The sequence below is a fragment of the Pantoea pleuroti genome (genome assembly GCF_014156615.1).
GTDB classification, from domain to species: domain Bacteria; phylum Pseudomonadota; class Gammaproteobacteria; order Enterobacterales; family Enterobacteriaceae; genus Pantoea; species Pantoea agglomerans.
In genome coordinates this window covers 539,557-597,227 of the sequence record NZ_SBFD01000003.1, presented here as the reverse complement: position 1 = coordinate 597,227, position 57,671 = coordinate 539,557, and the positions used below count along the sequence as shown (strand labels likewise).

The 57,671-nt window shown below is 56.5% G+C and carries 48 protein-coding genes (1 of these 48 running past the window's edge); 33 read left to right on the top strand and 15 right to left on the bottom strand.

Annotation, left to right across the window (positions count from 1 at the left end; translation table 11 throughout):
• On the top strand, positions 1-875 hold the 3' portion of the coding sequence (locus tag EPG66_RS10340) for a nickel/cobalt transporter (protein ID WP_182686693.1). 106 nt of this gene lie to the left of the window's left edge; the window shows 875 of its 981 coding nt (coding positions 107-981); its start codon lies beyond the left edge, outside the window; its stop codon occupies positions 873-875.
• A 204-nt stretch (positions 876-1,079) separates the two neighbouring features.
• Positions 1,080-2,093, top strand: coding sequence for a TIGR04086 family membrane protein (locus EPG66_RS10335; protein WP_115757905.1), 1,014 nt, complete (start codon positions 1,080-1,082; stop codon positions 2,091-2,093).
• Between the two features lie 63 nt (positions 2,094-2,156).
• Here the strand turns inward: EPG66_RS10335 and suhB are convergent, their stop codons facing one another.
• Positions 2,157-2,960: an inositol-1-monophosphatase gene (gene suhB, locus EPG66_RS10330; protein WP_008926709.1), complete on the bottom strand. Its 804-nt coding sequence runs from the start codon at positions 2,958-2,960 to the stop codon at positions 2,157-2,159.
• Positions 2,961-3,092: 132 nt separating this feature from the next.
• Between suhB and trmJ the strand changes: the two genes are divergently transcribed.
• The 5 genes from trmJ (at position 3,093) to sseB (ending at position 7,981) form a co-directional block, all read left to right on the top strand.
• Positions 3,093-3,845 carry a tRNA (cytosine(32)/uridine(32)-2'-O)-methyltransferase TrmJ gene (gene trmJ, locus EPG66_RS10325; RefSeq protein WP_182686691.1) on the top strand — a complete coding sequence of 251 codons (753 nt, stop codon included), beginning with the start codon at positions 3,093-3,095 and terminating at the stop codon, positions 3,843-3,845.
• A 130-nt stretch (positions 3,846-3,975) separates the two neighbouring features.
• Positions 3,976-4,473, top strand: a complete 498-nt coding sequence (gene iscR, locus EPG66_RS10320) for a Fe-S cluster assembly transcriptional regulator IscR (protein ID WP_010257591.1) — start codon at positions 3,976-3,978, stop codon at positions 4,471-4,473.
• A gap of 88 nt (positions 4,474-4,561) precedes the next feature.
• Complete coding sequence (locus EPG66_RS10315) at positions 4,562-5,722, top strand: IscS subfamily cysteine desulfurase (protein ID WP_031592489.1); 1,161 nt, start codon at positions 4,562-4,564, stop codon at positions 5,720-5,722.
• Between the two features lie 161 nt (positions 5,723-5,883).
• Positions 5,884-7,170 carry an aminopeptidase PepB gene (gene pepB / locus EPG66_RS10310; RefSeq protein WP_039389617.1) on the top strand — a complete coding sequence of 429 codons (1,287 nt, stop codon included), beginning with the start codon at positions 5,884-5,886 and terminating at the stop codon, positions 7,168-7,170.
• Between the two features lie 46 nt (positions 7,171-7,216).
• The gene (gene sseB / locus EPG66_RS10305) at positions 7,217-7,981 is read left to right on the top strand and encodes an enhanced serine sensitivity protein SseB (protein ID WP_083069236.1); all 765 of its coding nucleotides are present in this window, start codon (positions 7,217-7,219) and stop codon (positions 7,979-7,981) included.
• A gap of 40 nt (positions 7,982-8,021) precedes the next feature.
• On the opposite strand, the gene sseA is transcribed toward sseB, so the two are convergent.
• A complete protein-coding gene (gene sseA, locus EPG66_RS10300) occupies positions 8,022-8,864 on the bottom strand; it encodes a 3-mercaptopyruvate sulfurtransferase (protein WP_069025282.1) in 843 nt (280 codons plus the stop codon).
• 146 nt (positions 8,865-9,010) lie between these two features.
• Between sseA and EPG66_RS10295 the strand changes: the two genes are divergently transcribed.
• From EPG66_RS10295 to EPG66_RS10235, 13 genes are all read left to right on the top strand, one after another.
• Positions 9,011-13,906, top strand: a complete 4,896-nt coding sequence (locus EPG66_RS10295; protein ID WP_182686689.1) for an alpha-2-macroglobulin family protein — start codon at positions 9,011-9,013, stop codon at positions 13,904-13,906.
• Entirely contained in the window at positions 13,907-16,246 is a 2,340-nt protein-coding gene (pbpC, locus tag EPG66_RS10290; RefSeq protein WP_182686688.1) for a peptidoglycan glycosyltransferase PbpC, read from the top strand.
• Between the two features lie 175 nt (positions 16,247-16,421).
• Positions 16,422-16,853, top strand: a complete 432-nt coding sequence (gene ndk / locus EPG66_RS10285) for a nucleoside-diphosphate kinase (protein ID WP_003848684.1) — start codon at positions 16,422-16,424, stop codon at positions 16,851-16,853.
• Positions 16,854-17,040: 187 nt separating this feature from the next.
• The gene (rlmN, locus tag EPG66_RS10280; protein WP_031594242.1) at positions 17,041-18,210 is read left to right on the top strand and encodes a dual-specificity RNA methyltransferase RlmN; all 1,170 of its coding nucleotides are present in this window, start codon (positions 17,041-17,043) and stop codon (positions 18,208-18,210) included.
• An 80-nt stretch (positions 18,211-18,290) separates the two neighbouring features.
• A complete protein-coding gene (pilW, locus tag EPG66_RS10275; RefSeq protein ID WP_031594241.1) occupies positions 18,291-19,025 on the top strand; it encodes a type IV pilus biogenesis/stability protein PilW in 735 nt (244 codons plus the stop codon).
• Positions 19,015-20,025 carry a cytoskeleton protein RodZ gene (gene rodZ, locus EPG66_RS10270; protein ID WP_031594240.1) on the top strand — a complete coding sequence of 337 codons (1,011 nt, stop codon included), beginning with the start codon at positions 19,015-19,017 and terminating at the stop codon, positions 20,023-20,025. The genes pilW and rodZ overlap by 11 nt, the downstream gene beginning before the upstream one ends.
• A 37-nt stretch (positions 20,026-20,062) precedes the next feature.
• The gene (gene ispG / locus EPG66_RS10265; protein WP_003848692.1) at positions 20,063-21,184 is read left to right on the top strand and encodes a flavodoxin-dependent (E)-4-hydroxy-3-methylbut-2-enyl-diphosphate synthase; all 1,122 of its coding nucleotides are present in this window, start codon (positions 20,063-20,065) and stop codon (positions 21,182-21,184) included.
• A 105-nt stretch (positions 21,185-21,289) separates the two neighbouring features.
• Positions 21,290-22,564: a histidine--tRNA ligase gene (gene hisS, locus EPG66_RS10260; RefSeq protein WP_010257545.1), complete on the top strand. Its 1,275-nt coding sequence runs from the start codon at positions 21,290-21,292 to the stop codon at positions 22,562-22,564.
• Positions 22,565-22,603: 39 nt separating this feature from the next.
• Entirely contained in the window at positions 22,604-23,221 is a 618-nt protein-coding gene (locus EPG66_RS10255) for a YfgM family protein (RefSeq protein ID WP_039390780.1), read from the top strand.
• A gap of 19 nt (positions 23,222-23,240) precedes the next feature.
• Positions 23,241-24,422, top strand: coding sequence for an outer membrane protein assembly factor BamB (bamB, locus tag EPG66_RS10250; RefSeq protein WP_031594239.1), 1,182 nt, complete (start codon positions 23,241-23,243; stop codon positions 24,420-24,422).
• A gap of 174 nt (positions 24,423-24,596) precedes the next feature.
• Positions 24,597-26,087, top strand: coding sequence for a ribosome biogenesis GTPase Der (der, locus tag EPG66_RS10245; protein WP_010257536.1), 1,491 nt, complete (start codon positions 24,597-24,599; stop codon positions 26,085-26,087).
• A gap of 61 nt (positions 26,088-26,148) precedes the next feature.
• Positions 26,149-26,370 carry a zinc ribbon domain-containing protein gene (locus EPG66_RS10240; RefSeq protein WP_083069229.1) on the top strand — a complete coding sequence of 74 codons (222 nt, stop codon included), beginning with the start codon at positions 26,149-26,151 and terminating at the stop codon, positions 26,368-26,370.
• 312 nt (positions 26,371-26,682) lie between these two features.
• Positions 26,683-29,124: a glucose/quinate/shikimate family membrane-bound PQQ-dependent dehydrogenase gene (locus EPG66_RS10235; protein WP_182686686.1), complete on the top strand. Its 2,442-nt coding sequence runs from the start codon at positions 26,683-26,685 to the stop codon at positions 29,122-29,124.
• Positions 29,125-29,397: 273 nt separating this feature from the next.
• Here the strand turns inward: EPG66_RS10235 and EPG66_RS10230 are convergent, their stop codons facing one another.
• The 3 genes from EPG66_RS10230 to xseA form a co-directional block, all read right to left on the bottom strand.
• Positions 29,398-29,730 carry a protealysin inhibitor emfourin gene (locus tag EPG66_RS10230; RefSeq protein ID WP_010671321.1) on the bottom strand — a complete coding sequence of 111 codons (333 nt, stop codon included), beginning with the start codon at positions 29,728-29,730 and terminating at the stop codon, positions 29,398-29,400.
• Positions 29,727-30,740, bottom strand: coding sequence for a M4 family metallopeptidase (locus EPG66_RS10225; RefSeq protein ID WP_010257519.1), 1,014 nt, complete (start codon positions 30,738-30,740; stop codon positions 29,727-29,729). The genes EPG66_RS10230 and EPG66_RS10225 overlap by 4 nt, the downstream gene beginning before the upstream one ends.
• A 277-nt stretch (positions 30,741-31,017) precedes the next feature.
• The gene (gene xseA / locus EPG66_RS10220) at positions 31,018-32,391 is read right to left on the bottom strand and encodes an exodeoxyribonuclease VII large subunit (RefSeq protein ID WP_115757911.1); all 1,374 of its coding nucleotides are present in this window, start codon (positions 32,389-32,391) and stop codon (positions 31,018-31,020) included.
• A 168-nt stretch (positions 32,392-32,559) separates the two neighbouring features.
• On the opposite strand from xseA, the gene guaB reads away from it, so the two are divergent.
• From guaB to EPG66_RS10205, 3 genes are all read left to right on the top strand, one after another.
• The gene (guaB, locus tag EPG66_RS10215; protein ID WP_031594021.1) at positions 32,560-34,026 is read left to right on the top strand and encodes an IMP dehydrogenase; all 1,467 of its coding nucleotides are present in this window, start codon (positions 32,560-32,562) and stop codon (positions 34,024-34,026) included.
• Between the two features lie 68 nt (positions 34,027-34,094).
• Positions 34,095-35,675 (top strand): glutamine-hydrolyzing GMP synthase, encoded by a 1,581-nt coding sequence (guaA, locus tag EPG66_RS10210; RefSeq protein WP_022624130.1) that lies wholly within the window; start codon positions 34,095-34,097, stop codon positions 35,673-35,675.
• A 309-nt stretch (positions 35,676-35,984) separates the two neighbouring features.
• Complete coding sequence (locus tag EPG66_RS10205; RefSeq protein ID WP_010260100.1) at positions 35,985-36,758, top strand: DUF3750 domain-containing protein; 774 nt, start codon at positions 35,985-35,987, stop codon at positions 36,756-36,758.
• 30 nt (positions 36,759-36,788) lie between these two features.
• On the opposite strand, the gene EPG66_RS10200 is transcribed toward EPG66_RS10205, so the two are convergent.
• Positions 36,789-36,968, bottom strand: a complete 180-nt coding sequence (locus EPG66_RS10200) for a hypothetical protein (protein WP_022624131.1) — start codon at positions 36,966-36,968, stop codon at positions 36,789-36,791.
• Positions 36,969-37,161: 193 nt separating this feature from the next.
• Between EPG66_RS10200 and EPG66_RS10195 the strand changes: the two genes are divergently transcribed.
• A complete protein-coding gene (locus EPG66_RS10195) occupies positions 37,162-37,407 on the top strand; it encodes a hypothetical protein (protein WP_010671328.1) in 246 nt (81 codons plus the stop codon).
• Between the two features lie 20 nt (positions 37,408-37,427).
• On the top strand, positions 37,428-37,925 hold the full coding sequence (locus EPG66_RS10190) for a helix-turn-helix transcriptional regulator (protein WP_022624132.1): 498 nt from the start codon (positions 37,428-37,430) through the stop codon (positions 37,923-37,925).
• Positions 37,926-37,928: 3 nt separating this feature from the next.
• Here EPG66_RS10190 and mgtE read toward each other — a convergent pair whose 3' ends face one another.
• The 5 genes from mgtE to ppk1 form a co-directional block, all read right to left on the bottom strand.
• Entirely contained in the window at positions 37,929-39,362 is a 1,434-nt protein-coding gene (gene mgtE, locus EPG66_RS10185) for a magnesium transporter (protein ID WP_010671330.1), read from the bottom strand.
• Between the two features lie 140 nt (positions 39,363-39,502).
• Positions 39,503-39,688, bottom strand: a complete 186-nt coding sequence (locus EPG66_RS10180) for a YfgG family protein (RefSeq protein ID WP_010671331.1) — start codon at positions 39,686-39,688, stop codon at positions 39,503-39,505.
• A 101-nt stretch (positions 39,689-39,789) separates the two neighbouring features.
• Positions 39,790-40,404 (bottom strand): tellurite resistance methyltransferase TehB, encoded by a 615-nt coding sequence (gene tehB, locus EPG66_RS10175; RefSeq protein ID WP_010671332.1) that lies wholly within the window; start codon positions 40,402-40,404, stop codon positions 39,790-39,792.
• A gap of 41 nt (positions 40,405-40,445) precedes the next feature.
• Complete coding sequence (gene ppx / locus EPG66_RS10170) at positions 40,446-41,972, bottom strand: exopolyphosphatase (protein WP_010260078.1); 1,527 nt, start codon at positions 41,970-41,972, stop codon at positions 40,446-40,448.
• Between the two features lie 5 nt (positions 41,973-41,977).
• On the bottom strand, positions 41,978-44,038 hold the full coding sequence (gene ppk1 / locus EPG66_RS10165; RefSeq protein WP_010260075.1) for a polyphosphate kinase 1: 2,061 nt from the start codon (positions 44,036-44,038) through the stop codon (positions 41,978-41,980).
• Positions 44,039-44,188: 150 nt separating this feature from the next.
• On the opposite strand from ppk1, the gene EPG66_RS10160 reads away from it, so the two are divergent.
• From EPG66_RS10160 to pstB, 3 genes are read left to right on the top strand one after another with little or no spacing between them, the layout of a single operon-like run.
• Complete coding sequence (locus EPG66_RS10160; protein WP_182686684.1) at positions 44,189-46,276, top strand: ABC transporter permease subunit; 2,088 nt, start codon at positions 44,189-44,191, stop codon at positions 46,274-46,276.
• Positions 46,273-47,907: a phosphate ABC transporter permease PstA gene (gene pstA, locus EPG66_RS10155; protein ID WP_182686682.1), complete on the top strand. Its 1,635-nt coding sequence runs from the start codon at positions 46,273-46,275 to the stop codon at positions 47,905-47,907. The genes EPG66_RS10160 and pstA overlap by 4 nt, the downstream gene beginning before the upstream one ends.
• 12 nt (positions 47,908-47,919) lie before the next feature.
• The gene (gene pstB / locus EPG66_RS10150) at positions 47,920-48,687 is read left to right on the top strand and encodes a phosphate ABC transporter ATP-binding protein PstB (RefSeq protein WP_010260068.1); all 768 of its coding nucleotides are present in this window, start codon (positions 47,920-47,922) and stop codon (positions 48,685-48,687) included.
• Between the two features lie 283 nt (positions 48,688-48,970).
• Here the strand turns inward: pstB and purN are convergent, their stop codons facing one another.
• Complete coding sequence (gene purN, locus EPG66_RS10145; RefSeq protein ID WP_115763804.1) at positions 48,971-49,609, bottom strand: phosphoribosylglycinamide formyltransferase; 639 nt, start codon at positions 49,607-49,609, stop codon at positions 48,971-48,973.
• Complete coding sequence (gene purM, locus EPG66_RS10140) at positions 49,606-50,646, bottom strand: phosphoribosylformylglycinamidine cyclo-ligase (protein ID WP_031592563.1); 1,041 nt, start codon at positions 50,644-50,646, stop codon at positions 49,606-49,608. The genes purN and purM overlap by 4 nt, the downstream gene beginning before the upstream one ends.
• A 230-nt stretch (positions 50,647-50,876) precedes the next feature.
• Between purM and upp the strand changes: the two genes are divergently transcribed.
• The 3 genes from upp to hda all read left to right on the top strand — a co-directional run bounded on the left by upp (position 50,877) and on the right by hda (position 53,742).
• Positions 50,877-51,503, top strand: a complete 627-nt coding sequence (gene upp, locus EPG66_RS10135; protein WP_009088774.1) for a uracil phosphoribosyltransferase — start codon at positions 50,877-50,879, stop codon at positions 51,501-51,503.
• Between the two features lie 146 nt (positions 51,504-51,649).
• Complete coding sequence (gene uraA / locus EPG66_RS10130; protein ID WP_010671338.1) at positions 51,650-52,933, top strand: uracil permease; 1,284 nt, start codon at positions 51,650-51,652, stop codon at positions 52,931-52,933.
• Between the two features lie 107 nt (positions 52,934-53,040).
• Positions 53,041-53,742, top strand: coding sequence for a DnaA inactivator Hda (gene hda / locus EPG66_RS10125; RefSeq protein WP_195719715.1), 702 nt, complete (start codon positions 53,041-53,043; stop codon positions 53,740-53,742).
• Here hda and arsC read toward each other — a convergent pair.
• Both arsC and bepA read right to left on the bottom strand, forming a co-directional pair.
• Positions 53,739-54,080, bottom strand: coding sequence for an arsenate reductase (glutaredoxin) (gene arsC / locus EPG66_RS10120; protein WP_182686680.1), 342 nt, complete (start codon positions 54,078-54,080; stop codon positions 53,739-53,741). The two genes, hda and arsC, sit on opposite strands and share 4 nt — an antisense overlap.
• A gap of 32 nt (positions 54,081-54,112) precedes the next feature.
• A complete protein-coding gene (gene bepA, locus EPG66_RS10115; protein ID WP_039390812.1) occupies positions 54,113-55,576 on the bottom strand; it encodes a beta-barrel assembly-enhancing protease in 1,464 nt (487 codons plus the stop codon).
• A gap of 753 nt (positions 55,577-56,329) precedes the next feature.
• Between bepA and EPG66_RS10110 the strand changes: the two genes are divergently transcribed.
• Together EPG66_RS10110 and EPG66_RS10105 are read left to right on the top strand one after the other, a co-directional pair.
• Positions 56,330-56,935 (top strand): DsrE family protein, encoded by a 606-nt coding sequence (locus tag EPG66_RS10110; protein WP_064703339.1) that lies wholly within the window; start codon positions 56,330-56,332, stop codon positions 56,933-56,935.
• A 31-nt stretch (positions 56,936-56,966) separates the two neighbouring features.
• On the top strand, positions 56,967-57,575 hold the full coding sequence (locus tag EPG66_RS10105; protein ID WP_010671341.1) for a DsrE family protein: 609 nt from the start codon (positions 56,967-56,969) through the stop codon (positions 57,573-57,575).
• The last annotated feature ends 96 nt before the right edge of the window (positions 57,576-57,671 follow it).

Sequence of the window (57,671 nt, the reverse complement as noted above, 5' to 3'; positions counted from 1 at the left end):
AGATTCTGATGCAGAGCGTACTGTGGCAGAAAGATCTGCATCGGCAGATGACTCAGCTGTTACAGCAGGTAGCGGAGCAGCCCCACCAGGCAGGCATTTCGCTGGTGATATTCAGCCTGCTGTATGGCGTACTGCACGCGCTGGGACCGGGCCATGGCAAAGTGGTGATCGCGACCTTTCTGGCGACCCATCCCACCAGAGTGAAAACCAGTATCAGGCTGACGCTGCTCGCCTCACTGCTGCAGGGTTCGGTGGCGATTGTCCTGGTGACGGTGATGCTGGTGCTGCTGAAAACGTCATCGCGACAGCTGCATCTCAGCAGTTTCTGGCTGGAGAAGGGCAGTTATCTGCTGGTGATCGGGCTGGGCGTGATGATCGGTTATCGGGCGCTGCGTTCGCTGTGGCGGACATTGCGTCCACGTCCGGCCCCGGTATTTCACGCCTTCAAACCTCACCATCAGCATGATGATCAGTGCGGATGCGGACACGCGCATATTCCGACACCGCAGCAGATGAGCGGCAATCTCAGCGTGAAAACCCAGCTGCTGGTGGTGGTGTCGATGGGATTACGTCCCTGTTCCGGCGCGATTATGATGCTGCTGTTTGCCAAGGTGATTGGTGTCTATGGCTGGGGGGTTATCTCTGCTGCGGTGATGGCGCTGGGCACGGCACTGACCATTTCGGCGATTGGCCTGCTGGTTCAGCAGGCGCGCACGGTGGCACAACGGCTGGCACAGCCTGGCGTTACCGCAGGCATGACGCGACTGCTGATCCCCGCGCTGGCCTTAACCGGCAGCCTGATTTTAATCGTAGCGGGTATCGCGCTATGGCAGTCAGCGCAGATGACGCTAGGTGGCGGAATTCGACCTTTCTGAATAAAAGCGCAGCGGAAATAAAATTGCCGCTGCGCTCTTCTCTTCGTTAATTATCTCTGAATTCATCTCTTTATTTTTTTCTCTGGCTGGTTTAGTGGTGAAATGACTATTCCCTGTCTACGCTGATAATACCAAAACGGCATTCCGCCGTCGGGATGATAAAAGATCAAGACCGCTTTCTGTTTATTGCGAGGAGTATATTTCATGGCTGATACCCGTATTAATAATGGCTACACCGAAACGCTGGCGACCGGGCCTGCTGGATTGCCGTTAAAACGTATTTCCTGGAGCGCCGTGTTTGCCGGTGTCATTTGTGCGTTGATCGTTCACATTATCCTGACGCTGCTGGGAACCGCCATTGGTGCAACAACCATTGATCCGATGAAAGAACAGAATCCACTCGACGGCCTGGGCACAGGTGCGCTGGTCTGGACTGCCATTGAAATGCTGGTCGCGATGGCTGCAGGTAGTTATGTTGCAGGCCGACTGGCTCAGCGCGAAGGCGCACTGCACGGTTTACTGATGTTTGGCCTTAGCACAATTTTCACTATTTACCTGGCTATTGCGCTGGCGACCAGTGTATTAGGCGGCGCGATGAATATTGTGGGCTCAGGCTTCCAGGCGCTGGGTAGTGGTATTTCCGCCGCTGCGCCATCCGTTACCCAAATGGCAAAAGACAAACTGCAGGAGAGTAATATTAATTTAGATAACCTGCAGAACGAACTGGAAACGACTTTACGCCAGACCGGGAAACCGGAATTACAGCCAGAGAACTTAAAGCAGGATGCAAATAAAGAAGCGCAGAATGCTGAAAACCAGGCTAACAACACCGCAAACCATCCACAGACAGCGGATACTGATCTGGCTAACTGGTTAAAAGGGGTGATGGATCGTCATTCCGATACCCTGCAGGCAGCCGATCGTGATGCGCTGAAAAATATTATCAAAGCGCGCACCGGCAAAAGCGATCAGGAAGTGGATCAGATCGTGGCCAAAACTGAACAGAGCTATCAGCAGGCGGTTCAGAAATATCAGGAACTGAAACAGCAGGCTGAACAGAAAGCGCGTGAAGCCGGTGAAAAAGCCGCTGCTGCGACCGCGAAAGCGAGCTGGTATGCCCTGATTCTGCTGATCATCGAAGCAGTGCTGGCAGGCGTGATGGGTATGGTAGGTCGTCGTACTCAGCCTCATCAGGTGCTGTCACACGAACGTCGTTAATCATCACTGAATAACAGGCAATAAAAAAGGCGGCTGAGAAGCCGCCTTTTTCTGTACTGAGACTTAGCGCTTTAACGCTTCGCTCAGCTCATCACGCATGTTCGACAGCATCGATTTCACCACACGTGGGTTACCCGCGACCAGGTTACCTGACAGCAGATAGCCGTGGTTGCCGGTGAAATCAGTCACCAGACCGCCCGCTTCACGGACCAGCAGTTCACCCGCCGCAAAATCCCACGGCTTCAGGCCAATCTCAAAATAGCCATCTACGCGACCGGCAGCCACATAGGCCAGATCCAGCGCAGCAGAACCGGTGCGGCGGAAGTCAGCACACTGGGTAAAGAGTTTGGTCATGATATTCATGTAAGCCGGCGCGTGCTGCTTCATTTTGAACGGGAAGCCGGTCGCCAGAACGGTGCCATCCAGATCGCGTGCCGTGCTGCCACGCAGACGATAGCCATTCAGCTGAGCGCCCTGACCGCGTGAAGAGGTGAAGAGTTCATTGCGCATTGGATCGTAAACGACGGCGACTTCGGTGCGGCCTTTAATGCGCACAGCGATAGAAACAGCAAAGTGGGGTAAACGTTTGATGAAGTTTGAGGTGCCATCCAGCGGATCGATAACCCATTGAACATCCTGATCTTCGCCCGCCAGTTCACCGCTTTCTTCGGTGATGATGGTATGTTTCGGGTAAGATTTACGAATAATTTCGATAATCAGGCGTTCTGCTTCGCGGTCAACATTCGTTACGAAGTCGTTGCTGCCTTTCTGGCTGGCTTCGACGGCGTCCGGGGTTTCATAATATTTGGCAATTAAATTTCCGGCCTTGCGCGCTGCGCGCACGGCAATGTTGAGCATTGGATGCATCGGTATCTCTCGCTGGATGTTAAAGAACGGGGAAAACGGCGCGGAGTATAGCAGCGTGTTCGGTAAATGTCCTGCTTTATGTTAATATTCTCTCTACTGATTTTACTGACCCGTTTCTGAGTATCCCTAATCATGTTGCAAAATATTCGTATCGTGCTGGTCGAGACTTCTCACACCGGTAACATGGGCTCCGTTGCGCGCGCCATGAAAACCATGGGCTTAACCAACCTCTATCTGGTTAACCCACTGGTCAAGCCTGACTCACAGGCTATCTCACTCGCGGCCGGTGCCAGCGACGTTATCGGCGACGCAAAAATTGTCGACTCTCTGGATGAGGCCATTGCCGGATGCAGTCTGGTGGTCGGCACCAGCGCACGCTCCCGCTCGCTGCCCTGGCCGATGCTGGATGCGCGCGAATGTGGCGTGAAAAGCGTGGAAGAGGGCCAGCAGGCACCGGTTGCGCTGGTATTTGGTCGCGAACGTGTCGGCCTGACCAATGACGAGTTGCAGAAGTGCCACTATCACGTCGCGATTCAGGCAAACCCGGAATACAGCTCGCTGAACCTGGCGATGGCCGTACAGATTATCGCCTATGAAGTGCGCATGGCATGGTTACAGGCGCAGGAGCAGGCCAGCCCGCCGCCGCAGTATGAAGAGTCACCTTATCCACTGGTGGATGACCTGGAGCGTTTCTATCAGCATATGGAACAGATGATGCTGAACAGCGGCTTTATCCGTGAAGTCAGTCCTGGCCAGGTGATGAGCAAACTGCGCCGTCTTTACACCCGCGCCCGCCCGGAACGCGATGAGCTGAACATCCTGCGCGGCATGCTTTCGTCGTTTGAAAAGCGAAAAAACGATAAAAAACAAGCAGATAATAGTTGAGTAAATTACCAGGTTAAATACCTGACTAATTTACCAGGTTAAATAGTTGACCAATTTACTCGGGAATGGCAGACTTCAGAGCATCTGTTGCTAATCCTCCGATAACCGGACGCTATTGAGGTCGTACGCTATGAGACTGACATCCAAAGGACGTTATGCCGTTACTGCAATGCTGGACGTTGCCCTTCACTCCCATGAAGGCCCGGTCCCGCTGGCTGATATTTCAGAGCGTCAGGGCATTTCGCTCTCCTATCTGGAGCAGTTATTCTCCCGATTGCGTAAAAATGAGCTGGTTTCCAGCGTACGTGGTCCGGGCGGCGGTTATCTGTTGGGCAAAGCGTCTAATACCATCTCTGTCGGTGAAGTGATCACTGCCGTTGATGAGTCTGTTGATGCCACCAAGTGCCAGGGTAAAGAAGGCTGCCAGGGCGGCGAGCGTTGCCTGACCCACGTGCTGTGGCGCGATCTGAGCGTGCGTATCAGTGACTTCCTGAACAATATTACACTGGCTGAGCTGGTGAATAATCAGGAGATCCTGGATGTAGCCGATCGTCAGAATGCTATTGATAATCGTCGCTTCCAGAGCCCGCGCACGCAGGAAATTAACGTCAACCAACGCGCCTCGTAATCCCCGCTGTTGCGGCCCTTACTGCTAACGCGGTCAGGGCCGAATCTGCTATAAAGACGTATGATTTTTTATACGGAGCTGTAGCGCAATGAAATTACCGATTTACCTGGATTACGCCGCCACCACGCCGGCCGATCCGCGTGTGGCCAGCAAAATGATGCAGTTTCTGACGCTGGATGGCACGTTCGGTAATCCGGCCTCGCGATCGCACCGTTTTGGCTGGCAGTCTGAAGAAGCGGTTGATGTTGCGCGTAATCAGATCGCCGAGCTGGTCAATGCCGATCCGCGTGAAATCATCTTTACCTCAGGCGCCACTGAATCCGATAACCTCGCGATTAAAGGCGCAGCTCACGCCCATCAGGCGCGCGGCAAACATATCATCACCAGCCAGACAGAACACAAAGCGGTGCTTGATAGCTGCCAGCAGCTTGAGCGTGAAGGCTTTGCTGTCACTTATCTCACCCCGGCGGCTAACGGCATTATCTCGCCTGACCAGCTGCGTGCGGCGCTGCGCGACGACACGATTTTAGTCACCCTGATGCACGTTAATAATGAAACCGGGGTGATTCAGGATATCGCCGCCTTTGGCGAACTCTGCCGCGAACGTGAGATTCTGTTTCATGTGGATGCGACCCAGAGCGTCGGCAAGCTGCCTATCGATCTCAGCCAGTTACCGGTCGATTTGATGTCCTTTTCTGCCCACAAACTCTATGGCCCGAAAGGCATCGGCGCACTCTATGTCCGGCGTAAACCGCGTGTGCAGATTGCTGCGCAGATCCACGGCGGCGGACATGAGCGCGGTATGCGATCCGGGACATTGCCGGTGCATCAGATTGTCGGCATGGGCGAGGCGTATCGTATCGCAGCAGAAGAGCGCGAAACCGAGATGGCGCGGCTGCAGACTCTGCGCGATCGTCTGTGGCAGGGCATCAGCACACTGCCCGACGTCACCCTCAATGGCGATCTGCATCAGAGCGCACCGAACATTCTTAACCTCAGTTTTGCTGACGTTGAGGGTGAATCACTGATCATGGCGCTGAAAGATCTGGCGCTCTCTTCCGGCTCGGCCTGCACCTCCGCCAGCCTGGAGCCTTCCTATGTATTGCGGGCGCTGGGCCTGAGTGAAGAGCTGGCGCACAGTTCGCTGCGCTTCTCGCTGGGACGCTTCACTACCGAGGAAGAGATCGACTACGCCATTGCCCTGGTGCAGAAATCAGTGACCCGTCTGCGGGCCTTAATGAAATCCTGACACCCGGTCATAGTCCGGAAATTGCGCCTATATTTGCACTTCGCTGGCAACACCTGACGGAATCTGTTATCAGGTCTCTCTGCGAATTATATTTAACATCTTATTAAAGCCGTTATAACAATCAGGCTGGATGAAACAGATAACGATTATGGAGCTTTTCGATGACCACACAACCCATGAATATTACGCTTAGCAGCCAGCCCGCCGATGCGCGCTGGGGCGAAAAAGCGATTCTCAGCAGCAACGACAGCGGCATGACACTGCATCTGACCGGCGCGGATGCGCTGAATAGCATTCAGCGTGCGGCTCACAAAATCGACAGCCAGGGGATCCGCCATGTGGCGCTGACCGGCGAAGGCTGGCACCTTGAGCAGTGCTGGGCATTCTGGCAGGGCTTCCGTGGTCCGAAAGGCCAGCGTCAGGTTGAGTGGCCGGCGCTGGGGGAACATGAGCAGGCGGAGTTTGATCGCCGTCTGAAAATTATCGACTGGGTGCGCAACGTTATTAACCTGCCTGCGGAAGATCTGGGGCCGGAACAGCTGGCGCACAATGCAGTCGATCTGATCAGTGAAGTGGGCGGCAGCGCCGTCAGCTATCGCATCACCAAAGGCGACGATCTGCGGGTACAGGGGTATATGGGCCTGCACACCGTTGGACGCGGTTCAAATCGTCCGCCGGTATTTCTGGCGCTCGATTACAACCCGACCGGCGATGACGATGCCCCGGTCTACGCCTGCCTGGTCGGTAAAGGCATCACCTTTGATACCGGTGGCTACAGCCTGAAGCAGAGCAGCTTCATGGACTCAATGAAATCTGACATGGGCGGCGCGGCGACCGTCACCGGCGCGCTGGCCATGGCGATTTCGCGCGGTCTTAACAAGCGCGTGAAACTCTATCTCTGCTGTGCCGATAACATGGTCAGCAGCAACGCCTTTAAACTGGGCGACATCATTCGCTATCGCAACGGTAAATCGGTGGAAGTGATGAACACCGATGCGGAAGGGCGTCTGGTCCTGGCCGACGGTTTAATCGACGCCAGCGAGCAGAACCCGACGATGATCATCGATGCTGCGACGCTGACCGGTGCGGCTAAGACGGCGCTGGGCAACGATTACCATGCGCTGTTTACCTTTGATGATGTGATGGCACAGTCGCTGATGGGCAGCGCGGTGAGTGAGAACGAACCTTTCTGGCGTCTGCCGCTGGCCGAATTCCATCGCAGCCATCTGCCGTCTAACTTCGCCGATCTTAATAACATCGCCAGCCCGTCACATGCGGCGGGTGCCAGCAGCGCGGCAGCGTTCCTGTCACACTTCGTCAGTAACTATCAGCAGGGCTGGCTGCATATCGACTGCTCCGCGACCTATCGCAAAGGCGCAGTTGACCAGTGGGCGGCGGGTGCAACAGGTCTTGGCGTGCGTACCCTCGCCAATCTGTTACTGAAATAAGCCGATCTCAGCGGTGGCTGATGCCGCCGCTGTTCAAAGGAAAACTATGAACCGTCTTGAAGAGGTGCTGAAGCTGGCGGCCACTGAGCCAGCTCACCGGCCCGAATTTTTTCAGCTGCTGCTGGAAGCTGATGCGTGGGTGCCAGGTGAAAGCACCACGCAACAGCTTGATGCCAGCACGCCCGTTGATCTGCAGCACTGGGAAAAAGAGGATGGCAGCAGCATCATTCCTTTTTTCACGTCAGAAGAGGCGATGAGTGAAGCGGTGAGCGGTGAGCAGTCCTGGCTGCGTCTGCCGGTACGGACGCTGTTTGAGATTACACGTGGCGAGACGCTGTTTCTCAATCCCAAACTGCCTTCCGGTAAAGAGTTTACTGCGGCCGAGATCACCCATCTGCTAGCTGAAGAGGGCAGTGCGCTAAGTCAGCAAACCGTGCTGGAAGGCGGACAGCCACTCTTGCTGTCTGAGGTGGCTGAACCCCCTGCGCAGATGATCGACTCACTGACTCAGCTCTTTACTAAGCATAAGCAGGTGCGTCGCGCGTTTATCGCCAGTATCCGTGAGCGGGCTGACGAAGCGCCCAATCTGCTGATTGGCATTGAAGCGGACAGCAACATTGAGACGATCATTCAGGCGGCAGGTAGCGTGGCAACCGATACGCTGCCGGACGACGCGCCGGTTGATATCTGTGAGGTGACGCTGAACGATCGCGGCATCAGCCACTTCTTTACCGCCCATATCACGCCATTCTATGAGCGTCGCTGGGGCAGTTTCCTGCGCGACTTCAGGGGCAGTGAGCGGATTATCTGAGACAACAAAGTAAACAGGCGGCTCATGGGCCGCCTGTTTTTTATTTCGCGATAGGTAAGTCGTCGCGACTGCCCCATTCGCCCCAGGATCCGTCATACAGCGTGACATCCCGTGCGCCCAGCGCCGTCAGCGCCAGAATCACCACCACTGCCGTCACGCCTGAGCCACAGCTGGCGACCACCGGTTGGGTGATATCGACGCCCGCATCGGCAAACAGCGTCTGAAGTTCCGCCTCCGGCTTGAGTTTTCCCTGTTCAACCAGGCTGTTCCACGGCACGTTCAGGCTGTTGGGAATATGTCCGCGATGCAATCCGGGACGTGGTTCATCCACTTCGGCGTTAAAGCGATTGGCAGGACGCGCATCAATAATCTGTGCGCCGCCTTCATGGCTGATCAGCAGTACGTCCGTCAGGCGCTTCACCCGGCTTTCATCTGCGTGGGCCTCAAACTCACCTTCCGGCAGATTCACTTCGCCGGTTGCCAGCGCAAAACCGGCTTCTTTCCAGCCCTGCAAGCCCCCGGCCAGAATCGACACCTGAGCCACACCAAAGGTTTTCAGCATCCACCAGGCGCGTGGCGCAGAAAAGAGATTACCCTCGTCATACACTACCAGGTGCTTATCACTGCTGACACCCAGTTCACGCATCGCGACGGCAAAACTTTCGGCGCGGGGCAGCATATGGGGATAAGGGCTGGTGTGATCGGAAAGCGCTTCAATATTGAAGTAAGGGGCGTCGGGTAAATGACCCGCCAGATATTCGGCCCGGACATCGCGGACCGCTTCCATACCGGGTGGCAACAAACGTGCATCCAGCACCTGAAGCCGCTCATCGTTGTAGTGCTCTTGTAACCAGTCGGCGGACACAAACAGTGGCGTCGTCATAACAACCTCATCTCAGCAATCTGTCATACCAGTGTCAGGGAATGTGCGCACCATCTCAAGAGAAGCGTTGATTAAATGCGAGCATTGATATGAAATTGCGCGGCGTAATCAAACGACACTCCCTGCGTCCCGGTGAAGGAACTACCATGAAGAAACGCAATACCCGGCTGCTGCTCAGCATGCTGATCGGTGGCTCGCTGCTGTCAGCGACCCTGTTACCTGCTTTGCCTCTCCAGGCGGCAGAAGCACCCGCAACCTCCCAGGTCAGCAAACCGCTGACGATTATCGATCTCTCGGAACTGCAGATCGATAATGCCGCTGCGCTGGTCTTAACCTTCAGTCAGCCGCTTGATGATAAACAGGATATCGCGCAAAAAGTCAGGCTGACCGACGATAAACAGGGCCGGGTGGATGGTGGCTGGGAGCTTTCCGCTAACCGCAAAACGTTGCGCTTCCGCCATCCCGAGCCGTCGCGTCACTTCACCGTCACGGTGGATGCGGGACTGCGCGCGGCCAGCGGTGAGACGCTTGCCGCCGATTACAGTCAGAAAATCGCCACCCGTGATATCCAGCCGATGGTGGGCTTTGCCAGTCGCGGTTCACTGCTGCCGCTGCGTATCACCCAGGGACTGCCGGTGCTGGCGCTGAATGTTGACCAGGTCGATGTCGATTTCTTCCGGATAAAGAATGCCGGCCTGGCGGAATTTCTCTCGCAGTGGAATTACGGCAACAACCTCTCAAGCTGGCAGTCGCAGGAGCTGCTGAAAAGCAGCCAGCTGGTCTATAGCGGACGCTTTGAGCTCAACCCGGCGCGTAACACACGTGAAAAACTGCAGCTGCCGATGCGTGACATTACCGCACTTCAGCAGCCGGGCGTCTATCTGGCGGTGATGAAGCAGGCCGGTACTTATCGCTACAGCCAGCCCGCCACGCTTTTCACCCTGAGCGATATTGGCCTGTCACTGCATCGCTTCCCGACCCGGTTTGAACTGTTCGGCCAGAGTCTGGCAGACGGTCAGCCGCTTTCCGGAGTCAGCGTCAGGTTACTGGATGAGAAGGGGCAGGTGCTGCAAAGCGGTACCAGTGACAGCACCGGTCATCTGAGCCTCAAGGCGGATGAAAAAGGCAAGCTCCTGCTGGCAATCCTGGGAGAACAGACCTCAATGATCGACCTGGCGCGTCCGGCGCTGGATCTCGCTGAGTTCCCGGTCGCCGGGCCGCAGGGCTATGACAAACAACTGTTTATTTTTGGTCCACGCGATATCTATCGTCCTGGCGAAACGGTCATCGTGAATGCGCTGCTTCGTGATGCCGACGGACACCCCTTGCCCGCGCAGCCGATCAAAGCAGAGCTGGTGCAGCCCGATGGCCAGGTGATGCGGACTTTTGTCTGGCAGCCTGAAGCAGGATTCTACCAGCAGCGACTGGCGCTGCCCGCGTCGGCCATGACCGGCGACTGGATGTTGCGACTGAATACCGGCGATAACCTCAAGCGCGAGTGGAAGTTTCACGTCGAAGATTTTCTGCCGGAGCGTATGGCGTTAACCCTGAAAAACGACCCTCAGCCGCAGGCCGCTGATGCCAGTGTTGAGTTCGGTATTGAGGGGCGCTATCTCTATGGCGCCCCGGCAGCAGGTAACACGCTACAGGGTCAACTCTATCTGCGACCGGCACGCGAGGCGGTGACTGCACTGCCAGGCTACCAGTTTGGTGACATCACCGAAGAGGGGTTAAAGCGCACGCTGGATGAGGTGGATCTCAAGCTTGACGCCAGCGGTAAAGCACAACTCACGGTAGAAAATCAGTGGGATCAGCTCCACTCCCCGCTCAATCTGATCCTGCAGGCCAGCCTGCTGGAGACCGGCGGACGTCCGGTCACCCGTCGTGCCACCCAGGCCATCTGGCCCGCTGAAGCGCTGCCAGGTATCCGGCCGCTGTTTGGTAACAAGGCGGTTTATGACTACCGCAGTGACAGCTATCACGATGAGCCGACCGTGCCGGAACAGAGCCTGGCCGAATTCGACATTGTCTATGCCAACAGTCAGGGCAAAAAACTGGCGGCAGAGAAGCTGGATGTTCGCCTGATCCGTGAACGTCATGATTACTACTGGAGCTTCTCTGACAGCGAAGGCTGGCAGTCGCAGTATAGCGACAAGGATCTGCAGGAAGATGAACGCGCCATCTCTGTCCCGGCTGATGGCAGCACCAAAGTCAGCTTCCCGGTCGAGTGGGGCCACTACCGGCTCGAAGTGCAGGCGGGCGAGAAGATCGTCAGCAGCGTGCGGTTCCAGGCGGGTTATGACTGGCAGGATAACACCAACGGCACGGGTGCATTGCGCCCGGATCAGGTCAGACTGAAGCTGGACAAAGCCGCTTACCAGCCGGGCGATACCGTGCATCTGCAGGTTGAGTCACCGGCAGCCGGTAAAGGTTACCTGATGGTGGAGTCGAGCAGCGGCACGCTCTGGTGGCAGCCACTGACCGTACCAAAGGGCGGCACAACGGTGGATGTCCCTGTTGCTGAGAGCTGGCAGCGTCACGATCTCTACTTCAGCGCCATCGTGGTGCGTGACGGCGATAAGGTCAGTGGCGCAACGCCAAAACGCGCGGTGGGGCTGTTGCATCTGCCGATGGCGACGGAGGCGCGCCGCTTAAATCTGACGCTGGATGCGCCCGATAAAATCCGTCCTGAGCAACGCCTGACGGTAAAAGTTCACGCCAGTCGTGACGGCGGCCCGCTGCCTGAAAAAGTGAATGTACTGCTGTCAGCAGTGGACAGCGGCGTTCTGAGTGTCACGGATTATAAAACCCCCGATCCGTGGCAGGCTTTCTTTGGCCGCAAACGCTACAACGTCGATCAGTACGACGTCTTTGGCCAGCTGATTGAAGGCGGTGGCCGGCTCGCGGCGCTGCGTTTTGGTGGTGATGGCGAGGATGAATCGATGACGCGCGGCGGTAAAAAGCCGGTGACGCACGTCAATATCGTGGCGCAGCAGTTACAGGCAGTGACACTGGATAAAGAGGGCAACGGATCGATTACGCTGCCGATCCCGGCCTTTAACGGTGAGCTTCGGCTGATGACCCAGGCCTGGAGCGATGACAGCTTCGGCGCGGCAGAGCGCAAACTGGTGGTTGCGGCGCCGCTGATCAGCGAACTGGCCACCCCGCGCTTCCTTGCCAGCGGCGATACAGCCTCACTGGCGCTGGATCTCACTAACCTGACCGATCTGCCGCAAACCCTGAACGTGGATCTGAGCAGCAGTGGCTTAGTGGATCTGGCCGGGGCTGCCAGCCAGAGCGTGACGCTGGCCAAAGGCGCACGTACCACACTTCAGATTCCGGTCACGGCGAAAACCGGCTTTGGTGATGGCGAGGTCGCCGTGCAGATTTCCGGTCTGAACCTGCCGGGCGAGCAGGTTAAGCCCAGCAAACAGCAGTGGAAAATCGGCGTCAGGCCACCTTATCCGGCCCGGACGCTGAATTTCGATGCCGTCATCAATCCCGATCAGCCCTGGCAGGTCGCGGCAGCCGCGTTTACCGGGCTGGATGCTCAGACCCTGAGTGGACAGCTGACGCTGAGCAATCGTCCGCCGCTCAATATCGCCAGCTATATCAGTGCGCTTTATGCCTATCCCTACGGCTGTCTGGAACAGACCACCAGCGGCCTCTGGCCGTCGCTCTACACCAGCCATGCTGAGCTGACCGCGATGGGGATAAAAACCAGCAGTGATGAGGCGCGCCGGGCCGCCGTCGACACCGGCATTGCCCGTCTGGCGGGCATGCAGCGGGCCAACGGTGGCTTCGGGCTGTGGGACAAACAGAGTGAGGAGGAGTTCTGGCTGACGCCTTACGTGACCGATTTCCTGCTTCGCGCCAGCGAGGCGGGCTATGCGCTGCCGGATAATGTAGTTGAGCGCGCTAACGCACGGCTGCTGCGCTATCTGCAGGATCCCGCGCAGATCAGCGGCGGCGGCAGTGATAACAACGCCGCGCTGCAGTTAAGCGTGCAGGCTTACGCCGGACTGGTGCTGGCGCGTCAGCAGCGTGCGCCGCTGGGTGCGCTGCGCGCCTTGTATGAAAAGCGTGAGAAGGCCCGCTCCGGCCTGGCGCTGATGCAGCTTGGCGTGGCGCTGAAGCTGATGGGTGACGGGCAGCGCGCATCGCTTGCGATCATGCAGGGTGCCAGTCTGACGCGTTCAGATAAAGAGTGGTATGGCGACTATGGCAGCACGGTGCGCGATCAGGGGATGATGATAGCCCTGTTAGCAGAGAATAAGCTGCAGCCTGATTTGCAGAATAGTCTGCTGCTGTCGCTGTCAAAAGAGGTCAACGGCAAGCGCTGGTTCTCGACTCAGGAGAATAACGCGCTCTATTTAGCGGCGCATACGCTGCAGCGTGCGCAGGGCGGAAGCTGGCAGGCGCAGCTGTCGGGCAATGCACAGCCTCTGCAGGGCGATGCGCCACTGAATAAAGGGCTGGGGGCTGAACGACTGTTGCAGGGCTTAGCCGTCAGTAATCCGGGCAGTGCGCCGCTGTATGGTCGTCTGGATGTCACCGGTTATCCGCTGGCCGCGCCACAGCCGGAGAGCAATGTGCTCGGGATAAAACGTGAATACTTTACGCTGGATGGCAAAGCCGCCGATCTCAGCAATCTGCGCAGCGGCGAGTTGCTGGTGGTGCGTCTGACCGTTTCGTCGAAGCGCAGCATCACCGATGCGCTGGTGATGGATCTGCTGCCTGCCGGTCTGGAGCTGGAAAACCAGAACCTGGCTGACAGCAGCGCCAGCCTCGGCGACAGTGCGGATGCGCTGAAGGAGAGCATGGGTGACATGCAGCAGGCTGACATCAGACACATTGAGTTCCGTGACGATCGCTTTGTGGCGGCACTGGCGGTAGATACTTATCGTCCCGCGACGCTGGTCTACCTGGCGCGGGCGGTCACACCGGGGCGCTATCTGATGCCACCACCGCAGGTCGAGTCGATGTATGTGCCGGAGTGGCGCGCCACCGGCAGCACGCCGTCGCAGCTGCATATTCAGTAAGTGACGCGACGCGTGGTAAACATCAGCAGCATCAAAAAGTGGTGGCTCGCGCTGCCGCTTTTTTTTCTGGCGCTGTGGCTGGCGATATGGGGGCTGGATCGGCTTTTCCCGCTGCCGCTTAAACAGGTTCAGCCTGCGCGGGTGGTTGTTGCCAGCGACGGTACACCATTGTGGCGCTTTGCAGACAGCAAGGGGATCTGGCGCTATCCGGTCACGCCAGAGGAGGTGGCTCCGGCCTATCTGCAGGCGCTGCTGACCTATGAAGATCGCTGGTTCTGGTATCACCCCGGCATCAATCCCCTGGCTCTGCTGCGCGCCGCCTGGCAGGATCTGCGCCATCAGAGCGTCATTTCCGGAGGCAGCACGCTGACCATGCAGGTGGCACGCCTTATCGACCCGCAACCCCGGACGCTGCGCGGCAAGCTGATTCAGGCGTGGCGTGCGCTGCAGCTGGAGTGGCATCTTTCCAAACGTGACATCCTGACGCTCTACCTTAACCGTGCGCCCTTTGGCGGCACGCTGGAAGGGGTGGGCGCGGCAAGCTGGAGCTGGCTGGGAAAAGCCCCGTCACAGCTGACGTCGGGCGAGGCGGCGCTGCTGGCCGTTTTGCCGCAGGCACCCAGCCGTCTGCGGCCCGATCGCTGGCCGGAGCGGGCAGAAGCCGCACGCAACAAAGTGCTGGATCGGCTGGCGGAATACCGCATCTGGTCCGCTGAACAGGTGGCGGAAATCCGTCAGGAGCCGGTGTGGCTGCCGCCGCGCCAGATGCCACAGATGGCGCCGCTGCTGGCCCGGCGGCTGCTGTCGATCAGCCACAGCGATAAGATTGTCTCTACGCTTGACCCCTCACTGCAGCGCGAACTGGAAAGCCTGGCGCTGAATGTTAAAAATCAGCTTCCTCCACGCACCTCGCTGGCGATGCTGGTGGTGGATCACACCACCATGGCGGTTCGCGGCTACGTCGGCTCGGCTGACTTTACCGATGACAGCCGTTTTGGCCATGTGGATATGATCGCCAGCGTGCGTTCGCCAGGCTCGGTGTTAAAACCCTTTATTTACGGGATGGCGCTGGATGAGGGGCTGATTCATGCTGAATCACTGCTGCAGGATGTGCCGCGTCGCTTTGGTGATTACCGGCCAGGCAACTTCGATACCGGATTTCACGGGCCGGTCAGCGCCAGTGACGCGCTGGTGCGGTCGCTGAATCTGCCTGCGGTGCAGCTTCTGGAGGCGCTGGGACCGAAAAACGTTGCAGCGCGCCTGCGCAATGTCGGTCTCAACTTACGTTTTCCCCCCGGCGCTGAACCTAATCTTTCCCTGATTCTCGGCGGCACCGGAGCGCGCATGGATGAGATCGTGGCAGCCTACAGCGCCTTTGCCCGCCACGGCAACGCCGGCCAGCTGCGCTGGATGCCCGATCAACCCTTACAGCAGCGGCCGCTGCTTTCGCCTGAGTCGGCGTGGATCATCCGGCGTATCCTGGCCGGGGAAGCGCAGCCCGCGGGCAATGGCAGCGTACCCGATGTGGTGCCACTGGCCTGGAAAACCGGCACCAGTTATGGCTACCGCGACGCCTGGTCGGTGGGGATCAATCCCCGTTATCTGATTGGCGTCTGGGTCGGAAGACCGGATGCCACGCCGGTTGCCGGGCAGTTTGGTTTTGCCTCTGCCGTGCCCGTCATGAATCAGATCAACAGCCTGCTGATGAGTCGCCTCGGCAGACGTGACGTTCCGGGCGATCCGCGCCCGGCCTCGGTGACGGTGGCGAGCATTTGCTGGCCTGGCGGTCAGCCGTTGCCCGCCGGAGACGAAAACTGTCGCCAGCGGCGGCAAAGCTGGGTCGCCGCCGACACGCTGCCGCCGACACTGCTGGCTCCCGGCCAGGAGAGCCTCAGCGGATTACGTCAGGGCTACTGGCAGAATGCGCAGGGACTGCGCGTCGCAGCTGATTGCCCCGGCGCCACCCGCCATGAACGGCTGGTCTGGCCGCTGCCGCTGGAAGCCTGGCTGCCGCCTCAGGAGCGGCGGGCGCAACGCCTGCCTCCTGTTGATGCCCGATGTCCGCCATTACAGCAGGGCAGCAGCGCGCCGCTGATCGTTACCGGCGTGATTGAGGGGCAAATCGTCAGACCGCTGCCGGGCAGGAGCGCGCTGACGATCCCGGTCGCGGTGCAGGGAGGGCAGGGCGCGCAGCGCTGGTGGTTCCTGAATGGTGAGCCTCTGATGACGCAGAATGCCGCAGACAGCCTGTCGCTGCAGCTCGATCATCCGGGCGAGTATCAGCTGGTGGTGATGGATGAAGAGGGGCAACTTTTCTCGGTCACCTTCAGCCGGGGCTGACGCTTTTTTGCGCTAAATCATAACTATGGCGCGTTTGCTTCGACTCAGATCAAGATTTTTCATCAAATTAGGGATCTCTGATAGGCAACGCCGGACTCAGCCCCTATAATCGGCGCCGTTTCTTAACCGGGGCGGACGCCACCGGTTTCTTCAGAACGTCAAGACAGAGGTCATCATGGCAATCGAACGTACTTTTTCTATCATCAAGCCAAACGCCGTCGCTAAAAATGTGATTGGTGCTATCTACAACCGTTTTGAAAGCGCTGGCTTCAAAATCGTTGGCGCAAAAATGCTGCAGCTGAGCAAAGAGCAGGCTGAAGGTTTTTACGCTGAGCACCAGGGCAAGCCATTCTTCGATGGTCTGGTTGAATTCATGACCTCTGGCCCGGTTGTTGTTTCCGTGCTGGAAGGTGAAAATGCCGTTCAGCGTCACCGTGACCTGATGGGTGCCACTAACCCGGCAAACGCACTGGCTGGCACACTGCGTGCTGACTACGCTGACAGCTTCACCGAAAACGCCACGCACGGTTCAGATTCTGCTGAATCCGCTGCCCGCGAAATCGCTTATTTCTTTGGCGAAAACGAAATCTGCCCACGTACCCGTTAATCGCCTGGCGATAAACGTTACGTCGGCTTTACAAAAATCTGCGTAGGGGAGGTCACTCCCGCCTGTTATCAGGCTGCAGATGTTGTACAATATTGCGCCTTCATTGACTCAGCTTAATGAAGGCGCAATTTTTTTCACCTATCCCTGAACAGCGCCATAACGTGTAACAACGAGGCCAGAGAATATTATGTCCGAACAGATTGTGACGTCCGCGTCCGCATCCCCTATTATCGTCTCCCCCAAAAGCCAGAAAATAAACCTGCTGGATCTCAACCGTCAGCAGATGCGCGAATTCTTCCTGTCGCTGGGCGAAAAGCCTTTCCGCGCCGATCAGGTCATGAAGTGGATTTATCACTACTGCTGCGATGACTTCGAGCAGATGACCGACATCAACAAAAAGCTGCGTAACCGGCTGATGGAGCTGACGGAGATCCGCGCGCCAGAAGTGGCAGAAGAGATGCGCTCCACCGACGGCACCATCAAATGGGCCATTCGCGTGGGCGACCAGCTGGTGGAAACGGTCTATATCCCGGAAGGGGACCGCGCCACGCTCTGTGTCTCTTCACAGGTGGGTTGTGCGCTGGAGTGTAAATTCTGTTCGACCGCACAGCAGGGTTTTAACCGTAACCTGCGGGTGTCAGAAATTATTGGTCAGGTGTGGCGTGCGGCGAAAATTGTCGGCGCAGCGAAAATCACCGGCCAGCGTCCTATCACCAACGTGGTGATGATGGGCATGGGCGAGCCACTGCTCAACCTCAATAACGTGGTTCCGGCGATGGAGATCATGCTGGATGACTTCGGTTTTGGTCTGTCGAAGCGTCGCGTGACCCTCTCCACCTCGGGTGTGGTGCCTGCGCTGGATAAACTGGGCGATATGATCGACGTCGCGCTGGCGATTTCCCTGCACGCGCCTAACGATAAGCTGCGTGATGATATTGTCCCGATCAACAAAAAGTACAATATCGAAACCTTCCTGGCGGCGGTGAAACGCTACATTGGCAAATCCAACGCCAATCAGGGACGCGTGACCATCGAGTACGTGTTGCTGGATCACGTCAATGACAGCACAGATGATGCGCATGAACTCGCCGCATTACTGAAAGAAACACCGTGTAAAATCAACCTGATCCCCTGGAACCCCTTCCCGGGCGCGCCTTATGGCCGTAGCTCCAACAGCCGCATTGATCGTTTTTCCAAAGTCCTGATGGACTATGGTTTTACTACCATCGTGCGTAAAACCCGTGGCGATGATATCGATGCCGCCTGTGGTCAGTTAGCCGGTGAGGTGATCGACCGTACCAAGCGTACGATGCGTAAAAAAATGGCGGGTGAGGCCATCTCTGTGAAGGCTCTCTAGAAGAGTGACTCAGAGCGTTTCCTGAAGTGATGACGCGTGGCAGGCTGCAGCCTGTCAACGTCAACCGGATGGAAACGATTATGCGTAACGGATTACCTGCAGTTTTACTGGCGCTGTTTGTTGTAAGCGGGTGTGTCAGCCAGCATCACGAACCCGGAGCAGAAGAGGTGCGTCTGCAGTTAGGGATGCACTATCTGGCGGGTGGCGACTATGCCGCGGCTGAGCGAAACTTTCTGCGGGCACAGGCCGCCGCGCCAGAGGATTACCGGGTCTCGCTTGCGCTGGCTCGACTGGCGCAGAAGCAGGGTAATCAGACAGCGGCGCAGGCACGGTTTATACTGGCACAGCAGCAGGCCCCGGATAATGGTTTTGTTGCTAACAATTACGGTGCGTTTCTCTGCGCTTTAAGGCAGTATGGCGAAGCGCATCAACAGTTTAGTCGGGCAAGCGCAGCACCGCAGTTTGATGCACGCAATGACGCGCTTGAACTGGCAGGGTTTTGTTATCTGCAGGCTGGCGATATTGCCGCTGCCCGCAGGACACTACGCCAGGCCATTGAGGCTGACAGACGCAAAGCTGATTCGCTGCTGTCGGAAGCTGAAAAGCAGATGGCAGATAACCATCTGGCGAAGGTGCAGATTTTGCTTGATGTTTACCAGCAACAGCTGCCCGCAACGGCACGAAGTCTGGCGTTACACTTACGTTTCGCCGCGCTACAGGGAGATGCCGCTGACGTTTCACGTTATGGCGACCAGTTAGCGCGACGTTTTCCGCAATCGATACAGTACCAGCGTTATTTAGCTAATGAATACTGAAGCCACTCAAGAAAACTCTGCATTACATTCAACAGGTGAACGCCTGCGTCTGGCCCGTGAGCAGATGGGGCTGACGCAGCAGAACGTCGCTGAACGCCTGTGCCTGAAACTTTCTACCGTGCGTGATATCGAGGAAGACAAATCGCCTGCCGATCTGGCCTCCACGTTCCTGCGCGGATACATTCGCTCCTACGCGCGTCTGGTGCACATTCCTGAAGAGGAACTGCTGCCGATGATGGCGAAACAGACACCGATTCGGGCTTCAAAGATCGAGCCGATGCAAAGTTTCTCACTGGGCAAACGCCGCAAGAAACGCGACGGCTGGTTGATGATTTTCACCTGGCTGGTGGTGTTTGTGGTGGTGGGTCTGACCGGTGCATGGTGGTGGCAGAATCATAAAGCGTCGCAGGATGATCTGGTGCCGATGACCGATCAGAACAGCAGCGGTGATAGCGGCCAGTCGATTCCGCTTGGTGAATCCAGCGGTGACAGCGCGGCACCTGCCGCGCCTGACGAAAGCAATACCACCAGTGACAACAGCGCAGCGAGTGCGCCAGCGAGTGCGGCTCCGGCCGCCAGCGCCAGCAATAGCGCGACCACCGCACAGCCAGATACCACCAGCAATGCCGTGGTTTCGCCGAGCCAGGCGCCCGTAGACAACTCAGCGGCTGCACCTGCGGCCACGAATACCAATACCAGCACGGCACCTCAGATGCCAGTAGGTGCAGCGGCGGTCAGTGAACCGGCTGCTGATCCTAATGCGGTGGTGATGACCTTTAACGCCGACTGCTGGCTGGAAGTGAGCGATGCCACCGGCAAAAAACTGTTCAGCGGCATTCAGCGCAGTGGTGGTAAACTCAGCCTCGCAGGAACGCCTCCGTATCGTCTGAAAATTGGCGCGCCTTCCGCTGTTCAGGTGCAATATCAGAATCAGCCCGTTGATTTAAGTCGTTTTATCCGTAATAACCAGGTTGCTCGCCTGACGTTGGGTGCGCAATAACAGCGTATCGCGTACCGGGCAATTGTGGAGAAGAAATATGCATAACGAAGCACCCATTATCCGTCGTAAATCCAAACGCATTTACGTCGGCAAGGTGCCGGTCGGTGACGGCGCACCCATCGCTGTCCAGTCGATGACCAACACCCGCACCACTGACGTGGAGGCGACGGTAAATCAGATCAAAGCCCTTGAGCGAGTCGGTGTCGACATCGTTCGTATCTCGGTGCCTACCATGGATGCCGCAGAAGCATTCAGACTGATCAAACAGCAGGTAAACGTCCCGCTGGTTGCAGATATTCATTTTGACTACCGCATCGCCCTGAAAGTCGCCGAGTATGGCGTCGACTGCCTGCGCATCAATCCCGGTAATATCGGGAACAATGAGCGTATCCGCATGGTGGTCGACTGCGCGCGCGACAACAATATTCCGATTCGAATTGGCGTGAACGCCGGTTCGCTGGAAAAAGATCTGCAGGAAAAGTATGGCGAGCCGACGCCGCAGGCGCTGCTGGAATCTGCCATGCGCCATGTCGATCATCTCGACCGTCTTAACTTCGATCAATTCAAAGTCAGCGTCAAAGCCTCTGACGTCTTCCTCGCGGTTGAATCTTATCGTCTGCTGGCGAAACAGATTGAACAGCCACTGCATCTCGGTATCACCGAAGCGGGCGGCGCGCGGGCAGGCGCAGTGAAATCGGCGATTGGACTGGGTCTGCTGCTGTCAGAAGGGATCGGCGATACGCTGCGTATCTCGCTGGCCGCCGATCCGGTAGAAGAAGTCAAAGTCGGTTTCGATATCCTGAAGTCACTGCGCATCCGCTCTCGTGGCATCAACTTCATCGCCTGTCCGACCTGCTCACGTCAGGAGTTCGACGTTATCGGCACGGTCAACGCGCTGGAGCAGCGTCTGGAAGACCTGATCACCCCGATGGATGTCTCCATTATCGGCTGCGTGGTCAACGGACCCGGCGAGGCGACCCTCTCTACGCTGGGCGTGACCGGCGGCAGCAAGAAGAGTGGTTTCTACGAGGATGGTGTGCGTCAGCGCGATCGTCTCGACAACAATGACATGATCGATCAGCTGGAAGCGCGCATTCGTGCTAAAGCGTCGATGCTGGATGCCAGTCGCCGTATTGATGTGCAGCATCTGGAAAAATAATGGCGTACGCGGTCTGCGTGCGTGACTTTTTTGACTGAACCTGTGCGGTTTCATCCTCATAAGGTATGATGCCGGACAGGTTTTTTTGCATTAAGAGATTCTAACGTGGCGAAGAATATTCAGGCGATTCGCGGGATGAACGACTACCTGCCTGCGGATACCGCCCTCTGGCAACGGATTGAAGGCGTTCTCAAGCAGACGCTGGCGAGCTACGGTTACAGCGAAATTCGCTTACCGCTGGTGGAACAAACCCCACTGTTTAAACGCGCCATCGGTGAGGTCACCGACGTGGTTGAAAAAGAGATGTATACCTTCGAAGACCGCAACGGTGAAAGCCTGACACTGCGTCCGGAAGGCACTGCAGGTTGCGTGCGAGCCGGTATTGAACACGGTTTACTCTACAACCAGGAGCAGCGCCTGTGGTATATGGGCCCGATGTTCCGCTATGAGCGTCCGCAGAAAGGCCGCTATCGTCAGTTCTACCAGATTGGCGTGGAAGTGTTTGGTCTGCAGGGACCGGACATCGATGCTGAACTGATCATGCTGAACGCCCGCTGGTGGAAAGCTCTGGGTATCTCTGAGCACGTTCGTCTGGAACTCAACTCTATCGGTTCGCTGGAAGCACGCGCGCATTATCGCGACGCGCTGGTCGCCTTCCTTGAACAGCACAAAGAGGTGCTGGATGAGGATTGCAAACGCCGCATGTACACCAATCCGATGCGCGTTCTCGACACTAAAAATCCCGATATTCAGCAGTTACTGAATGATGCGCCACAGCTTGGCGACTATCTTGATGACGAATCACGTGAACATTTCAGCGGCCTGTGTGCCCTTCTGGATGACGCCGGGATCAGCTACACCGTCAATCAGCGTCTGGTACGCGGGCTTGATTATTACAATCGCACCGTGATTGAGTGGGTCACCGATAGCCTGGGTTCACAGGGCACGGTATGTGGTGGCGGCCGCTATGATGGCCTGGTTGAGCAGCTCGGTGGCCGCGCAACACCTGCCGTTGGCTTTGCCATGGGCATGGAGCGTCTGGTACTGCTGGTTCAGGCGGTTAATCCTGAATTTGAACCGACGAGCAATGTGGATGTCTATGTTATCGCTTCAGGTCAGGGCGTGCAGTCTGCAGCAATGCAGCTGGCTGAGAAATTGCGTGATGAAGCGCCAGAACTGAGGCTGATGACCAACTTTGGTGGCGGCAACTTCAAGAAACAATTTGCCCGTGCTGACAAGTGGGGCGCTCGCGTCGCACTGGTGTTAGGCGAGGATGAGGTCAAAGCCGGTCAGGTCGTCATTAAAGATCTGCGCCGTGGCGAGCAGCAAACGCTGGATCAGGCAGAGGCTGCTGCTGTCTTGCGCTCGCTGTTACAGTAAGCGTGACACAGCACCAACCATAGAAAGGAGAGGGATTGCGTGGAAGTGTATAGCAATGAGAACGAGCAGACCGACGCGCTGCGCAACTTTTTTGCCAACAATGGCAAAGCGTTAGCTATTGGCGTGGTGATCGGCATTGCTGCGCTGGGCGGCTGGCGTTACTGGAGCAGTCATCAGGACGATACGGCGAAGACAGTATCAGCGCAGTATCAGCAGCTCACCAGCGCCATGCAGGCCGGCAAACCGGAGACGCTGGAAGCGGTAGACCGTTTTGCCAGTGAAAACAGCAACACCTACGGTGCGCTGGCTGCAATGGATCTGGCGAAGCAGTATGTTGACGCCGGTCAGCTTGATAAAGCCGCGACGCTGCTGCAAAACGGACTGAAAGATACCAAAGATGCCAATCTGCAGGCGGTGATTAACCTGCGCCTGGCACGCATTCAACTGCAACAGAATCAAGCGGATGCGGCGCTTAAAACCCTTGACGGTGTGAAGGGTGATGGCTGGACAGCCATTGTGGCCGATATTCGCGGCGAAGCGCTGCTGACCAAAGGCGACAAGCAGGGCGCGCGCGATGCCTGGAGTAAAGGGGTTGAATCTGACGCCTCTCCGGCATTGAAGCAAATGATGCAGATGAAGATGAATAACTTAAGCTAAGCCAGTCAAGAGAGAGCGCATGGAATTACGTAAATACCTGCTGCCGGGACTGATTTCAGTCACTTTGCTCAGCGGTTGTTCGCTGTTTAGCGGCGAAGAAGATGTAGTAAAAATGGCCCCGTTGCCGAAGGTGGAAAATCAGTTCACGCCACAGAAAGTGTGGAGCACCTCAGTAGGCGATGGTGTCGGTGATTTCTACTCAAATCTGCATCCTGCCTGGCAGGATAATACGGTTTATGCTGCCGACCGCTTTGGTATCGTCAAAGCGCTGGATGCCGCAGACGGTAAAGAAAAATGGAAAGTCGATCTCTCTGAGAAAACCGGCTTCTTCTCTAAAAACCGCTCAGCCATGTTATCAGGCGGCCTGACGGCTGATGGCGATCGGGTCTATGTTGGCAGCGAGCGCGGCCAGGTTTATGCCCTTAACAGCAGTGATGGCAGCCTGGCGTGGCAGACGAAAGTCGCCGGTGAAGCCCTGTCACGTCCGGTAGTCAGCGATGGTCTGGTGCTGGTTCATACCAGCAACGGCATGTTGCAGGGTCTGGATCAGAGCAGCGGTGCCGTGAAGTGGAGCGTCAACCTGGATATGCCAGCGTTGTCTCTGCGCGGTGAATCTGCTCCGGCTGTCGCTTTTGGTGGCGCGATTGTCGGGGGCGACAACGGTCGTGTCAGTGCCGTGGTGCTGAACCAGGGACAACTGATCTGGCAGCAGCGTATTTCACAGGTCAGCGGTGCCACTGAGATCGATCGTCTTAACGATGTCGATACCACACCGGTTATCGTCAATGGCGTGGTTTACGCGCTGGCGTACAATGGCAATCTGACAGCACTGGATCTGCGTTCCGGCCAGATTTTGTGGAAACGCGAAATTGGCGGTGTGAAAGATCTGATTGTGGATGCCGGCCGCATCTATCTGGTCGATCAGGACGATCGTGTGATTGCGCTTAACGCTGACGGCGGTGTCGCCATCTGGCGTCAAAGCGATCTGCTGCATCGCAACCTGACTTCGCCGGTGCTCTACAACGGCTATCTGGTTGTCGGCGACAGCGAAGGTTATCTGCACTGGCTGAACACCACGGATGGTCGTTTTGTTGCGCAGCAGGAACTGGATAGCTCAGGCTTCCAGACCGAGCCGGTGGTCGCCAGCGATAAGCTGCTGATCCAGTCGAAAGATGGTGAGGTTTATGCGATTACCCGTTAACGGGTAAACGTCTGGCAGGTGAAATTCTCCGTTCCGACGGCTCCTGATTTAATCAGGGGCCGTTTCGTTTTTAGTCAGGCATGGTATTCTTTGCGCCTTAAGCCTGAACTTGACGGCCAGAGCCGTTATAATCACGCCATTCGGGCGATTAATTATTTATTGAGGCATTTTGTTATGGTACCTGTGGTCGCGCTGGTTGGGCGTCCCAATGTGGGAAAATCTACGCTATTTAACCGCTTAACCCGCACACGTGATGCGCTGGTAGCGGATTTTCCTGGACTGACTCGCGATCGCAAATATGGTCGCGCCGAAGTGGAAGGGCGCGAATTTATTGTTATTGATACCGGTGGTATCGACGGCACCGAAGAGGGTGTTGAAACGCGGATGGCCGAGCAGTCACTGCTGGCGATTGAAGAAGCGGATGTCGTGCTGTTTATGGTCGATGCGCGTGCGGGCATGATGGCCGCCGATCAGCAAATCGCTAAGCATCTCCGTTCCCGCCAGAAAGCGACTTTTTTGGTGGCCAACAAAACTGACGGGATGGATCCTGATCAGGCGGTTGTGGACTTCTATTCACTGGGCCTGGGCGAGATTCACGCCATTGCGGCATCGCATGGTCGTGGTGTCAGCAGCCTGATAGAAGAGGCACTGCTGCCATGGATGGACAAAGTTGAGACGGTCGAGCTCACGGAAGAAGAAGAGAATCAGGCGTACTGGGCTGCGCTTGAAGCTGACGAGATTGCTGAGCAGGAAGCCGCAGAGGAAGAAGAAAACTTCGACCCGACGGGCCTGCCGATCAAACTGGCGATTGTTGGCCGTCCTAACGTAGGTAAGTCAACGCTTACCAACCGTATTCTCGGTGAAGACCGCGTGGTGGTCTACGATATGCCGGGCACCACCCGCGACAGCATCTATATTCCGATGGAGCGTGATGGACGTGAATACGTTCTGATCGACACGGCGGGCGTGCGTAAGCGTGCCAAAATCTCTGACACCGTAGAGAAATTCTCGGTGATCAAGACGCTGCAGGCGATTGAAGATGCCAACGTGGTGATGCTGGTCATTGATGCCCATGCCGGTATTTCCGATCAGGATCTGTCGCTGCTTGGCTTCATTCTCAACAGTGGTCGTTCGCTGGTGATTGTGGTCAACAAATGGGATGGCTTGTCGCAGGAAGTTCGCGATGAAGTGAAAGAGACGCTGGACTACCGTCTGGGCTTTATCGATTTCGCCCGCATCCACTTTATCTCTGCGCTGCACGGCAGCGGCGTCGGTAATCTGTTTGAGTCGATCACTGAAGCCTATGACTGTTCGACGAAGCGCGTAAACACCTCGCTGCTGACCCGCATCATGAATATGGCGGCAGACGATCACCAGCCACCGCTGGTACGCAGTCGTCGCGTTAAGCTCAAATACGCGCACGCGGGGGGCTATAACCCGCCTATCGTGGTAATCCACGGTAATCAGGTTAAGGATCTGCCCGATTCTTACAAACGCTACCTGATGAACTATTTCCGTAAATCACTCAACGTGATGGGAACGCCAATTCGTATTCAGTTCAAAGAGGGTGATAACCCTTATGAAGGCAAACGTAACCTGCTGACACCAACGCAGCAGCGTAAACGTAAGCGTCTGCTGGCGCATATGAAAAAGAACAAGCGTTAAGAATAGAGGGCCATCTGGCCCTCTTTTTTTGCTCTGAATAAACCGGAGCAGGGAGAAAATAGTGACTACTATTTGCGAAAAATGTCAGCAACCGCTGTCGCTCAGCGATGGTGAATTTATCTGTATTACCTGCGGTACGCATTACCCCGCACAACCCTGCTGTCCGGAGTGTCATCAGCCGCTTGAGGTGCTTAAAGCCTGCGGCGCGGTGGACTATTTTTGCCGGAACGGACATGGTCTCATCTCCCGCAAGCGCGTCCTTTTCCAGCCGCCAGGTCACTGACGTCACTTTCAGCTACGCTTAAAACGTCTGAGAGTGCAGAGCGACGACTGGCTTATTTTGTAGCAAAAATGCTATTGCGCCGTAACAAATGGGTTGTAGATGTTCACTCTATAATGTACCAGGTGGTACAATCCTGCCGCGTCGTGGGAGGGGCCAGCCACATCCGTGTTCTTCCGGCCCATCGATCTCACGGACGCGGGTCTGTTTATATTTGATTTGAAACCGAGCGGTGCCCGGCGCGGACTGACTTAACGCGCCGGCGTCCGGATGGCATCTGTCCGGGCGCTCTGTTTATTCAGGAGAGTAAGTATTATGGCTGAAACATCCTCCCGCTCCGGAAAGGGGCTGGGAATAGCATCCGTGCTGCTCGGACTGGTGCTGCTTGCCACCGGTCTGTTTTTTGCAATTGGCGGCGGCAAACTGGTTGCACTTGGTGGCAGCGGGTACTTTTTAATTGCGGGTATCGTCACTGTACTCTCCGCAATTCAGTTCTTCCGTCGCAAATCCTCGGCAGTGGTTCTGTTCCTGCTGGTCTTTGTCGGCACCCTGATCTGGTCGCTGTTCGACGCGGGCCTGGAGTTCTGGCCGCTGGTATCACGCCTGATGGTGCCTGCCGGACTGATGCTGCTTGCCTTCCTGATCTGGCCTTCACTGCGTAAGCATGAAGGTAAGCACTCACTGGCAAAACCCTCTTATGCGTTCTCTGCGCTGCTGGCGGCAGGCATGGTTGTTACGCTGGTGCAGATGTTCCAGCCACATCCTACCGTTGCAGGCACGGGCGAAGAGCTGCCGCTGATCCCGGTAGATAAAGCGAAACAGCAGAAAGACTGGGATAACTACGGTAATACCCCGCAGGGCAGCCGCTTTGTGGCGCTGGATCAAATCACCCGCGACAACGTGAAAGATCTGCAGGTGGCCTGGACCTTCCGCACCGGTGATACCCCTGTCAGCCCGACCGGCAACGGCGCAGAAGATCAGCAGACACCGTTGCAGATTGGCAATACCCTTTATCTCTGCACACCGCACAACAACGTCATCGCCGTTGAAGCCAACAGCGGTAAGCAGATCTGGAAACGTGAAATCAATGCCAAAGCGGAAGTCTGGCCGCGCTGCCGTGGTCTGGCTTACTTTGACGCCACGAAACCGCTGCAGCAGCCAGATAAGCCGGGGTCTTCACCTGTGACTGCCGCAGTGTTGCCAGCCGGTGACAGCTGTCAGCGTCGTATTCTGATGAACACCATCGACGCGCGTCTGATTGCGATCAATGCTGACAACGGTGAGTTCTGTGAAAACTTTGGCGATCATGGCATCGTTGATCTCAAAGCGGGCATGGGCAAGGCACCGGATCCGCAATATCAGCTGACCTCAGCGCCAACCCTGGCTGGCACCACTGTGGTGGTCGGCGGTCGCGTAGCGGATAACGTGCAGACGGATATGCCGGGTGGCGTGTTGCGTGGCTTTGACGTTATCACCGGCCAGATGCGCTGGGCGTTTGACCCAGGCAATGTTGACCCGAATGCGATATTGATGCCGGGTAAAGATTATACCCGCAGTACGCCAAATTCATGGGCACCGATGTCTTACGACCCGGCAATGAACACCGTGTTCATTCCAATGGGCAGTTCGTCGGTTGACCTCTGGGGTGCGAACCGTACTGAACTGGATCACAAATATGGCGCATCGGTTCTGGCGCTGGATGCCACGACCGGTAAAGAGAAGTGGGTCTATCAGACCGTGCATAACGATCTGTGGGACTTTGACCTGCCAATGCAGCCAAGCCTGATCGACTTCCCGCAAAAAGATGGCACTACCACACCAGCGGTAGTGATTGGCGGCAAAACCGGCATGATCTTCGTACTTGACCGTATGACCGGCAAGCCGCTGACCAAAGTCGAAGAACTGCCGATGCCGCAGGGTCATATCCCGAACGAGCAGTACACCAAAACGCAGCCACATTCGACCGGGATGCCGCAGATTGGCAACCAGACGCTGAAAGAGTCTGACATGTGGGGTGCCACGCCGTTTGATCAGCTGGCCTGCCGCATTGGCTTCAAATCTATGCGCTATGATGGCCTGTTCACCGTGCCGGACACCGACAAGTCTCTGAGCTTCCCGGGTTCGCTGGGCGGTATGAACTGGGGCAGCATGTCGGTCGATCCGAACAACCACCTGTTGTTCGTCAATGATATGCGTCTGGGTCTGTGGGTTCAGATGATCCCGGCTGATACCAGCAATATTGCGCGCGGCAGCAACGGCGGCGAAGCGATCAACACCGGTATGGGTGCCGTTCCGCTGAAAGGTACGCCATATGCTGTGAATAAAAATCGCTTTATGTCACCGCTGGGTATCCCATGTCAGAAACCGCCATTTGGTACGCTGTCGGCGATTGACATGAAAACGCAGAAAATCGTCTGGCAGGTGCCGGTCGGCACGGTGCAGGATACCGGACCATTCGGTATCAAGATGCGCGTGAAAATGCCGGTTGGCATGCCAACGCTGGGCGGTACGCTGGCCACGCAGGGCGGCCTGGTGTTCATCGCAGGTACGCAGGATTACTATCTGCGCGCCTTTGACTCTTCAACCGGTAAAGAGGTGTGGAAAGCACGTCTGCCGGTGGGCAGTCAGGGTGGCCCGATGAGCTACGTCTCACCGAAAGATGGAAAGCAGTACATCCTGTTCTCGGCAGGTGGCGCACGTCAGTCACCGGACCGTGGTGATTATGTGATTGCTTACGCGCTGCCAGACAGCAAGTAACAACGCTTAATGAAAAGGGCCGACATATTGTCGGCCCTTTTTTACGGAAAAGTCTTGCCTGGTTTGCTGTAAGCCCGAGCATGCGCAGGGAACACGGTCAGATCGGAAAGTCGCAAAATCGTCATCCATGACTGCTCGGCCCGCGCCGTCCATGGCGCGGGACGCTTTCCTCCTCTGAACGTGTTACCTCCGCTTTAAGCTCATTTGTCGCTGCAAGATTCACATCGGATTATCAGCTGTTTCAGGGCCGACATTGTCGGCCCTTATTTTTGCTTATTTGCCGTCGCGCCACAGCGCCTGCAACTCAGGCGGCGCCACCTGTTCCGGAATCAACAGCACTATCGTCCCAACCTCGCGGTGGGTTGCATACTGAATCTGGATGCGAAAATAGCGCTGGTCGCCACTGCCCACCTGCGCGGCTTTCTCCTCCGGTTCGCCCAGCGGCATCGCCTGCTGCAGCGCATGGCAGACGCGCTCTCTTTCTGGCGGCGGCAGATCGCCCAGCATAAAGCGTCGTTCGGCGCGTAGCCCCGGAATAAAAGCCATGCCGCCTTCACGCGCGACGATGATGGTGGCGTCATCAGTGAGTTCGGGCAGGTCACTCATAGCACGCCAACCTCCTTCCACGCCTGTTCAATGGCACTGCCAACCGATTCATTAAACCGTTTTTTACCATGCTGAACGGTGAAGCGGGCAAAGGTCTTAAAGTCAGCATCCTGTGGCAGTTCGTCGTCACACACCGTGTCATACCAGGCATATCCCGCCTGTTCCCACGCATAACCACCCAGCGCTGTTGCTGCCAGATAAAAAGCCCGGTTAGGAATACCGGAATTGATATGAACCCCGCCATTATCTTCGCGTGTCTTCACGTAGTGATCCATGTGCGCCGGTTGCGGATCTTTGCCCAGCATCGGGTCATCATAGGCGGAACCAGGTTCAGACATTGAGCGCAGACCACGCCCATTGATGCCGCTTGCCAGCAGGCCTTCGCCGATAATCCAGTCCGCCTCATCGGCACGCTGTTTTTTACTGAACTGTTTCACCAGCGAGCCAAACACATCTGACAGCGACTCGTTCAGTGCACCAGCCTGCTCAAAGTAGATCAAGCCGGCTTCATTTTCCGTCACGCCATGCGCCAGTTCGTGCGCCACAACGTCAATCGCGATGGTGAAGCGATTAAAGATTTCGCCGTCACCATCACCAAATACCATTTGCTGACCGTTCCAGAAGGCGTTCTGGTACTTGTCACCGTAGTGCACGGTACCGAGCAACTTCAGCCCCTGATTATCCAGCGAGTTACGCTGATAAGCCTGCCAGAAGAAGTCATAGGTTACGCCAAGATAGTTCCAGGCTTCCTCAGCCGCCACGTCGTCATTGCCGGGCTGGCCCTCCTGACGAATCAGCTTACCTGGCAGGGTCTGCTGACTTTGCGCATCATAAATTTCACGATCCACGTGGCCGCCTGCCGCGGTTTTTGCCACCGGCTGCTTTTGCCAGTGTTCCGCCATCAGGTGCTGAACGTGTGTCAGGGTGCGACGCGCCTGCTCCTGCTGGTGGCCGGAACCATGCGCGATGATTTTGCGAAGGATATAGGGAGGAATAACGCAATAAGCCATCTGAAACTCCTTGGCATTAGGATGTGCCAGAAAGTATAGACCCGTCAGGCGGGTTAGACCTCATTAGTGAGGCCAGCGTTAAGTGTAAAAGTGTGAGCTGAAGGGCAGAGTCAGGAGGCGGTTTTGCGGCGGCGCTTTTCTGAGGCAACAATTTTGGCAAGCCATCTGAAACGCCCTGGCGACAGGGAATGTGCCAGAAAGTATAGACCCGTCAGGCGGGTTAGACCTCATTAGTGAGGCCAGCGTTAAGTGTAAAAGTGTGAGCTGACGGGCAGAGTCAGGAGGCGGTTTTGCGGCGGCGCTTTTTCTCAGGCAGTAACTGCGTCACCTGGCTTTCAACCCAGCCATCATCAAGACGGGTACGGAGCAAGTCGCCGCTCTGGAGCTGTGCGGTTTTCTTCACCACCTGTCCGGCGGTGTCGGTGGTCACGCTAAAACCGCGCGCCAGCGTCGCCAGCGGGCTGACGCCTTCCAGCTGCGCCACTAACTGACCAAAGTGCTGTTTGCTGGTGCTCAGCTGTTTTGTCATGCTCTGCTGCAGGCGGTAGTGCCAGCTTTGCAGCTGTTTTTGCGCATCGAACAGCCGCTGCTGAGGCTGCTGGGCATTGAGCCGATGCGACAGGCGATCCTGCTGACGCGTAGCGTGACGCAGGCGGTTTTCCATCGCTTCACCCAGTCGCTGCTGCAGGCGGAACAGGGCGGTCTGCTGACGGGCCAGACGCAGCTGCGGATGCTGCTGTTGCAGACGATGCTCAAGGCGGGAGTAAAGCCGCTGCTGACGTGCCAGGTAGTAATCCATCGCCATCTCCAGCCGCTGTTGCTGTGACTGCAACTGACGCAGCAACTCCAGCTGGTTACGGCTGACAATTTCAGCCGCGGCGGAAGGGGTGGGTGCACGTAAATCGGCGACGAAGTCGGCAATGGTGACATCGGTTTCATGACCCACCGCGCTGACGATGGGAATGCGGCTGGCAAAAATGGCGCGCGCCACGCGTTCATCGTTAAAGCCCCACAAATCTTCCAGCGAACCGCCGCCGCGTCCGACAATTAATACGTCGCACTCGTTGCGCAGGTTGGCGATTTCAATCGCGCGGACGATAGCCGCTGGCGCATCGACGCCCTGAACCACGGTCGGGTAGATGACCACGGGCAGGGAGGGATCACGGCGATGCAGCACGCGTAACACATCGTGCAGCGCCGCGCCGGTGGAAGAGGTGATCACCCCGACCTGACGCGCCGGTTCCGGCAGCGGTTGCTTATGCTGCGGATCAAACAGTCCTTCGGTGGTCAGTTTTGCTTTCAGCAGTTCAAACTGCTGCTGCAGCAAGCCTTCACCCGCCGGATGCATACTTTCGGCAATCAGCTGATAGTCACCGCGTGGCTCATAAAGAGTGATGTTGGCGCGCACCAGCACCTGCTGACCATGCTGCGGACGGAAGGTGACGCGTCGGTTGCTGTTGCGGAACATAGCACAGCGAACCTGAGCGCCATCATCTTTCAGCGTGAAGTACCAGTGACCGGATGCCGGTTGCGTGAAGTTGGAGATCTCGGCGCTGATCCAGACCAGGCCCATCTCTTTCTCCAGCAGCTGACGCACTGTCGTATTGAGACGGCTGACGGTAAAAATATTGGCGATGGGTGGCAGCGACATGTGACGAAGATCAAATTCCAAATCAGCAGGTTAATTCATCGATACTACAGGGCTGTCAGTGCGGATCAAGAGTTTTTCGTAAATAATGCTGGAGGCAATCGATTACGGCCTGTATAATGCCGCGGCAATATTTTATCTATTCTCAATCACCCGAGGTGGAGTATTGCCATGTTAAGAATCGCTAAAGAAGCACTCACTTTTGACGACGTTCTGCTCGTCCCTGCACACTCCACCGTCCTGCCGAATACGGCCGATCTCAGCACCCAGCTGACCAAAAATATCCGTTTAAATATTCCTATGCTTTCTGCTGCTATGGACACCGTGACCGAGTCGGGTCTGGCGATTGCGCTGGCACAGGAAGGCGGCCTTGGCTTCATCCATAAAAATATGTCAATCGAACGCCAGGCGGACGAAGTGCGCAAGGTGAAGAAACATGAAAGCGGCGTGGTGACTGAACCACAGACCGTCCTGCCAACCACCCCACTGGCTGACGTTAAAGCGCTGACCGAGCGCAACGGCTTTGCGGGTTATCCGGTGGTTAATCGCGACAACGAACTGGTGGGTATCATCACCGGTCGTGACGTGCGCTTTGTCACTGACCTTTCACAGCCTGTCTCTGCAGTCATGACCCCGAAAGATCGTCTGGTGACGGTGAAAGAGGGCGAAGCGCGCGATGTCGTGCTGCACAGGATGCATGAAAAGCGCGTTGAGAAAGCGCTGGTGGTGGATGACAGCTTCCATCTGCTGGGCATGATCACCGTTAAAGATTTCCAGAAAGCCGAACGTAAACCTAACGCCTGTAAAGATGCGCAGGGTCGTCTGCGTGTCGGTGCGGCAGTTGGCGCAGGTGCAGGTAATGAAGAGCGTATCGATGCGCTGGTTGCAGCGGGCGTTGACGTGCTGCTGATTGACTCTTCACACGGCCATTCTGAAGGCGTGCTGTCACGTATCCGTGAAACCCGTGCCAAATACCCGGACCTTGAAATCGTTGGCGGCAACGTAGCCACTGGTGCTGGCGCACTGGCGCTGGTGGCGGCAGGTGTCAGCGCCGTTAAAGTGGGTATCGGCCCGGGCTCTATCTGTACTACCCGTATCGTGACCGGCGTGGGCGTTCCGCAGATCACTGCCGTCTCTGACGCAGTTACCGCGCTGGAAGGCACCGGTATTCCGGTGATTGCCGATGGCGGTATCCGTTTCTCCGGTGACATCGCGAAAGCGATCGCCGCCGGTGCGTCCTGTGTCATGGTCGGTTCGATGCTGGCGGGGACCGAAGAGTCACCGGGCGAGATCGAACTCTATCAGGGCCGTTCGTTCAAATCCTATCGCGGTATGGGTTCACTGGGCGCGATGTCTAAAGGCTCTTCTGACCGCTACTTCCAGACCGATAACGCCGCTGACAAACTGGTACCGGAAGGTATCGAAGGTCGCGTGGCCTATAAAGGCCGTCTGAAAGAGATCGTGCATCAGCAGATGGGCGGACTGCGCTCGTGCATGGGCCTGACCGGTTGCCCGACCATTGATGACCTGCGCACTAAGGCGGAGTTTGTCCGCATCAGCGGCGCCGGCATCAATGAGAGCCACGTGCATGATGTGACCATCACCAAAGAGTCACCGAACTACCGCATGGGTTCATAATCCCGATTTCCCGCCCGGCTTCAGCCGGGCGCTTTTATTGATTAAGTCACCGTTCTGGAAAACCCTCAATGACGACGGAAAATATCCATAAGCATCGCATTCTGATTCTCGATTTCGGCTCACAATATACTCAGCTGGTTGCACGTCGCGTGCGCGAGCTGGGCGTTTACTGTGAACTCTGGGCATGGGATGTCACCGAAGAGCAGATTCGCCAGTTCAATCCAAGCGGCATCATCCTTTCCGGTGGCCCGGAGAGCACCACCGAACTGAACAGCCCGCGTGCGCCTGAATATGTCTTCAGCGCTGGCGTGCCGGTGCTGGGTGTCTGCTACGGTATGCAGACGATGGCGATGCAGCTGGGCGGCACCGTTGCTGGCTCAACCGAGCGCGAGTTTGGTTATGCGCAGGTCGAAGTGACGACGCCAAGCGCCCTGGTTCGCGATATTGAAGATGCGATCAGCGCCGCCGGCAAACCGCTGCTGGATGTCTGGATGAGCCACGGCGACAAAGTCACGGCGATCCCGGCTGACTTCGTGACCGTTGCCAGCACAGAAACCTGTCCGTTCGCCATCATGGCTAACGAAGAGAAGCGTTTCTACGGCGTGCAGTTCCACCCGGAAGTGACCCATACCCGCCAGGGCCTGCGGATGCTTGAGCGCTTCGTTATCGACATCTGTGAATGTGAAGCCCTGTGGACGCCAGCCAAAATCATTGAAGATGCGGTTGAACGCCTGCGTGTGCAGGTCGGCAACGACAAAGTGATCCTCGGTCTGTCAGGTGGTGTTGACTCCTCCGTAACGGCAATGCTGCTGCATCGCGCCATTGGCGACCGTCTGACCTGCGTGTTCGTGGATAACGGCCTGTTGCGCCTGAACGAAGCACAACAGGTTATGGATATGTTTGGCGACCACTTCGGCCTCAACATTATTCACGTTGAAGGCGAAGCGCGTTTCCTCGACGCGCTGGCAGGTGAGAATGAGCCGGAAGCGAAACGTAAAATTATCGGTCGCGTCTTTGTGGAAGTCTTCGACGAAGAAGCGCTGAAGCTGCAGGACGTTAAGTGGCTGGCACAGGGCACCATCTATCCGGATGTCATTGAGTCTGCGGCCTCTGCAACCGGTAAGGCGCACGTCATCAAATCGCATCACAACGTCGGCGGCCTGCCGAAAGAGATGAAGATGGGCCTGGTTGAGCCGCTGCGTGAGCTGTTCAAAGATGAGGTGCGTAAGATTGGTCTGGAGCTGGGCCTGCCTTACGACATGCTCTATCGCCATCCGTTCCCGGGTCCAGGTCTGGGCGTGCGCGTGCTGGGCGAAGTGAAGAAAGAGTATTGCGACCTGCTGCGCCGTGCCGATGCCATCTTCATTGAAGAGCTGCATAAAGCGGATCTCTATAACAAAGTCAGCCAGGCGTTCACCGTCTTCCTGCCGGTACGTTCAGTCGGCGTGATGGGCGATGGCCGTAAATATGACTGGGTTGTCTCGCTGCGTGCGGTGGAAACCATCGACTTTATGACCGCACACTGGGCGCACCTGCCGTATGAGTTCCTGGGTCGTGTCTCTAACCGCATCATCAATGAAGTCGACGGCATCTCCCGCGTGGTGTATGACATCAGCGGTAAGCCACCAGCGACGATTGAGTGGGAATAACCTGGCCTCAGCCAGTTAAGCCCTGATAATTCTGAAGCCCGCTCCCCAGCGGGCTTTTTTATTGCTTTGACCGTGCGCAGACTCGCTATTTTAACCTTTCAGCACATCCAGGTCCGTCGCTGGTGTTTTCCTGTTCACTTTGCCGGAAATTACGCTATCCTCCATGCAGTAAAAGCCCGCAACTGACGTCAGTTGTGTCCCGCTCTTACCCGCCGCTTTCATCGATCGTCCGTATCCCAAAGCCGCCGCTTACTGAAACCGCCTGCTGAACAGGCGATTCGCGATTCTTACGTCACCAGGAATGTTGTCATGCTCTCACTTAAAGTGTTCAGCCTGTTTTTTGTTGCCGTACTGCTGCTATCGCTGGGAGCCAGCATTGCGCAGGCGACGCGTCACAGCGAAACCGCAGAGCCGGGCGGTTGGGCGACCGCCCGACGTGATTCGTCCGGGATAGCACCCGACCCGCGCGCTTTATATAGCCTGGCTATTGTACAGGTCTATGCTGCGCCGACCTATGGCTGGAAAGGGGCGGTGGCGGTGCATCCGTGGATCATCTTCAAGCGCGCAGGTGAAACGCGTTTCACTCGCTACGAAGTGATTAGCTGGGGCAGCGGCGATAAAGTCCGGCGCAACACCAACCTGCCTGATGGCTACTGGTATGGCGCAAAACCGCGGCTGCTGGTGGAACATCGCGGACCGGAAGCAGAAGCGATGATCCCGCAGATTGAAGCCGCCATTAAATCCTATCCGTGGCCGACAACCTACCGCGCCTGGCCAGGACCGAACAGCAACACCTTCCTGGCGCATATTGGCCGCGAAGTACCCGCTTTAAGGCTTGATCTGCCCGCTAACGCGCTGGGTAAAGATTACCGGCCACTGTGGCGTCCGGTCGGGCTGCCGCCATCCGGGCGCGGTGTGCAGGTGTCGATTCTGGGTGTGGCGGGAGTGACGCTGGGTGCAGAAGAGGGATTTGAAGTGAATCTGCTGGGTCTGAACATGGGAGTCGATTTCACACCGTTCCGGCTGCGTCTGCCGTTTATTGGCGGCCTGGGAAATGACAACCTTCAGCAGGATAAGCCCTGACAGTATGGCCCCGTCAGGGGCCGTTTCACCTCAGCACACGCCAAAGTCACCCTCTTCGTGATAGAGATTGACGCTCTCTGCTTTCACTTCGATCTCTTTTTTCGCTGCATCATCAACGCGTGCACACCATAAGGTGTCACCTTCGACGCGCAGCACCTGCATTTTCGGACCGCCGGTTTTCGACTGAACAAAATCCTCTGCTTTAAACATATTGCCTCCGTTGTTAATCGTTTCTGCTGCCAGATGACTTCTGGCGCTGATCGTTTTTTGTGTGACGTTTTCCAGTTTATACCCTGTCTGTTTTACTGCGAGAAAAAGTCTGCGCATGCTGAGCCGCACTAAGATAATTTCATCAGGTTGTCAGTTGACAACTTATCAATTCAGCGTCAGGATAGGGAAAAACATGGCAAGGAAGCGGCATCCCAACAAAGAGATCGAAACGGCGTTACGTTACGCCGAATCCCATGGCTGGCTGGTCGTCACGGGAGGCCATCACGCCTGGGGCAAAATGTACTGTCCGAAAAATCTGTTGATGTGCCGATGTGGGGAGTTTTGTCTGACCTGTATCTGGAGCACACCAAAAAACGCACATCAGCATGCCCGTGCGCTGCGGCGCGTGGTCGACAACTGTCACTATCTGAAGTCCTGATGCAGCACAAGGAGAAGCATATGGAATATTGTTTCACATTACGGTTCAGCCTGCCGGAAGGGCACGCGCCGGTGGATGAACTGCTGGAAACGCTGGCAGCGGCAGGCTGTGATGATGCGCTAATCGGCCTGGGCATGCCGGGCAGAATTGCACTGGAGTTCACCCGCGAGTCTGACTCCGCAACGGATGTATTGAAACAGGCAGAAGAGGATGTGCTGCGTGCGATACCGGGTGCCACGCTGGTGGAAGCCGCACCCGATTTTGTGGGATTGACGGATGTGGCGGAGATCATCGGCATGACGCGTCAGAATATGCGTAAGCTGATGCTCAGCCACCGCCCGCCGTTTCCGCTGCCGGTGCATGACGGTAAAACCGCCATCTGGCACTTAGCGGATGTGCTGGAGTGGCTGAGTCAGCGTGGTAACTATACGCTGCCTGCGGCGACCCGAGAGCTGGCACAGGTAACGCGGCAGCGCAATCTTAACGGGTCGCTGCAACGTTACGGCCTGCAAGCCTGAAGATTAGTGCGGCAGCAGGAAGATCGTCGCCAGTCCCAGGAAAATAAAGAAGCCGCCGGTGTCAGTAAGGGCGGTGATCAATACGCTGGAGCCCACGGCGGGATCGCGATTCATTTTAGTCATGACCAGCGGCACCAGCACGCCCATCAGCGCGGCCAGCAGCAGATTCAGCGCCATGGCCAGCATCATAACGCCGCCCAGCGCCATATTGTCATACATCAGCCAGGTGATACCGCCCATGATGCCGCCCCAGAACAGGCCGTTGATCAGCGCCACGCCAAGCTCGCGGACGATCAAAAACGAAAAGTTGCCCGGTTCAACCTGATGTAAGGCCAGCGCCCGCACAATCATGGTGATGGTCTGATTACCGGTATTGCCGCCGATACCCGCGACGATCGGCATCAGCGTGGCCAGCGCCACGATTTGCGAAATCGTCCCTTCAAACAGCCCGATAACCCGAGAGGCGACAAAGGCGGTGCAGAGGTTAATCGCCAGCCAGGCCCAGCGTTTACGTACCGATTTACGCACCGGCGCGAACACATCCTCTTCCTGACTGATCCCCCCCATTTTACGGATGTTGCTTTCGTTTTCGGCATTCACCAGGTCGATGATGTCTTCAATGGTCACGCGGCCAATCAGCTTGCCTTTGGCGTCGGTGACGGCGGCAGAAATGAGGTTATAACGTTCAAAGGCGCTGGCTGCGTCTTCGGCCTTATCGTTAAGCTGGAAGGTGGTAGGGCGGGCGTTCATCACGTCGCTCACCAGGGTTTTGGGTTTGTTAAGCAGGATGTCCGTCAGCAGTAGTTCGCCCAGCAGCTGATTATCTTTATTGGTGATAAAGAGTTTATCGGTACCGCCCGGCATGCTTTTGCGCTTGCGCAGAAAGCGTTGCACTGTTGCAAGCGTGACATCTTCACGCACCGTCAGGATATTGAAATCCATCACCCGGCCCACGCGGTCACGGTCAAGCTGCACCATATCGAGCATGCGGGCGCGCAGGGCGGGCTCCACAGTTGCCAGCAGGCGTCCGGTCAGGTCACGTGGCAGATAACGCGCCAGCCAGACCTGATCGTCGATATCCAGCGGCTGGATAGCGCGCAGGATATCGCGGTCGCTCATCTCTTCGGTGAGGCTGGCCCAGACCGTTTCAGACGCTTCAACCAGCACATGGCCGCGCCGCTCGTTCGGCACCAGCCGCCACAGCGCCTGACGTTCTTCTTCGGGCAGGGCTTCGAGAATATCCGCGAGGTCAGCGGCATGCAGTTGCAGAATGTCCTGTTCCAGCGCGTCACGCTGGGCCGCATTTTCACGTTGCTGTTCAGGATTGAGATCGCCCGATTTCTCCAGCAGGGCATCAACCAGATCGTGCTCGCTGAGCAGCAGCGTCAGAATGCGATGACGTATTTCACTTAAACGTTGAGAGTGAGAGGCAGACACATTGGATCCCTTAAGTCTGAAAGCACCAGCACGAAGTGTAGCGTTTCGCCTGAAAAAGGGATGCAAAAAAGAGTCCAGTTATCTGGATAACGTTTAAGTTTCAGGTGCGTTTCAGGCGAAATGTCGTTATTGGTTATTCGCTATCGCGTATCGCCTGATGTTATGGCAACCGGTTCAGGAATAGCTTTCTGTTGCTGATGATGCTCGAAGGCAGCAGGCAGGATAAAAATCAGGCGACTAAAAAGAATGATAAAACTAATCAGCAGCACAATGCGGGTCATGGTGCCGGTTTTTTGACGTCTTCGGGGAGAAATAGCGCTGTTCACGCGGGGTGGTTCCTGTAATGACCCCATCTGGGGCGACTGCAATATTTAGTCACAGTCGCCTGATGAAATCAATCGCTGTTGAAAAAAACAGCAGATAAAGATCAGTAACTCGCTTTTTGCGCCAGCAGCGTCGCAAACCGACAGGTGATGCGGTTGCCATTTTCATCTGTGCGATGCAGCTGACCGGGGTGCTCGTTGTACTTCACGATGTGCCAGTTGCGGTAGTAGTGGCTGAGCTCACCTGATTTAAACGCAAAGGAGAAATCAGCCGGGCAGGGCATATCGTCCGTGTTCATCGCCGCCACGATCAGGTTAAAACCGTCTCTGACCGTACAGGCCTGCATGTCGGCAATCAGCTGCGGAATAGTCTGCGGCTGAAGGAACATCATCACCACGGTCGACAGCACAAAGTTGAAGCCGCCATTAAAGCGCGTGTTGTTCAGGTCGCGCTGCTCGGTATGAATGCCGCTGAGATTTTCCTGCGCAATAATTTCCTGCAGGCGCGCCAGGCTTTGCGGGTTATGATCCCACGCCGTGACGTCAAAACCGTGCTGATTCAGAAACAGCGTATTGCGTCCCACGCCACAGCCAAGGTCAAGCGCCTTGCCAACGTTGAGCTGGGGCAGCGCCGCAACCACTTCGGAGTGGGGCGGCGTTAAACCATAGGTTTCGGCAAAATAGTTTTCGCCTGAAAGTGGTGCGGTTGGTTGTGTCATATTCATCAATTCAGTTAAACGGGCGCCAGGCGCCCGGGTTGTCAGACTTCTTCTTCGAGGATCAGTTTCCATCCCGTGACGTCATTCCAGTAAACCTGCTCCCGTTCAAGATCGAGCTGAACCAGGTTGTTCTGCGTGAAGTAGCCCGCCGGGAAGGTCAGCGTCCAGTGGCCGTCATCGCATTTCAGGGTTAACGCCTCCGGACGCGTGGTGGCCTGTCGCTGATTATTCAGCAGGGTACCCAGGCGCAGCAGGAAAATCAGCGGCACAAACTGCTTTTTCTTGAACAGCGTCACGCGCGGCAGCTCATCAAGCTTTATCGCTTTACGATGGAATCTGACCAGCGCCGCCAGCAGCATCTGCTGATCCTGATTGAAGCCCGGCAGGTTGGTGTTTTGCAGAATATAGGCTGAATGGCGTTGCAGGCCGCTGTGATTAATGGTCAGGCCCACTTCGTGCAGCATCGCCGCCCATTTCAACAGCGCGGCCAGTTGTGGATTCGCCAGTTTCTGATTCTGCTCGCGCCACTGCAGATAAAGCTGCTCGGTGGTGTCGAGCACGCGTCGTGCCTGATCGCTGTCGATAGCGTAATGGTTCGCCAGACTCTGTGCCGTACGGCTGCGAATATCCTGATGGCGGAAACGGCCCTCCATCTCATAGAGCACACCTTCACGCAGCGCACCGTCGGAGAGGCGCAATTCGCGAATGGCCAGCGCATCAAAGACGCCGCACAGAATCGCCAGCCCGGGTACAAACACGCCTTTACGCTCTTCAGACAGACCCGGCAGGCTGAGTGCAGCAAAGGATTTGTGTTTCATCACCTCGTCATAGAGCTTTTCGAGGCGCTCAGGCGTAATCAGCTTCTCTTTTTCATCCATCGCCAGCAGCACTTCGCAGGCGGCTTTGATGGTGCCGGACGCGCCCAGCGCATATTGCCAGCCATGCAGACGATATTGCCACGCCAGCGTTTCCAGTTTCTGCGCGGCCGCTAAACGCGCGCGACGGAAGTTTTCACGGCTGATTTCACCTTTCGGGAAATAGAGCTGGGCGAAACTGACACAACCCATGCGTCGGCTCTCAACCAGTTGCGGTTCAAAATCCTCGCCAATGACCAGCTCGGTTGATCCGCCGCCGATATCGATCACCAGCTTGCGGCCTTTCTCCGGCTGGGTATGTTCAACGCCCATAAAGATCAGGCGAGCCTCTTCATGGCCCGAAATCACCTCTATCGGATAGGGGATCACCTCGGCCGCACGTTGCAGGAAGGTTTCGGCGTTGACCGCCTCGCGCAGCGTATGGGTACCGACAATCGTCACGTTGCTCGGACTGAACCCCTGCAGGCGCTCGGCGAACAGGGCCAGGCAGGCTAACCCCCGCTCCATCGCTTCCTCGCTGAGGTTGTGCCGGGCATCCAGCCCGTCAGCCAGATGGACGCGCTGCTTAAGGCGGCCCAGTACCTGCATCGCACCATCGACAACCCGCGCAATCACCATATGGAAACTGTTCGAGCCCAGGTCAATCGCCGCAAACTCCTGGGGTTTTGGCGTACTTTTATGAGAAATTGGCATAGGATTTATTCAGGTTGTTCCAGTTTCTTGATGTAATCATAAATGGCCAGCTGCGATCGCACTTTACGACGATTGCCGCGCTGGACGTAATGGTTACTCAACTCTTTATCGACGATGCGGGCTTTCACCGTATCACTCAACTGAATAGCAATAATGTCGAGTATGCGCTGCCGGATGTGGGGATCGAGAATCGCCACTGCCACTTCGATACGGTAATCAATGTTACGTGTCATCCAGTCAGCGGAGGAGAGGAACACCTTCTTATCGCCGCCATTCTCAAAAATATAGACGCGATCGTGTTCCAGATAACGGTCAACAATACTGATGACACGAATATTTTCACTGATCCCGGGCAAGTCAGGGATTAATGAGCACATTCCGCGCACCAGAAGATTGACCTTCACCCCTACGCTGGAGGCTGTATAAAGCCGATCAACCAGACCTTTGTCCACCAGATTGTTGATTTTCAGAGTAATGCCGCAGGGCTTATTCTGCTGCGCATTAGCAATTTCGGTGTCGATTAGCTCATACAGCATCCGGCGCGAGTTCTGCGGCGAGACCATCAGATGATCGAACGTCACGGGTCGATAGGGATTCTCAATAAAGTTGAACACCCGACGCACTTCATTGGTGATGCGCGCATCCGCGGTCAGCAACGAATAGTCCGTATAGAGACGCGCGGTTTTCTCGTTAAAGTTGCCGGTACCGATATGCGCGTAGCGCACAATCTCTTCGCCTTCGCGGCGTGAAATCAGGAACAGCTTGGCGTGGATCTTCAGGCCTGGTGCGGAGAAAATGACATGCACGCCCGCTTCAGTCAGGCGTTTCGCCCAGTAAATATTGGCTTCTTCATCGAAGCGCGCCTGCAGTTCCACCACCACCGTGACTTTTTTACCGTTATAAGCGGCATGGATCATCGCATCCATGATGCGGGAGTGTTTAGCAACGCGGTAGATGTTGATTTTGATCGCCAGCACGCTGGGGTCGAACGACGCCTGACGCAGCAGCTCCAGCACATGCTCAAAGGTGTGGTACGGGTAGTAGAGCAGTACGTCGCGATTGCGAATCGCATCGAAGCCGTTGCGGAAACCATCAAAGCCGATGTGGCGAATCTGCGGTAACGGTCGGTTCACCAGGTTGTTTTTGCCGACGTTCGGGAAGCCGATAAAGTCTTTGAAGTTGTGGTAGCGGCCGCCTGGCAGGATGGAGTCCAGGTTTGAGATGGAAAGCTTGTGGCACAGCAGCGACACCATCGTGTCGGGCATATCGCGCTGGTAGACGAAACGCACCGGTTCCGCCGTCAGTCGCTGCTTCAGGCTGGAGGACATCAGTTCCAGCAGGCTCGACTCCATCTCCGTGACCAGGTCGTACTCGGCGTCACGCGTCATTTTCATGGAATAGGCGTTGAGCGCGTCGTAGTCGTAGAAGCCTTTAAAAATGTCATCCAGGCAGTAACGTAAGATGTTATCCAGCAGGATCATCGGTTTACGGCGGCGCGGTGGCTCAGCCGGTAAATTGATGAAACGCGGGACTTTGTCGGACGGAATTTCCAGCAGCGCATACTGAATATTGTCACCGCGAATTATCTCTACCGCCAGATAGGTGTAGTCATCTTTTAGGAATTCGGTCAGATCCGTTTCATGGGTGATCAGAATCGGCGAGATATGCTGACGCAGTTCGTGCTTGAAGTAGTGGCGCAGCCACGCCTGCTGATTGGATGAGAGCTGACGTTCGTTGATCAGGAAGATCTGGTTACGTGCCATCTCCAGCAGCAGATCGTTATATAACGCATCAAACTCCTGATCGGACTTCATTACCCGCTGCTGAATTTTCTTAAACAGATGGCGTGGCGTACTGGCGGAACCCTGCTCTTCACCAATCAGAATGCGGCGTTTGAGGTCGGCAAAACGCACTTTGTAGAATTCGTCGAGATTATTGGAGTAGATACCCAGAAAGCGCATCCGCTCAATCAGTGGATTGCTTTTGTCTGCTGCTTCCTGCAAAACCCGTTCATTAAAGGATAACCAGCTTAATTCTTTTTCAATATAAAGCTTTACCTGACCCATTCTCACTCCATTTAGCGGTTGCAGGACTGAAGATCCAGTATCCACCAACATTATGGCGAGAGTATGGCAGCGTTGTCCAACGCCAGGAGTTGTCTTATCAATCGGCTACGGGCAACATAGCGGCTTATTTTGGCCTGCTAGCGGAACCGCATGAGCGCAAACCACATTCCTGTCCAATTCAGCGATCGTAAGCGTCGTGCCGTTGACCGTCTGACACGCCGACTGGTCACCTGCTGTGGCGTGGCGATCCTGCTATTGATGCTGCTGCTCTTCTGCTGGCTGATTGGCGTGGTATTACCGCTGTTTAATGCGCCGGGCCTGCAGATTGCGGCCAGCCAGCAACTCTGGGATCGTGCGCCAGCCTTAGCGATTGGCAATCAGGGGAAGGTCGGCTGGCGCATCAGCGAGCGCGGTGCGGCGCGTTTTATCCCGCTGGATGGTCAGCCTGCGGAACCGGCACTGGCCCTGACCCCGCCGCCCGGCGAGATAGTGCGGAGTGCCGATGAGCAGACGCTACTACTGAATATGCAGGGTGCGCTGACACTGATGCAGCCCACGGCCGACCAGCAGTGGCGTTTTCCGCTGGGCGACAAACCGTTTCATCTGCCCGATGGCGCAGTGACGAAGATGGCGCTGGCGACGCGCCATGCGGGTCAGTGGCGTATAGCCGCACTCACTGAGGCCGGACTCCGGGTGCTGACGCTTGGCACCGATCGCCAGGCCTCGGTTATCCCGCTGCCGCAACGCCAGCTGGATCTGCTGGCGCTCTCGCCGTCCGGCGATCTGCTCTACACCACCGAAGGCAATCTGCTGCGGGTCTGGCAACTTGATGATGACCGTGCACTATTGCGCGAAACGCACACCCTGCCGCATCAGCCAATAAGTCTGCATCTGCTGGTGGGCGGCAGAAGCCTGCTGATCCAGGATCGCAGCGGTGTCACGCAGTGGTTTGCTATCGCCAGCGACCAGGGGCCGCGCCTGCAGCGCATTCGTACCTTTGCCAGCAGCGACGGCGAGACCATTCTGGTGACGGAATCACAACGCCGCGTGTTTGCGACGCTCAGCAAACAGGGGATGCTGCGGCTGTTTGCCAGCAAGCAGAATGGCCCGATACTGCAGCGTCAGCTGGAACCTGGCATTGTGCAGGCGCAGTTTTCGCCACGTGGCGACAGCCTGCTGATTGAACGGGCGGGAAGCTGGCAGACCCTGCGGCTTGATAATCCGTGGCCGGACGTCACCTGGCGCAATTTCTGGCAAAAAATCTGGTATGAAAATTACCCCGGACCGGACTGGATCTGGCAATCGACCGCGGCGGGTGACAGTTATCAGGCCAAGTTCAGCCTGATGCCGATGGTGATGGGTACGCTGAAAGCGGCGAGTTTAGCATTGCTGTTTGCCACGCCGCTGGCGCTGGCGGCGGCGATGTACACCGCCTGGTTCATGGCGCCCGGCCTGCGACGCTGGGTCAAACCGGCCATTGAGATGATGGGTGCGCTGCCAAGCGTAGTCGTGGGGCTGATTGCCGGGATCTGGCTCGCGCCGCATATTGGACAGGCGCTGGTGGGTGTGCTGCTGCTGCCGCTGACGCTGGCGGGCACGCTGCTGCTGTGCGGCGTATGCAGCGCGCGTTTACCGCCGCGCTGGCGTCAGCCGGGTCGTGAAGTGCTGATTCTGCTGCCGCTGTTGCTGCTGGTCACGCTGCTGACGCTGTGGCTGCCCACGCTGTTGATACCGGATGCGGGCGACTGGCTGCCGCATTACGAACAGCGCAATCTGCTGGTAGCCGCGCTGGCGATGGGCTTTGCGCTGGTACCGCTGATCTTTACCCTCTCTGAGGATGCGCTGTTCAGCGTGCCTGCTGCACTGGGGCAGGGCTCGCTGGCACTGGGCGCGACGCCGTGGCAAACCCTGACCCGCGTTGTGCTGCCGGGTGCTTCCGCCGGTATTTTTGCCGCCCTGATGATTGGTCTGGGGCGTGCCGTAGGAGAAACCATGATTTTGCTGATGGCGACCGGCAACACGCCGCAAAGTGAAGGTGGCCTGTTCAGCGGCCTGCGCGCGCTGTCCGCCAATATCGCCATTGAGATGCCGGAAGCGGCGGCGGGGAGTGCTCATTATCGCGTGCTGTTTCTCAGCGCCCTGATGCTGCTGCTGTTTACGCTGGTGATCAACACGGTTGCCGAGCTGATCCGTCAGCGACTGCGCCAGCGCTACAGCCAGCACGAGGAGCAGGCATGAAAGCGATGCGACAGAACGATCGCTGGCGCTGGCTAACCGCCGGTGCCGTAGCCGTCTGCCTGCTGGCCTTTACGCTGCTGATTGGGTTACTGGCCTGGCAGGGCGTGCGCGCTTTCTGGCCGCAGCGCGTCGATCTCTACACGTTTAGCCAGCCTGAAGGGGGCGAGACGCGGCTGCTGGGTGAAACCCTGGAACATCAGCGGCGCTTTCCGGCCCCGGCAGATGAGCAGGGCAACAGCGGCGGACAGGTTAATCGCTATCTGATTAAAACCGGTAACCGTGACTGGGACGCACCCGATTTCCGGGTAGTTTACAGTCGCACGGCGGCGCAGGTCAGCCAGCCCGCGGACGTCATGGTGCTGCAGCGCCGCAGCCACGGTCAGGCATACGGCTGGTTTGTCGGCCTGCGTGAAGATAATGAAGAGCTAACTGCGCAGGATCCCGATGCACTGCTGCATCAGCGGCTCGGACAGGTGCAGATGCTGGTGCGGCAGGCTAATCAGATTCGCCGGGTCGATATGGCGCGCCTCAACAGCCAGCGTGAGCAGCTTGATGAGCAGGCGACCACAAGCCGTGCTGCCGGGCGCTTTGATCTGCAGGCCGAGTCAGAATATCAGGCCAATCAGGCCGCTTTGCAGCGCCGTTTTAATCAGCTGAGCGAGACACTGGCTTCGCTGCAACAGCAGAGTCAGCGCGATCTGTTAATCCTGCGGGATGTGCATGGCACCGAACATGCGATCCCGCTGACCGAAATCGTTGACAGCTGGAAGCCGAACGCGATGACGCTGACCGGCAAAACGCTGCATTTCCTGGATCAGCTGTGGCGTTTCGTCAGTGATTCACCCGCTGAAGGCGAGAGTGAGTCCGGGGCGTTCCCGGCGATCTTTGGCACCGTGCTGATGGTGCTGCTGATGTCGGTGGTCGTGATGCCGCTGGGTGTCATCGCCGCCATCTGGCTGCATGAATATGCCGGACGCAATGCGCTGACCAGACTGGTGCGCATCGCGGTGGTCAATCTGGCAGGCGTCCCTTCAATCGTCTATGGCGTATTTGGTCTGGGCTTCTTTGTCTGGCTGGTGGGCGGCACGATAGACCAGCTCTTCTTCGCCAGCGCGCTGCCCAATCCTACCTTTGGGACACCTGGTTTGCTGTGGGCATCGCTGACTCTGGCGTTATTAACGCTGCCGGTGGTGATTGTGGCGACCGAAGAGGGACTATCCCGCATTCCCAACAGCCTGCGGCAGGGTTCGCTGGCGCTGGGCGCGACTCAGGCGGAAACCCTGTGGAACGTGGTGCTGCCGATGGCGGTGCCTGCCATGCTGACCGGCCTGATTCTGGCGGTGGCGCGTGCCGCCGGTGAAACCGCGCCGCTGATGCTGGTTGGCGTGGTAAAAATGGTGCCGGAACTGCCCGTCGACGCTGTGTTTCCTTATCTGCATCTGGACCGCAAGTTTATGCATCTGGGCTTCCAGATTTACGATCTGGCGTTTCAGAGTCCGAATATTGAAGCTGACCAGCCGCTGGTGTTCGCCACCGCGCTGCTGCTGGTGCTGATTATTCTGTCGCTTAATCTGCTGGCGATGGGCCTGCGTCACCGTCTGCGTGAACGCTATCGCCTTATGACTCAATAACAGGCTATGACTATGACGTCCGACACGGATATCGCGCTGACCGTTAACCAGCTGTCGCTGTGGTATGGCGAGCGCCAGGCGCTGCAGGCTATTTCGCTGCAGGTGCCGAAAAACAAGATTACCGCGCTGATTGGCCCCTCCGGCTGTGGCAAATCGACGCTGCTGCGCTGCTTTAATCGCATGAATGATGTGATTGATCATTGCCGGGTCGAGGGTGAGGTGTTGCTGGGATCGCAGCCGATCCTGCGACCTGAACAGGATCTCTCGGCGCTGCGTCGTCGGGTCGGCATGGTGTTTCAGCGCCCCAATCCTTTTCCAAAATCGATCTATGAAAATGTGGTCTACGGGCTGCGCTTACAGGGGGTACGCGATCGGCGGGTGCTGAACGAAGCCTGTGAACGTGCGCTGCGCGCGGCGGCGTTGTGGAGTGAGGTCAAAGATCAGCTGTCACAGAATGCACTGACGCTCTCGACCGGACAGCAGCAGCGGCTGGTGATTGCCCGCGCCATTGCGATTGAACCGGAAGTTCTGCTGCTGGATGAGCCGACTTCCGCGCTGGATCCCATCTCCACGCTGGTGATTGAAGAGCTGATGACCACGCTCAAGCAGCATTTCACGCTGGTGCTGGTGACGCACAACATGCAGCAGGCTTCTCGCGTGTCAGATTACACCGCGTTTATGCATCAGGGCGCGTTAGTGGAGTTTGATGAGACTGACCGTATCTTTACCGCGCCAAAACAGCGACGCACCGAAGATTACATTACGGGGCGCTACGGCTGAGGAAGGGGAAAAGCAGGCTTTCGTGAGGTGGGAATGAAGCACTGGCTCAGGGAGCCTGTACCCTTCGTAAAGATGCAAAAAACGCCATCCCTGGCGGCTCAGCGCGGGCGATTACGCACCTCATCCCTGAGGTGCGCCCGTAGCCGGGCCAACGCTTTGCGTTGTTCAAAAACGCTCCCGACGTTTTTGTCCATGGCCCGCGATGCTTTACTACGGGTACAGTCTCCCATCGCTTTGATTTTTTCAGCCGTCTGTGGGAAAACCCGCAACGGCTTCTGAAACGTCAGTCGTTAGCATAACCCTGCGGCGGCAGCGGTTCGCCATCCAGCCAGGCCTGGCCGTCACGCATCGCCAGACGATCCTCCACAAACCAGCCGATTACCATCGGATAGATGGCATGCTCCTGATGCTGCACCCGCTCCGTAATCTCCGCTTCGCTGTCGCCGGGAAAAACCGGGACTTTTGCCTGCAGGATCACCGGCCCCCCATCCAGTTCGTCAGTGACGAAATGCACGGAGGTGCCATGTTCGCTGTCGCCATTTTCCAGCGCCTGACGATGCGTATGCAGACCCGGATATTTCGGCAACAGGGAAGGGTGGATATTCAGCAGGCGATCGTGAAAATGGGCCACGAACGCGCTGCTGAGAATGCGCATATAGCCGGCCAGCACAATCAGGTCTGGAGTGTAGGCTTCGATTTCAGCGATGAGCTGGCGATCGAAGGCTTCGCGGTCGGCGAAGTCGCTGGCGGCAAGCGAGTGGGCGGGAATCCCCGCCTCCTGCGCCCGCGTCAGGCCATAAGCGGCGGCACGATTGCTGAACACGGCAGCCACGCTGCCGTGAATCCGCCCGCTTGCACAGGCGTCAAGGATGGACTGAAGGTTACTTCCGTTGCCGGAAATCAGTACAACCAGCTTTTTCATCCGTTGATGACCACTCGCTCTTCGGCATCAGACGCTTTAATCACGCCGAGCTTCCAGGCTTTCTCGCCCGCAGCCTGCATCAGCGCAATCGCGTTATCCGCGTCTGCCGGACTCAGGGCGATGATCATGCCGACACCGCAGTTAAAGGTACGGTACATCTCGAAACGGCTGACGTTGCCCGCCTGCTGTAACCAGCTGAAGACGGCCGGCCACTGCCAGCTCTTCTCGTCGATCACGGCCTGAGTATTGTCGGGCAGCACGCGCGGAATATTCTCCCAGAAGCCGCCGCCGGTCAGGTGTGCGATAGCGTGCACATCGACCTGCTCAATCAGGCTCAGAATATTTTTCACGTAGATGCGGGTCGGTTCCAGCAGATGATCGGCCAGCGGTTTACCTTCCAGCTGTTCAGTCTGTGGATCGGTGTTGCTGACTTCCAGAATCTTGCGCACCAGCGAATAGCCGTTGGAGTGCGGGCCGCTGGAGCCGAGGGCAATCAGTACGTCGCCATCCTGCACCTTGCTGCCATCAATGATCTCTGACTTTTCCACCACGCCAACACAGAAACCGGCCACGTCGTAATCTTCGCCGTGATACATGCCTGGCATCTCAGCGGTTTCACCGCCCACCAGCGCACAACCCGACTGCAGACAACCTTCGGCGATGCCGGTGATGACCGCAGAGGCAGTATCCACATCCAGTTTGCCGGTAGCGTAGTAGTCGAGGAAGAAGAGGGGCTCGGCGCCCTGTACTACCAGGTCGTTGACGCACATCGCCACCAGGTCAACACCAATGGCATCGTGACGTTTGAGATCCATCGCCAGACGCAGCTTGGTGCCAACGCCATCGGTGCCGGAGACCAGCACCGGTTCACGGTATTTTTGCGGCAGCGCGCAAAGCGCACCAAAACCGCCCAGTCCACCCATCACTTCCGGGCGACGCGTCTTTTTCACTACGCCTTTAATACGGTCAACCAGAGCGTTACCAGCATCAATATCAACACCGGCGTCTTTGTAACTGAGAGAGGTTTTGTCGGTCACTGCGAGGTCCCCACGCGAGTTGCGGTTGGTGGTTTAAAATAAAGCGCGGCAATTCTATCAGTGCAGGCAAACGTTTGCGAGTCCGGGATTGCGTATCGGACGAATTTCATTAATCCTCTATTTGTCCCGGTAAAACCCGCGGCTTTGCGCAAGAGCAGGTGGCGCGGAGCGCAAAAGGCGGTATAATCCCGCGATTTTTTTTTAGCTCAACTCATTCCGGGAGAACACCAATGAAGATCGTGGAAGTCAGACACCCGCTGGTCAAACATAAACTGGGCTTGATGCGTGAGCACGATATCAGTACAAAGCGTTTTCGCGAGCTGGCGTCTGAAGTGGGCAGCCTGCTGACCTACGAAGCGACCGCCGATCTGGAAACAGAGCGCGTAACCATTGAGGGCTGGAACGGCCCGGTAGAGATCGATCAGATCAAAGGCAAAAAAATCACGGTGGTGCCGATTCTGCGTGCCGGCCTTGGCATGATGGAAGGGGTGCTGGAGCACGTTCCCAGCGCCCGTATCAGCGTGGTGGGTGTTTACCGTGATGAAGAGACACTGGAGCCGGTTCCCTATTTCCAGAAGCTGGTTTCTAACATCGAAGAGCGCCTGGCGCTGGTCGTCGATCCTATGCTGGCGACCGGCGGTTCCATGATCGCCACCATCGACCTGCTGAAGAAAGCGGGCTGCACCAGCATCAAAGTGCTGGTACTGGTTGCCGCACCAGAAGGGATTGCCGCGCTGGAGAAAGCGCATCCTGACGTTGAGCTTTACACCGCGTCAGTGGATCAGGGACTGAATGAGAAGGGTTACATCATTCCCGGGCTCGGCGATGCCGGGGACAAGATTTTCGGAACCAAATAATCGCACAGCCGACCAGAGAGTCGGCTTTTTTTTGGCAAAAAAAAGATCCCCGAACGGGTTTGGTGTGGCTGCAAGGCTCACCGGCGTGCCTGCTGCTGTGCCAGAGGCGCGCGCCCTGGGGGATAAATAACACAAGGGGATAAATGATGACTCGTCGCGCCATTGGCGTCAGTGAACGACCGCCGTTACTGCAAACCATTCCACTCAGCCTGCAACACCTGTTCGCCATGTTTGGTGCCACGGTACTGGTACCGATTCTGTTCCACATCAATCCGGCGACGGTGCTGTTATTCAACGGCGTTGGGACGCTGATCTACCTCTTTATCTGTAAAGGCAAAATTCCCGCTTACCTCGGTTCCAGTTTTGCCTTTATCTCGCCAGTACTGCTATTGCTGCCGCTGGGTTATGAGGTCGCGCTGGGCGGATTTATCCTCTGCGGCGTGCTGTTCTGTCTCGTGGCGCTGATTGTCAAACGCGCGGGCACCGGCTGGCTCGATGTGATGTTTCCCCCGGCGGCGATGGGCGCGATTGTCGCCGTCATCGGTCTGGAACTGGCAGGGGTAGCCGCCAATATGGCAGGGCTGCTGCCCGCGGAAGGCAGCGCGCCCGACAGTACAACCGTGCTGATTTCGCTGGTCACGCTGGCAGTGACGGTATTCGGTTCCGTGCTGTTTCGTGGCTTCCTGGCGATCATCCCGATTCTGGTCGGGGTGGTGGCGGGTTATCTGCTCTCTGCATTTATGGGCATCGTTGACTGGAGCGGCGTGGTCAAAGCCCCCTGGTTTGCGCTGCCAACCTTCTATACCCCGCGCTTTGAGTGGGTGGCGATGCTGACGATCCTGCCTGCGGCGCTGGTGGTGATTGCCGAGCATATCGGTCATCTTGTAGTCACCGCCAATATCGTAAAGAAAGATCTGATTCGCGACCCTGGCCTGCATCGTTCGATGTTCGCCAACGGCTTATCAACGGTCATCTCCGGCTTCTTTGGTTCAACGCCTAACACCACCTACGGTGAAAACATCGGTGTGATGGCGATTACCCGCGTCTACAGTACCTGGGTGATTGGCGGTGCGGCGATTCTGGCGATCCTGCTCTCCTGTGTCGGCAAACTGGCGGCGGTGATTCAGGCGATCCCGGTACCGGTAATGGGCGGCGTGTCGCTGCTGCTGTATGGCGTGATTGGCGCATCCGGTATCCGGGTGTTGATCGAATCCAAAGTCGATTACAACAAAGCGCAAAATCTGATCCTGACTTCGGTGATCCTGATCATCGGCGTCAGCGGTGCGAAAGTGCATATCGGTGCTGCGGAGCTGAAAGGCATGGCGCTGGCGACGATCGTGGGGGTGGGATTAGCGCTGATCTTCCGTGTGATCTCGCTGTTGCGTCCGGAAGAAGTGGTGCTGGAGGCTGAAGAATCGCGCGAGCCGTGATCGCAGCAAGCCTGACAGGATCGGGGCAGGGACGCCCCATTCATCTCTTTCTGAAAACTGTGTTAGACTTCCCCCGATTTTTTGCTTGTTCTCTTGCTGAGGTGCTTCTGAACACGCCGGCACAATTGTCATTGCCACTCTATTTACCTGACGATGAAACCTTCTCCAGCTTCTGGCCGGGGGAAAACCCGTCGCTGATTGCCGCGCTGAAAGGCGCTCTCAACCAACAACATGGCAGCTATCTCTACTTCTGGTCACGCGAAGGCGGAGGGCGGAGCCATTTGCTGCACGCCGCGTGCGCCGAGATGTCAGCGCGCAGCGAAGCGGTCGGTTACGTTCCGCTGGATAAACGCACCTGGTTTGTACCGGAAGTACTGGAAGGGATGGAGCAGCTGTCACTGGTCTGCATCGATAACATCGAGTGCATTGCAGGCGAGCCTGAATGGGAAATGGCGATCTTCGATCTCTATAACCGTATTCTTGAAACCGGTAATACGCGCCTGTTTATTACCGGCGATCGTCCGCCACGCCAGCTTAATCTGCAACTGCCTGATCTCGCCTCGCGGCTGGACTGGGGGCAGATCTATCGCCTGCAGCCTCTCTCCGACGAAGACAAATTACAGGCGCTGCAACTGCGCGCCGGGTTACGCGGATTTGAGCTGCCGGAAGATGTGGGACGCTTCCTGCTGAAGCGACTGGATCGTGAAATGCGCACCCTGTTTGATACGCTGGATCGGCTTGATCGCGCCTCGATCAGCGCCCAGCGTAAACTCACCATTCCGTTTGTGAAAGAGACACTCGGCCTTTAAAACAGGTCGAGCACCGCTTCGGGTGGACGTCCGATCCGCGCCTTGTCGCTATTGATCACTATCGGCCTTTCAATCAGCACCGGATGTTCCACCAGCGCATCCAGCAGTGCACTTTCGCTTTTGTCGCTGAGTGCCAGTTCGCTATAGATCGCCTCTTTAGTCCGCATCAACTGCTGTGCGCTCTGCATTCCCAGTTTCTGTAACAGGATTTGCAGCGTCTCGCGATCGGGCGGCGTTTGCAGATAGAGCACCACTTCCGGCTCTATCCCGCGGGCGTTCAGCAGCGCCAGCGTCTCGCGGCTCTTGCTGCAGCGCGGGTTGTGGTAAATCGTCACCATCTCAGACTCTCCTTTATTCGCAGCATGAATGCTCAGCCTTTCTGATATTGCTTAAAGCGCTGTTGTAACTGGCGCAGCTGATCGATACGGGCATCGTAGCGCGCCTGTTTCAGGCTGCCGAGCGGCACCTGTGCGCTGGCGCTGCCAAGTGCGGTGATCGCCTGATCGAGCTGGCCATTCAGCGCCAGACTCTCTGCCCGCGCCGATAACTCTTCATCATTCAGTCCCTGCTGTGCAGACGCCTGGGCCAGCAAATCCCAGCCGTTGGGATCATCTTTATTAGCCCAGGTGTAGCGATTCAGAATGCGGCTGGCGTTGGCATACTGTTTCGCTTCAACGTAGGCGTTGGCCAGGTTGAGCTGCACCACCGGGCTGTTTTTTGCACTGGTGGCGGCGCTGAGCAGGGCGATCGCCTGTTGGGGCTGATTCAGGCCGATATCGATGTCTGACATAAGATCCAGGAACCAGACGTTATTCGGCTGTTTCGCCAGCAGCGGCGTCATAATCCGCTTCGCATCGGCAAAACTTTTCGCCTGCAAAAACTGTATGGCTTTGCCATATTGTGACGCCAGCTGCTCACGAGAATTGCCGCTGGCATACTGGTTCAGCAGTTCGTCGGTAAGCTGATTACGCCCGGTGGAGTACATGCCCAGTGAACGCACCTTTGCCAGATAGAAATCTTCTGTAGATTGCACCACCACCGGGCGCATCTGGTTAGCGCGGTTGCGGGCATCCGCCAGACGGCTGTCGGGCAGGGGATGCGTCAGCAGAATTTCAGGTGGCTTCGAGGAGAAGCGGCTCTGATCGGCCAGCTTCTGCAGAAAGTTCGGCATCGCCTGGGGATCAAACCCGGCGCGCTGCAGTACCTGAATTCCGATGCGGTCGGCTTCCTGTTCATTACCCTGGGTAAAACTGATAATTCCCTGCTGAGTTCCCGCCAGGGTGCCGGTCAGTGCTGCCATGCCCGCCTGCGGATTGGCCATCGCCAGCAGAATTGAGCCCAGCGCACCGACCCATGTCAGTGGCGCATTGCGCTTCTGATCTTCCATTGCGCGCGCCAGATGGCGCTGGGTAACGTGTGAAATCTCATGCGCCATCACTGACGCCAGCTGGCTTTCATTTTCGGTATAGCGGAACAGCGCTGAGTGCAGCACCACGTTGCCTCCAAAAAAGGCAAAGGCGTTGAGCTCATCGTTCTGAATCAGAAAGAAGTGGAACGGGGTTTTCACCGAATCGGCATGCGACACCAGTCGCTGACCCAGCTGATTAATATACTGATTAAGCAGCGGATCGTTGATCAGCGGCGCACTGGCACGCAGCTGGCGCACATAAAAGTCGCCCATCTGCAGTTCCTGATTAATCGACAGCGTCGAACCGGCCGTAGTGCCAATATCGGGAAGTGAATCACTGACATCGGCGTAAGCAGGTGACAGAGTAGTGAAAATGAGCGTCGGAAGGAGCGCGGCGATCAGCGTTTTCTTTAACCGGTTCAACATGCCTTAATCCTGTAGAGAGGCCCTGAAAATGGACAGGTGCGCAGCGGGAATGTTCCATTTTTCGCAGATAACGACGGTTCGTGACTATCTTAACCAGAGCATCAAAAGAATGAAATGTCGTTTTCTGGCAAACGACCGGCGTGATTTGTGCAAGATCGCCCATTTTGACGAAAAAAATTGAACATCCTTCCAACGTAAACCGCAGCTAAACGAACAGAAACCGGCGGAGTATCGCCGGGTTTGTGAGCGTTTAAGTGACGCCTTATTCATTTATTCCCAATGCGCTTCGGCAGAATAAAGCAGAATCTGCTGCCACGCAGATTTAGCCAGTGAGCGTATTTTTTTAAAGTTATGTAAATTCACTCAAAAAAACTGACTATGGCATGAGTTTTTCCAGGTCTACTCTGAAAAAATAGCCCTCTCTGAGCCGTTAATCTCCTCTTTGCCATTGATAAATTAAATCGTAACCCCCGCCTTTATCCTGCTTATTCCAGCTATGCCTGGCTGTTATTTATTTCTGTTAATGTCACAGGAAGGGATAAGAGCTAAAAGAGTCAGGTCCATTCTGATTAAGACCTTTTTTTCCTCATAATGAAAATTTTCGATTAATTCGTAAGGTGAATAATTTCAGCAGTTATCAGCCGCGCGCTGACCTGAATTTACACAGGCGAGAATTATGCCTGCGCTGTGATATAGATAGCCGACCTGATTCTGTCCTGAATCTGCCAGACATATTTGCCGGAGAGAAGTGTTATGCGTTCAGTGGTTTCATACGCGTTAATCGCCATTATTGGCGGAGTCGTTGGCGCGGCTGTCACACAGAGTGGCGAGATTTATGACAAAGTGACACGCCATTTTGCAACCGAGCCTCAGGAAGCTCCGGGATTCTGGAGCACACCGGCGATTGAAGGTTATGGCAAAATTCATTATGAGCCCGACGCCGCGTTTAAACCGGTGGCGGGCCTGAGCAATAAAATTGTTTTCCAGATTACCCGAAGCGATGGCGCGATGACCTCGCCCAATCTGGGACTGGAACGTGTGGCGCGCGTGGTGAATTTATATATCGCCTCCGGCATTCCGGCCGATCAGCTGAAGTTTGTCGTTTCGGTCACCGGCGATGCGACGCCCGCCATGCTGGATAATGCTCATTTTAAAAAGTTTTATGGCATCGAAAATCCAAACCTGAAGCTGATTAATGAGCTGAATCAGGCGGGAGTGAAAGTCTCGGTCTGCGATCAGTCCGTGGCATTCCATCACTATCCCAATAACTGGATTGATAAATCTGTAGTCCATGCACTTTCCAGTCCGACCACCGTATCAACCCTGCAAAACCAGGGCTACGCGTGGCTGGCAATGTAATTAATGTTTTAAACGATCGGGAGAAGAGTTAATGCGTCCAGCAGCTTTAGTGGTTATGGCAGCCGTAGCGGGATTTATCGGCGGCAATGTTTTACAGTTGCCGGAATTATTCGATAAGGTCAGCGGAAAAATGGCGGATAATAAATCCGAACCTGCTGATTTCTGGAGTACGCCAGCGATTGAAGGCTACGGCAAAATACATTATGTCGATACGCCTGCATTTAAACCCGGCACGACAGCGGGCCTGAGTAATAAAATAGTATTCCAGATCAACCGCAGCGAAGGGGATATTCGTAAGCCGAATCTCGGTCTGGAGCGCGTAGCGCGCGTCACCAACCTCTATTATGCGGCGGGTGTGCCACTCGACCAGCTGAAATTTGTGGTGTCAATTAATGGCGACGCGGTTTCATCAGCGCTGAATAATGACCAGTTCAGCAAAGCCTACGGCGTCGATAACCCGAACCTGAAGCTGATCAGCGAGCTGAAAAAAGCGGGCGTTCAGGTCACTATCTGCGATCAGTCAGTGGCGTTTCATCAGCTTGAGCGCAACTGGATCGACCCGATGGTCACTCACACCATCTCCAGCGGCACCACCGTTGCGACCCTGGAAAACAGCGGTTACGCCTTCCTGATGCTTTAATTCCCTCACAGCGGCGTCACTGCCGCTGTCATCTGCCCGTCAAATTGCTGTGATGCCCCTGTCATAAAACGCCACTAGTGTTGTCGCAATGAGATC

What these genes read in the sequence shown, in the direction of transcription:
- trmJ (WP_182686691.1), top strand. Translation starts at nt 3,093, where the DNA reads ATGTTGCAAAATATTCGTATCGTGCTGGTCGAGACTTCTCACACCGGT.
- suhB (WP_008926709.1), bottom strand. Translation starts at nt 2,960, where the DNA reads ATGCATCCAATGCTCAACATTGCCGTGCGCGCAGCGCGCAAGGCCGGA.
- guaB (WP_031594021.1), top strand. Translation starts at nt 32,560, where the DNA reads ATGTTAAGAATCGCTAAAGAAGCACTCACTTTTGACGACGTTCTGCTC.
- EPG66_RS10205 (WP_010260100.1), top strand. Translation starts at nt 35,985, where the DNA reads ATGCTCTCACTTAAAGTGTTCAGCCTGTTTTTTGTTGCCGTACTGCTG.
- arsC (WP_182686680.1), bottom strand. Translation starts at nt 54,080, where the DNA reads ATGGTGACGATTTACCACAACCCGCGCTGCAGCAAGAGCCGCGAGACG.
- rodZ (WP_031594240.1), top strand. Translation starts at nt 19,015, where the DNA reads ATGAATACTGAAGCCACTCAAGAAAACTCTGCATTACATTCAACAGGT.
- sseA (WP_069025282.1), bottom strand. Translation starts at nt 8,864, where the DNA reads ATGACGACGCCACTGTTTGTGTCCGCCGACTGGTTACAAGAGCACTAC.
- EPG66_RS10105 (WP_010671341.1), top strand. Translation starts at nt 56,967, where the DNA reads ATGCGTCCAGCAGCTTTAGTGGTTATGGCAGCCGTAGCGGGATTTATC.
- EPG66_RS10200 (WP_022624131.1), bottom strand. Translation starts at nt 36,968, where the DNA reads ATGTTTAAAGCAGAGGATTTTGTTCAGTCGAAAACCGGCGGTCCGAAA.
- pepB (WP_039389617.1), top strand. Translation starts at nt 5,884, where the DNA reads ATGACCACACAACCCATGAATATTACGCTTAGCAGCCAGCCCGCCGAT.
- pilW (WP_031594241.1), top strand. Translation starts at nt 18,291, where the DNA reads ATGCGTAACGGATTACCTGCAGTTTTACTGGCGCTGTTTGTTGTAAGC.
- EPG66_RS10295 (WP_182686689.1), top strand. Translation starts at nt 9,011, where the DNA reads ATGAAGAAACGCAATACCCGGCTGCTGCTCAGCATGCTGATCGGTGGC.
- EPG66_RS10230 (WP_010671321.1), bottom strand. Translation starts at nt 29,730, where the DNA reads ATGAGTGACCTGCCCGAACTCACTGATGACGCCACCATCATCGTCGCG.
- ppx (WP_010260078.1), bottom strand. Translation starts at nt 41,972, where the DNA reads ATGCCAATTTCTCATAAAAGTACGCCAAAACCCCAGGAGTTTGCGGCG.
- tehB (WP_010671332.1), bottom strand. Translation starts at nt 40,404, where the DNA reads ATGACACAACCAACCGCACCACTTTCAGGCGAAAACTATTTTGCCGAA.
- sseB (WP_083069236.1), top strand. Translation starts at nt 7,217, where the DNA reads ATGAACCGTCTTGAAGAGGTGCTGAAGCTGGCGGCCACTGAGCCAGCT.
- upp (WP_009088774.1), top strand. Translation starts at nt 50,877, where the DNA reads ATGAAGATCGTGGAAGTCAGACACCCGCTGGTCAAACATAAACTGGGC.
- EPG66_RS10225 (WP_010257519.1), bottom strand. Translation starts at nt 30,740, where the DNA reads ATGGCTTATTGCGTTATTCCTCCCTATATCCTTCGCAAAATCATCGCG.
- ispG (WP_003848692.1), top strand. Translation starts at nt 20,063, where the DNA reads ATGCATAACGAAGCACCCATTATCCGTCGTAAATCCAAACGCATTTAC.
- ndk (WP_003848684.1), top strand. Translation starts at nt 16,422, where the DNA reads ATGGCAATCGAACGTACTTTTTCTATCATCAAGCCAAACGCCGTCGCT.
- EPG66_RS10190 (WP_022624132.1), top strand. Translation starts at nt 37,428, where the DNA reads ATGGAATATTGTTTCACATTACGGTTCAGCCTGCCGGAAGGGCACGCG.
- uraA (WP_010671338.1), top strand. Translation starts at nt 51,650, where the DNA reads ATGACTCGTCGCGCCATTGGCGTCAGTGAACGACCGCCGTTACTGCAA.
- der (WP_010257536.1), top strand. Translation starts at nt 24,597, where the DNA reads ATGGTACCTGTGGTCGCGCTGGTTGGGCGTCCCAATGTGGGAAAATCT.
- EPG66_RS10335 (WP_115757905.1), top strand. Translation starts at nt 1,080, where the DNA reads ATGGCTGATACCCGTATTAATAATGGCTACACCGAAACGCTGGCGACC.
- ppk1 (WP_010260075.1), bottom strand. Translation starts at nt 44,038, where the DNA reads ATGGGTCAGGTAAAGCTTTATATTGAAAAAGAATTAAGCTGGTTATCC.
- EPG66_RS10110 (WP_064703339.1), top strand. Translation starts at nt 56,330, where the DNA reads ATGCGTTCAGTGGTTTCATACGCGTTAATCGCCATTATTGGCGGAGTC.
- purN (WP_115763804.1), bottom strand. Translation starts at nt 49,609, where the DNA reads ATGAAAAAGCTGGTTGTACTGATTTCCGGCAACGGAAGTAACCTTCAG.
- pstB (WP_010260068.1), top strand. Translation starts at nt 47,920, where the DNA reads ATGACGTCCGACACGGATATCGCGCTGACCGTTAACCAGCTGTCGCTG.
- EPG66_RS10160 (WP_182686684.1), top strand. Translation starts at nt 44,189, where the DNA reads ATGAGCGCAAACCACATTCCTGTCCAATTCAGCGATCGTAAGCGTCGT.
- bamB (WP_031594239.1), top strand. Translation starts at nt 23,241, where the DNA reads ATGGAATTACGTAAATACCTGCTGCCGGGACTGATTTCAGTCACTTTG.
- iscR (WP_010257591.1), top strand. Translation starts at nt 3,976, where the DNA reads ATGAGACTGACATCCAAAGGACGTTATGCCGTTACTGCAATGCTGGAC.
- rlmN (WP_031594242.1), top strand. Translation starts at nt 17,041, where the DNA reads ATGTCCGAACAGATTGTGACGTCCGCGTCCGCATCCCCTATTATCGTC.
- EPG66_RS10315 (WP_031592489.1), top strand. Translation starts at nt 4,562, where the DNA reads ATGAAATTACCGATTTACCTGGATTACGCCGCCACCACGCCGGCCGAT.
- guaA (WP_022624130.1), top strand. Translation starts at nt 34,095, where the DNA reads ATGACGACGGAAAATATCCATAAGCATCGCATTCTGATTCTCGATTTC.
- pstA (WP_182686682.1), top strand. Translation starts at nt 46,273, where the DNA reads ATGAAAGCGATGCGACAGAACGATCGCTGGCGCTGGCTAACCGCCGGT.
- EPG66_RS10195 (WP_010671328.1), top strand. Translation starts at nt 37,162, where the DNA reads ATGGCAAGGAAGCGGCATCCCAACAAAGAGATCGAAACGGCGTTACGT.
- EPG66_RS10235 (WP_182686686.1), top strand. Translation starts at nt 26,683, where the DNA reads ATGGCTGAAACATCCTCCCGCTCCGGAAAGGGGCTGGGAATAGCATCC.
- xseA (WP_115757911.1), bottom strand. Translation starts at nt 32,391, where the DNA reads ATGTCGCTGCCACCCATCGCCAATATTTTTACCGTCAGCCGTCTCAAT.
- bepA (WP_039390812.1), bottom strand. Translation starts at nt 55,576, where the DNA reads ATGTTGAACCGGTTAAAGAAAACGCTGATCGCCGCGCTCCTTCCGACG.